This window comes from Burkholderia sp. IT-111MI5 (genome assembly GCF_949752865.1).
GTDB classification, from domain to species: domain Bacteria; phylum Pseudomonadota; class Gammaproteobacteria; order Burkholderiales; family Burkholderiaceae; genus Burkholderia; species Burkholderia pyrrocinia_C.
Genome location: NZ_CATKIF010000009.1, coordinates 1 through 56,306 on the forward strand (window position 1 = coordinate 1; position 56,306 = coordinate 56,306).

Genomic DNA, 56,306 nt, shown 5'->3' on the forward strand with positions numbered 1-56,306 from the left:
GGGCGGCGAGTTGGGCATGGCCGGAGAATCATTGGAACAGTCGGTATGCGCGCCGCCAGTACGCGTCGAGGTGGCAGCGCGATCGGGGGCAAATCTTTAGAAAACTTTAACAAAATGCATTGCCCGAGCTGTTGATCCGCCGAACGCTCAGTCGACGCAATGCGAAAAAACGACGCGTATTTGTCGCATCAAGATTCGGTCAAGTCCGAAAGTGCGGCGCAGTTCTATCTAATATGTACGAAATGGTTCATGCGACGAGGACGCCCGCGCGAGCCTTTGGCATGATCGGAAATCCCTTCATTTTCTAGGTGTTTTCCGAGACGGTCACGGGTGCCGGAACGACGTCGTTCCGGTCGCGTTCGCGATCGTCAACGCGCGCCATGTCGCAGAGCCCGCTTCAATCGATTCGTCGTTATCAGAGCATTTCGGTGTTCGGCGGCGGAATCGTCGTTACCATCCTTGTCCTGATCGCTTGCGGTCTCGGGATGGCATCGATCGTCTCGGGTTATGTCGAAGGGGCGCGGCGCAACTACCTGAACGGCCTGGAGCAGACGCTCAACGAAATCCAGGTAAGCGAAACCTCGTTCCGCAACGGCGTCGCGAACGCGCAGCTGATCTGGCAGGAGGCCAGCGACGTGCCGGCGCCGATCGTCGACGAGTTCCTCCTCAACGACCAGCGCGTCGCGACCCGTCCGTATCCTTCCCTCGTCGTCGGCGTGCCCGCGCGCACCGGCGATCGGGCCGAAGTCGCGCGCTATCTGTCGTTGTCGGTCCTGTTGGCACGTATCTGCGCGGCCAGCTCGATCAATCGCGGGCGCACGCTGGAGGGCTACCACTACAGCACGCGCACGGGTTTGTTCGCGCTGATCCCCCATCGGGACCGCGACGATCCCGCGCTGGTTTCGCCGGAAAGCCGCGCACGCATACTGGACGCGCTGCGCGTCGATTTCGAGCACTCGTATCAGGGCATCATCGATGCACGTCCGCACGTGCGATGGCTGCCGCCGTTCACCGATCCCGTGTCGGGGCAGTCGCGCATCCGGCTCGCGGCCGAGGCGCGCGACAACGGCAAGCCGTTCGCGGTGCTCGTCACCGAATATCCGCCCGATTACCTGCTGTCCTGGCTCGCCGACTATCGCCCCGAAGGCATGTTCTACATCACGACGGCCGATGGCCGGCTCGTCACGATGGATCCGTCGGCAAGCGATGCCGATCGCGTGGAAAGCCTGCTGAAGCTGAACCCGTCGCGGGGCGGTGCGTCGGCGTCGGGCGCACCCGTATTCCGGAACGGCTTCCTGCTGTTTCACGGCAAGCTCGAACCGACGGGCTGGACGCTTGCGTATGCGCTGTCGTGGGCCGACATCGCGGCCGGCGTCGCACGTTCGGCCGGTACGCTCGGCGCGGCGACGCTGCTCGCGCTCATCGTCATGTGGGTGCTGCTGCTGCGCTTTCATCGTCGGGAGTTCGTGCCGCTCTACGCGAGCTCGCAGCGCGTGTTCGACAGCGAAGCGCTGTGCCGCAGCGTGATCGAGATGGCGCCGATCGGGCTCGGGCTGATCGCGCGCGACGACGGGCGTTTCATGCTCGTGAGCCCCGCGTTGACGGACGTGGTCGAGCGGATCGGCGGCGACTATCACGCGCTGTCGAGCCAGGTGGCCGACGCATGGCAGGCGCGTGGCGACGCAGGCGGCGTGTTGTACGGCGACCTGCTGCTGGGCGACACGCAAGCCGCGCACCTGAACCTGGAGTTCATCGCGTGCGGCGCACGCTATCAGGGCACGGACGTGCTGATCGCCGCGGTCGCCGACATGACCGCGAAGCGGCAACTTGTGCAGCAGCTGGAAGAGGCCGTGCGCGCGGCCGATTCGGCCAACGCCGCGAAATCGTCGTTCCTCGCGGCGATGAGCCACGAGATCCGCACGCCGCTGAACGTGATTCTCGGCAACCTGGAACTGCTCGAGCGCTCGGCGCTCGACGCGGTCCAGCATGGCCGCGTGTACACGCTGCGCACGTCGGCGAAGAGCCTGCTCGCGCTCGTCAGCGACATTCTCGATTTTTCGAAGATCGAGGCCGGCGCGATGTCGGTCGAATCGATCGCGTTCGACGTGAGTGCGACGGTCGAGCGCGAGCTGAACGCGTTCGCGACGATCGCGAAGGCGAAGGGATTGCAGCTGTTCTGCGAGATCCATGCGAGCAGCACGCAACAGATGCGCGGCGATCCGACGCGGCTCGCACAGGTGCTCCGCAATCTGCTGAACAACGCACTCAAGTTTACGCATGCGGGCAGCGTGACCGTGCGCGTTGCCGTCGTCGCCGACGGGCACGACGCCCCGGAACTGTCGATCGAGGTCGAGGATACGGGCATCGGCATTGCCACCGAACATCGACACAAGTTGTTCAAGGCGTTTTCGCAGGTCGATACGTCGATCACGCGACGTTACGGTGGCACCGGTCTCGGGCTCGCGCTGTGCAGCCGGCTCGTCGCGGCGATGGGCGGCCGCATCGCGGTGGAGAGTGAGCCGGGCGCCGGCAGCCGTTTCACGGTGCTTCTGCCGCTCGGTATGGACGTCGTCACGCTCGACCGGCCGCGCGCGGCGCACGCACACGCGCTGACGCTGATCGCCGCGCATCCCGCGTGGCGCGATTTCGCGTTACCGCATCTGCAGGCATGGGGATTCGACGTCAGCGTGTACGACAGCCCGTCGAGTCTGCCGGGCGGCGTTGCGCGACGGGGCGTGGTCGTGCTGTTCGGCGATTCCGACACGTGGTCGCACGCGGATCTGGCCAGCCTGAGCGATTGCGAGCGGCTGATACTCGCGATACCCGACGGCCCGCTCGAACCGTATCGTGCCGGCGACACGGTACGCGTGTCGAGTTATTCGCTCGGCGGCTTGCGTGCCGCGTTGGCGCTCGGCGGCCCGCTGCTCGGTGGCCCGATGAGCGACGAAAGCCGGATCGATACCGTATCGGGCGACGATCCGCGGCGTGACGATTCGCACGCTCGCGATTCGGCGGCGGCTGAAATGTCGCGCGCGGCCGCCGAGCGCGGCAGTCGCGCATTGCGCGTGCTCGTCGCGGACGACGAAACCATCAACGGCTCGATTTTCAGCGAGCAACTGTACGCACTCGGTTGTACGGCAGCCGAGGTCGGATCGGGGTGTGCGGCGCTCGAATCGCTGGCCGGCGGTGAATGGGACGTGCTGCTGATCGGCGACGATCTGCCCGACATGCGCGCGCACCAACTGGCGGAAGCAGCGCGCGGCGTCGATCCCGCGTGCGACGTACTGGTCGTGACGTCGCATTTGACACCCGAAGGCATGCAGCGCTGCGCGGCAGCCGGTGTGCGGCGCGTATTGACAAAACCCGTGACGCTCGGTCACTTGCGCGGCGCGCTTGCGCATGCGTGGCAGCGGCGTGCCGCGGCTTCGGCGAAGGAGCCATGCGCGGCCGCTTGCCCATTGGGCTCAACCAATCATGAAACAGCTTTGTATGACAAGTAACCAACAGCAGCGTACGCGTCAGCGCGTATCCAAAACAACAAGGGCAGGGTGCCGGCGCATGTTCACGTCGCGCGGCAGAATTCAAATCAATACTGGAGGGGAACGTCGTGCGTCACGTAGGGAAGGTATTCGCACTGTTGCTCGATTTTGCCGCGCTCTCTGAGAAGTCCCGTCGGGAATTCCTGACGATGATGAACGAGTTTCTGCTCATGTCGCCGGTTCAGCGGCGCCGTACGCTGAACGAGTGGAAAAATCGGGTGGACGGCAACCCGCATGACCTGCCTGGCGATTCGAGCCACCGATAGCGCCGCGTCGCGGCCCGACCGCGCTGCGTGAGAGCGTAGCCGGTATCCCGTAACGGCGCCGAGCCGTCGTCAACTTCGGCAATCTGCGCGGCGCGTCCGTGCGGACAGGTCGTGCGTATCACGAGCGCCGGCACCTGTCGTCCGCCGCGTGGCCCACGCTAATTGCAGGGCGAACCGGGATTTATCTTAAAATTGAGTCATTATTTGTCCGGTGCGCCTAATATGGCCAGCCATCGACGCGATGGCGCGAGCATGCTCCCCGTCGCGGCGGGGACCGGAAGCGTGACTGAAAGCCTCGGGGAAACAGGAACATGGACGAATTTTTTGTGCGCGTGATGGTGGCCGACGATCATCCGGCGTCCGCGCTCGGCATGTCGCAGTCGCTGCAAGGCAACAGTACGATCAAGCTTGTGGGCACCGTTTCGAACTCGACGGACCTGGTCGCGGCGCTCGACGCGCAGCAGAGCGACGTGCTCGTGCTCGACTACGTGATGCCGGGCGGCAAGTACGGCGACGGGCTCGTGCTGCTGTCGTTCCTGCAGCGCCGCTATCCGGCGCTGCATATCGTGACGATCACGATGATCGACAACCCGAGCGTGCTGCGCGCGATCCACAAGCAGGGTGTGAGTTGCATCCTCAGCAAGTCGGACGCGATCTCGCACCTGATCGGCGCCGTGCATGCCGCGTACGTCGGTGCGAACTACATGTCGCCGTATATCAAGCAGCTCCTGCAGGACATCGAATCCGAGCCCGCTACCCGCGCACTGACGACACGCGAGATCGAGGTTGTCCGATTGTTCGGCGCGGGCTACACGGTGGGAGAGATCGCCGCGCAGCTCCATCGCAGCAAGCAAACCATCAGTTCGCAGAAGTCGAGCGCGATGAAGAAGCTCGGGATCGTTCGCGACGCGGATCTGATCCGTTACAACGACGAGCAAAATCTCGCCGGTGCGTCCGACGACGATGCCGCGTCGACGTGACGCACGAGGCCCGGCTGCCGCTCCGGCCAGCTTCCGGGCAAACTCCGCCGAAGTGACGCATCGCGTGTGAGCGCAGGCACGCCACGCGAACGACTACCCCGTTTTCCCGCGGGGCGATGCGCCGGCATCGGCGAATGATGCGGTATGCCCGGCCACGAGCAACGAGATCGATACGACATGCCCGCAAAGCTCAAAAGAATTGTTTCGTACGCCACCGGGGCCGTTCGCAAGCCATTCGAACCGGGGCGCGTCCGGCGGCAGCAGCAGTTTCAGCTGTATGCCAGCGGCGCGGCGATCTCTGGGTTCATTCTGGCGTGCGCAACGCTCGTTTTGCTGCTCGACGTGCAGGAGTCGCTCGAGCGCTTCCGCGTCGAGTTCACGGGGCGCAGGGCCGAACTCGTTGCCGAGGTGGAGATCATGCGTGCGCTGCGGAATCGCTATGTCGAGGACATGGAGCTGCAGTGGGCCGGCGTCGCTGAAAATTCGCCGGGCCTGCCCGGGTTGCTCGCCGGCAAGCACGGCAAGCAGACGTTCGTCGGGCGCAAAGGGCGAATTGCGATCGCCGCATTCGCCGACATCCCGCCGGCCGCATCGGCGAACAGTCACTTGCCTTACCTCGCCCGCTATCTCGAGGGGGTAGAGGTGACGGGCGTCCTGCCCCCGCCGCAACCGGCCGATCCGGGCGGTTCCGCTTATCTGATCGATCCGAACGGAGATTTCATCGTGGCGGCAGGGCATCCGCTCGTGAAGCGGGCGCTTGCACTGCCAGCCGGTTTCGATGTGAGGGCACTGGCCGAGCAACTGCTGCCGACGACAAACGATACGGCCGCATCGACAGCGGATGCGGCCGTATCGACCGCGCCCGCCGTTCGTCGAAACGCGATTGCGCTGGACCGGCGATTCGATCCGGTGCTCGGACGCTCCGTGCTGCGGATGGTGCAATGGGTGCGCGGCGCGAACGGCAAGCCGGTCGTCTGGTTCGTCATCAACAGCCTGCCGCTGATAGAGGGGATACTGCGCTCACCGGGCGCCGGCAGGGAATACGCGCTCATCGATTCCAGCGGAAATCTCCTGCTCGGCGGGCAACCCGACGGTGCGATGGTGGCCACCGCGCTCGAGCATGCGCGCCACGAGGCCGGCGAGCGAGCGGCCGCACATCGCGTCGGCATGAACTTCGTCGTCAGCGACCGGGTACCGAGATCGGACGAGGTGGTGATGGCGACCATCTCATGGCGTGCGGTTCTGAGCGACATAGCCTTGCGCGCGAGCTTGACGGTTGCGCCCGCGCTCTTCGCGATCGCATTGCTGTGGATCGCAATCGTGATGTTCGACAGGCGGGCGCTGCGTCCGGCGAATCGGCGTGCGATTCGCCTGATCGAAAGCGAGGCGCTCAACCGGGCGCTGATCCGCACGGCGCCGGCCGGGCTCGTGCTGCTGTCGTTCGTCGACGGCGAAGCGATCGTGCGCAACGACGCGATGATCGCGTACGAGCGGGGCGTGGCGGGCGAGCCGCTCGGCAAGCGGCTGTGGCGCGCGTACCGGGACGGCGCGCCCGCCGGCAACGCGCGTGCGCGCGTCACGCGGGAGCTGGCCGTCGAGCGCGCGGGAAGCGGCACCGTCTATCTCGACGCGCACATCGTGCGCACCAAGTACCGCGGGATCGACGTGCTGCTGTGCACGCTGCTCGACATCACGGCCCGCAAGCAGGCCGAGGAGAAGCTGCGCGAGGCGCGCGAAGCCGCCGAGCTCGCGAACAAGGCGAAGTCGACGTTCCTCGCGACGATGAGCCACGAGATCCGCACGCCGCTCAACGCGATCATCGGCAACCTGGAGCTGATGGAGCGCGCGCAGATGGCGGCGCCGCTGCGGCGCCGGCTGGGGACGATCATGTCGTCGTCCGATGCGCTGCTGCGCGTGATCAACGACGTGCTCGACCTGTCCAAGGCCGAGTCGAACCAGATGGCGCTCGAAAGCATCCCGTTCGACCTGCGCCGTGTCGTGAACGACGTGGCCGCAATCTTCCGCCCGCTCGCGGATGCGAAAAACCTCACGCTTGCCTGCAGGATTGCGCCGGATCTTGCCGATGGTTACGTGGGAGACCCGACGCGGCTGCGGCAACTGGTGTCGAACCTCGTCAGCAATGCGATCAAGTTTACGAAGCGCGGCGGCGTGACGATCGACGTGCGGCTTGCCCAGGCGGGCCCGGCAGGCCGCGGCGTCGAAATCGCCGTCCGCGATACGGGCATCGGCATTCCCGAGGACAGCATGTCGACGCTGTTCGACGTCTATATCCAGACCGATGCGTCGATCTACCGGCGTTTCGGCGGCACGGGGCTCGGGCTGCCGCTGTGCCGGCGCATCGTGACGCTGATGGGCGGCGAGCTGAGCGTCGACAGCCGTCTTGGCGACGGCACTGCTTTCGTGGCTGCGTTGCCGCTGCCCGAAGCGCCGGCTGGCTGGCGGGACGATACGCCGGAGCCCGGGACGTTCGCGGATACCGTGCGCGGGTACGAAGCGGAGGCGGATTCCGACGTGGGCACGGAGGCTGACGCGCGCGAGGAAGCTGCCGATGACGAACCGCTGCAAGTGCTCGTCGCCGAGGATCATCCGGCAAGCCGGGCGTTGCTGCGCGACCAGCTCGACGCGTTGGGCTACGACGCGACGATCGTTTCCAACGGCATCGAGGCGATGCGCGCGTTCTTCGAGCGGCCGTACGACGTCGTGCTGACCGATCTCGGCATGCCGGAACTCGACGGCTTCGCGCTCGCGAACTTCCTGCGCGAGCAGGGCGCGCGCGTGCCCGTGATCGCGATGACGGCACATGCGACCGACGAGGATCGCCGGCGCTGCGCGCAGGCCGGCGCGGTGGAGGTCGTGCTCAAGCCGCTGTCGATCGAGACGCTCGACGCGGCGTTGCGGCGGCATGCGGGGCGCGACGCGGCGTCGCCCGCACCGGCGCACGGGCAAGCGCAAGCGCCAGTGGCGCCCGCGATGACCGACGAGGTGCGGCGCACGCTGCACGACGCGACGCTGCATTCGCTCGCGGCGATCGGTGCTGCGCTCGCGAGCGGAGACGCCGATACGCTGCGCATCGAACTGCATTCGATGCGCGGCGGTTTCGCGCTGGCGGGCGACGCCGAAGCGCGCGACGCGTGCGCAAGCGCGGAGCACGCGATGCGGGACGGCGGCCCGGAAGCATTGAAACGCGTGTGGAGTTCGACCGAGGCAGCCGTCCGGCTGGCGCTCGGACGGCTGTCGGCAGGTGACGAGCCGGGTTCGGGCAGGCGTGGAAAATGAGCTTGGGCATTGGTCGTTGGTTCGTGACGGACGGAAATCGTGCCGCGCATCGCTGCTTGAACTTTCCGACACCCACTGCCCTAACAGAGAGGCGGACGCTCGACGGCGATCCGTTCACGCACCGCCGCTTCGCGGGTTCGGTGCCGGCGTGATTTGCATCGAGCGAGCGGTAGCGTCGATTACTGATACATGATCGAGCAGACCGCCGACGTATTGACAGAATCCGACGATGTCCGCCACCGACCGCTGCGTATTGTGCCTCGTAGGGAAGCGTGGCCGTACCGTCCGACAGTGAGATTGCCTTCGAGCTTTCATCGGCCTTGTTGCCAGGCCTCACTATCAGTGAGCTTGTCGACGACGGTTTGTCGTCCAATGGGCCCCCCCTTATCCCTGTCCCAACGTCCTAATTCCGCAAGGCATGCATGAGTTGGTTACCGTGTTTAAACGCTCGACGCTACTGATTCGAGTATCCATTGGCGTCGCTGACGACGATGCGTGGGAATTTCGGATGCCGATATAAGGCTGGAAGCAAGACCATCATCGCATGTTTGCACATGACTCGAGGGGCCTTCGCGCGCGTCGAAATTTGTTAAATCGACTTTGCAATCAATGGCCTGAGTTTGATAATGAAATGGAATCGTACGGGTACTAGGTGTTATGGTGAGGATCTGAGATTTGTCCTATTTGTTGGTCGCGATGGATGATTGAAAATGTTTCGTGTGGAATTGATGTCCACGCATCAGGTGGCGATTTATATAAGTCAGCTATTTGAGCATTGAAATATTTTATTATCCATATGGACCAAAATATGAAAAAGCAGATTCTTTCCGCACTTCTTGCTTCGGCTGGTTTGATGATGATTACGTCGGCTGCTCATGCCACCGACGGCACGATCACGATTAACGGCTCGATTCTTCAGTCCACCTGCAAGATCAATGGTGGCACCACCGGCGACGTGACTGTCAATCTGCCGAAGTTGCGCAGCACGGCGCTGCCGTCGGTCGGTTCGGTTGGTGGTCGCACGCCTTTTACGCTCGCTCTCAGCGATTGCGGCACGACGGGTGGCAAGGTCGGCGTGTATTTCGAGCCGGGTGCGAACGTTGATGCGTCGAGCGGCCGACTCACGCTGGACGCCGCGGCGGACACCGCGAAGGGCGTTCAGATCAACGTGCTGAACGACAAGCAGCAGCAAATCAAGGTCGGCTCGGCGGGCGACCAGAATTCGCAGTTGGTCGATATTGCTGCGGACGGTACTGCAACGCTGAACTACTTTGCGGAGTACTACGCCAGCGATGCCGTGACGGCAGGAACGGCAAATTCGAAGGTCCAATACTCGCTGGTGTATCAGTAATCGAAGCAGGGAGGGGAAACCCTCCCTGCAACTGAATATCAGTAATCAAGGCAACGGAGAGGCTTTCAGAAGACTCTCCGTTCAACTGAATCGACCTTGTCGCGATGCCACAATTGGCAAGGCTCGGTTGCAGGTCGGCTGACTTTCAGCGATGTAAGTTACGCGATCGGCATTGCGATGCAGCGGCCATGGAACAACGCGTGGCCATCGCGTCAGTGTGGCCCGCTTTCTTTGGCCGCGATACCTGGCATCACTATCCCTTGGCTTGCCAACGAAGGCTTGACACCCAACGGGAGTCCTCTCATCCCTGTCCTAACGTCCTAATTCCGCAAGGTATGCATGAGTCGGTCGCCGTGCTAAAGCGCTCGACACTACCGATTCGAGTATCCATTGGCGTCGCTGACGACGATGCGTGTGAATTTCGGATGCCGATATAAGGCTGGAAGCAAGACCATCATCACATATTTGCACATGATTCGAGGGGCCTTCGCACGCGTCGAATTTTGTTAAATCGACTTTGCAATCAATGACCTGGGTTTGAGGGCGAAGTAAATTCGTACGAGTACTAGTGTATCTGACCGCGATCTAGGAACTGTCCTATTTGCTGTTGGAAACGATTGATTGAAAATGTTTCCTGTGGAATTGATGTCCACGCATCAGGTGGCGATTTATATAAGTCAGCTATTTGAGTATTGAAATATTTTATTATCCATATGGACCAAAATATGAAAAAGCAGATTCTTTCCGCACTTCTTGCTTCGGCTGGTTTGATGATGATTACGTCGGCCGCTCATGCCACCGACGGCACGATCACGATTAACGGCTCGATTCTTCAGTCCACCTGCAAGATCAATGGTGGCACCACCGGCGACGTGACTGTCAATCTGCCGAAGTTGCGCAGCACGGCGCTGCCGTCGGTCGGTTCGGTTGGTGGTCGCACGCCTTTTACGCTCGCTCTCAGCGATTGTGGCACGACGGGCGGCAAGGTTGGCGTGTATTTCGAGCCGGGTGCGAACGTTGATGCGTCGAGCGGCCGACTCACGCTGGACGCCGCAGCGGACACCGCGAAGGGTGTTCAGATCAACGTGCTGAACGACAAGCAGCAGCAAATCAAGGTCGGCTCGGCGGGCGACCAGAATTCGCAGTTGGTCGACATTGCTGCGGACGGTACCGCAACGCTGAACTACTTTGCGGAGTACTACGCCAGCGATGCCGTGACGGCAGGTACGGCAAATTCGAAGGTCCAATACTCGCTGGTGTATCAGTAATCGAAGCAGGGAGGGGAAACCCTCCCTGAAACTGAATATCAGTAATCAAGGCACGGGGAGGCTTTCAGAAGACTCTCCGTTCAACGGAATCGACCTTGTCGTGATCGGTAGATTCTCCTGTGCTCGCTTCCCCGGAATTACCTGATACCGAATATATGAAAATCCGAAATGTCCTCCGCACGTTTGCGCTAGCTTCCACGATATTCGCAGCGAATGCCGATGCCGGCGTCGTGATTTCTGGAACCCGTGTGATTTTCCCCGCGGCAGAGCGCGAAGTGACGATCAAGCTTACGAACGATGGCAACACACCGGTGCTGGTTCAAACATGGTTGGACGATGGCAATGCAAACACGGCACCGGAAAAAGCAGATGTGCCGTTTACGTTGACGCCTTCGATGTTCCGGATGGAGCCCGGTAAAGGGCAGTCGCTTCGATTGATTTACACGAATGAGCCGTTGCCGACAGACAAGGAAAGTCTGTTCTGGCTGAACGTGCTCGAAGTTCCGCCCAAGGCCGCGAACGACGATCGCAACAAGATTCAAATTGCATTCCGAACGCGCATCAAGGTGATGTTCCGTCCCGATGGCCTGCCCGGAAAGGCGTCGGATGCACCGGCGCAGGTGAAGTGGGAAATGGTACGCGATAACGGGAAATATGCGTTGAAAGCAACGAATCCGACACCGTACGTCGTGAATATCGGAAGCGTCGCTATCAAGACTGACGGGAATAGCTTCGATGCAAAATCTGGAGCAGTGTTGCCTGGTGCGACTCAACTGTTTCCTGTCGACGGTATGCATACAGTCCCTGCCTCGAACATTACCGTCACATATTCCAGTCTGAATGATTGGGGCGCAGGCGATACCAACGAGAAGACAATCTCGTTCGGTAAATAGTACGGCGCGTACTGAAGATTATGTTAGTTAAAAATGATGTGTCGATTTATCGCCGCATTCGATTTGTCTCATCATCATTCACATTGAGTCGTTGATCTCGGTTTGGCATGTCGTGCCACTGTGGGTTTGTCAAGGTGATCAATAAATTCGGAATGCGAATTAAAGGGAGAGTTCTGTAATGGTTTCGGCTGGTCATCAAAGCCTGGGAGATTTCGTTGAGATGCCCTGCCTCAGGCCAATTAGCGCGCTGATTCTGTCGAGCCTCGCCGCTTGGCAGGGGACGGCGCGCGCAGAAATGACCGATACTATGCAGGTTGCGCAGGCGCAATTTGCCCAGGTCGAATTCGATAGCGGCTTTTTCGGCAAGAGCAACGATCATCGCGTCGATTTGTCCCGGTTCGAGCGAGGCAATCCGGTACCTCCGGGCACATACAACGTCGACCTGTATGTCGGGCCTAACTGGGTCGCGCGGACAGATATCTCCTTTCGTGCATCGCCCGGTACGATCGACGCGCAGCCATGTTTCGACGAAAACCTTCTGCGTCGCATCGAATTTAATCTTGGAAAGCTGTCGCCCGAGCTTGCCAAGCAGGTTGTGGTTGACAAAGCGTGTCTTCGAATCGGACAACTCGTGCCGGACGCCAGCGCGAGCTTCGACTTTTCCGAGCAACGCCTTACGCTGAGCATTCCTCAGGCTTTTCTGAAGCGCGCTGCGCGCGGTTACGTAAGTCCGGATCAATGGAGTTCGGGGGTAACTGCCGGGATGCTCGGCTATAACGCCAATCTTTACAGCTCGAAGATTCGCGATGGCGCGGTAAGCACGCACGGTTACCTGGGTTTGAATGCCGGCTTCAACGCGGGAAACTGGCATTTCCGTCACGACGGCGCATATACGTGGGATTCGCGAGGGGGGAGCCGTTATCAGAATATTTCGACTTATGTGCAGCGCGACCTTCCGTCGCTGTCGTCACAGTTGGTCATGGGTGAAACCTTTACATCCGGGGAATTGTTCGACTCGACGCAATTCAGAGGTGTGCGCCTTTCGACCGACGACCGGATGCTGCCTGAATCCTTGCGCGGCTATGCACCGACCGTCCGAGGTGTTGCGAACAGCAATGCGCGGGTGACGATCAAGCAGAATGGCGTCAAGCTCTATGAAACCACGGTGGCTCCAGGGGCGTTCGAGATTGACGATCTGTATCCCACGGGATATGGCGGCGACTTGATCGTGTCCGTGACGGAGGCCGACGGTTCGATCCATACCTTTTCGGTTCCGTACGCGGCCGTGCCGCTGTCGTTGAGACCCGGTGTCAGCCGCTACAACTTTGTTGCTGGCGTAGTCCATAACCAGCAAATTTCGGGCAACCCGCTTTTCACGCAGGCGACGTGGCAACGCGGCCTGTCGAACCTGATCACCGGGTACGGGGGCGTCACCGTCGCTGAAGGCTACGCGTCGGTGCTGATGGGGGCTGCGTTCAATACGTCGTTTGGTGCGGTTGGCGCCGATATCACCTATGCCAGCACATCGATCCCGGGCGCGAAGCGCTACAACGGTTCCAGTATGCGTGTCAGCTACTCGAAATCGTTGCAGTCTACCGGTACCGACATTGCCCTTGCAGCGTATCGATATTCGACAAGTGGCTATTTTGGCCTGAACGACGCGATGATCGCCCGGGAGAGCGTGCGCGAGCACGGATCGATCGACACGGTATGGCGACAGCGCAATCGCGCATCGTTGACTTTGAGCCAGAATCTGGGCGAACGTCGTGGGCGCTTGAATGTGACCGCATCGGCGTCCAATTACTGGAACCGGTCTGGATCGGACGTCAATTATTCGGTTGGCTATAACAATTCATTCCGGAGTATTTCCTATAACTTGTCCGCGACGAGGCAGCGAAGCATCGGCGGTCAAATGAGCACGCTTTATTACGCAAGCGTGGCGATCCCGCTCGGCACGACGAAACCGGTCATGGTGTCGGCCAATGTTTCCCATGACACGACTGGCAGCACGCAGGTTCAATCGACTCTGTCCGGGTCGCTTGGCGTGGACAACAACCTGTCGTACAACGTTGGCATGAACAATACGTCTGGCTCCGGCGCATCGAGCACGAACGGAAGTGGCAGCGTGGTATATCGCGGCGCACATGCGGAGCTGAGTGCAAGCGCGGGCGTGAGCCGCGACTACCAGCAGGGCTCGATTGGCGTGCGCGGCGCCATTGTGGCCCATCCGGGCGGTGTCACGCTTTCGCAGCCGCTGTCGGAGACATTCGGCATCGTCGAAGCGCCGGGGGCCGATGGTGCGCGAGTCACGACAGCGTCCGGCGTGCGCGTCGACAGCCGAGGGTATGCGGTTGTACCGTTCTTGACGCCGTACAGCCTTAATACGATCGGACTGGATCCGAAGGGGCTGTCGATGGACGTCGAATTGAAGGAAACCAGCCAGCAGGTCGCACCACGAGCGGGCGCTGTGCCGGTACTCAAATTCGGCACGATTACCGGGCGTTCGGCGATGGTTGTGGCGCGCTTCGCCGACGGCACGCCGCTGCCATTCGGTGCCACGGTGCTCGATGAAGGCGGAAACGAAGTGGGTGTCGTTGCGCAGGCGAGCAGGATTATCGCGAGACGACTGAACGACGACGGAAGTCTGACCGTCAAGTGGGGAGATGATCGAGCGTCGCAATGTAACCTCGCTTATTCACTTCCCGTGCGCGAAAAATCACGCACGAAGGTCGTTGGATATCAACAGGTCAAGAGTGTTTGCCGACTCGCCACGGACCGCATAAGCGCAAATTAAAGGATCGGGGGCGCGCAGACTAGAGTCACGTGGATCGAATATGAAATTTCCGTAATGTGGATTTCAGGTGCGCCATGCTTCCGATTTATGGAAGTTAATTTAAAATTGTCAAAAACTACCCGATATGGTTGAGGTTTTGAGGTGGGTGGTGTTTATGGAGGATGCGTTGAATGGACAAGTTTTTTAGATTCATATTATTGTTGACTTTTTTCGCTTCGTGCGGGGCAAATGCAGTTGTTTGCAAAGAGGCAGGCACCGGGGCGATGCAGGGTTCCTCGACGATTCCTTCATCTGTGGAAAATCCTTATATGCTTCCTTCCGGTGGTCCACAGGGGATGGTAGTATGGGAATCGGCGACTATTACTAAAACATTTACTTGTACAAATAATTCTCAGACGCCACTTAAACTGTGGTTAAATCCAGAGACAAACGGCGGTCCTCTGGATAGCTATATTTCGGGTGTTAGATATAAGGGTGTAGCTTATTCGCAGATGACTAACGGGAGTCCTGTTGATACCGGGTACACTGTTCAGGGTAGCTTCGTTCCGACAACAATTACGCTTACCTATTCGATGCTTTTAATGAAGGCGTTTAGCAGCGATGCGCCAATTGGTTTAGGACAATGGGGCATGTCGTCGCGTACTTTCATGAAGTTGGGGGGGATTACAGTGCCGGGTAAGTCTTACGCGGAAAACGTTAGTGGATCCATTGTGGTGGGAGCATTTACATGCATACCTGATATTAGTGGTTTGAACAACGTTGTGAACTTGCCGCCCGTTCAGTCGAATCAGCTGTCCACCGCCGGAAAAACTGCGGGGCGTACGCAGTTTTCGATAAGCCTGAAGCAATGTGACGCAAGCAAGTACGCGGTGATTTACACATTCAATGGAACGCCAAACAGTGTACTGCCAAGTGCTTTCTCCAATATGGGTTCGGCGCGCGGTGTCGCGGTCAATCTCGGGACTGTCGATGATGGAAGGCTAATCGCAGCGAATGGTGAAAATAATGGGAACATGCGAATTGCTGCAATGAAGGACAAAAATTCTGAACTAAGTATGTTTGCCGAGTATGTCGCAACTGGCGAGCAGGTGCGGGCCGGCACGGTAACAAGCCGGGCAACTGTAAGCGTCGAATATCTGTGAGTCGCGCTAGGCAGATTATTTGCTTTGCCCTGAATAATTCGTTTTGCTCTGCGGCGGTGTCATGCCGTCGCTAGCGCAACGGCCCGCGATTGAGCAGGGCGGCAAGAATCAGAGCGTAAAAAAGCCACAGTTTCCGCAGAATCATCCGCAGATTGTGGCCGGCGCCGCACCGCATGGATCGCGTTGCCCAACGTGCCATTTAGCCAATTGCGATCGAGCTTGCCGTCCGCCTTCATATGGCCGATGGCCGGCTCAATCGCACTGCGGCGGAGGATCATCGCGCGCAGGCATCGTGTGATGCCACGTCGCAAACCCGGGTGATAGACCTTCACCCCATCGATGGTGACGCCCCTGTAGCCGCGATCGACGACGGCGATCTGCGGTTGGACGTCGGACAGGTACCGTGCGCTACCCCGTAACGGGTGCCGAGACGGATGGCCATAAGCTCGACGATTTCAATGTCTACCCGGGGGGCGCTGCCCGTGCATGGGCGCGTCGTGAAGATTCCGGGGTATCCGGCGTGTGAAGGCCACGCGGGATAATTCGACGTTTCGATGCGAAATGGACAACCGCTCCATTCGCATATCGCCTGCATTCTCCGAATGACACGGCGCGTACCCTTGGACGCTGATGTGCGGGCCGACCGACAGGCTCGCAATCGTCCAACCTCGCCTGTCGAGCGCGACCAGCGCGACGATCAGCACGAACGCGTGACCACCCCACGGCACGACTCGCGCAAACCCTTCCGACGTGCCGTAGCGCATCTGCAGCAACGGGATCGCCGCGATGGCGGCAACGGCGACGGTGCCCCATATGGGTGACGGCCGAGGCCGTCATCGATCGCATCGAATACAGGCAAATGCGTCACGGCATGTGCGGGCAGGACGGCGATCCGGTATGCACCGGCGCTCATTGACGCGATGCACGAGCATGCCGCGCATCGACGCGCGGCATCATTGCCCGCCTGTTGCTCAGCCCTTTGCGACGACGTCGATGCGCAGCGCTTCGCCGCCGGCGATGATCGCGAGCAGGCGATCGACGTTCGGGTGCGCGCCGGGGCGGTTGCGTGCGTCGGCGGTGTGCTCCGCGAACACGGCGAGGCCATGTTCGGCAGCCTTCGCGTCGAGCGCGCCGAACGCCTGCTTCAGGTAGTGGTACACAGCGAGCGAACCCTGCTTGCCGGGCTGGTTCTCGATGCTGGCGACCACGTCGCCGTTCGCGCCGACGAGATCGATGCGCGCGATGCCGTCGATGGCCGGCAATTGCGCGAGGTTGTCCTTGAATACTGGGGTAGCTTGAATCACTGAAAACACTCCGTCGGTTCGGTCTTGGGCCAATGAGGATGGCCGGCCGTATCTTATCCGATCGGCTGCGGCGCACCGGCCGGCGCGGCCGGCGCGCCCGCGTCGCGCGAGCGCTCGATGTCGGGGCTGCGATATGCGCGCTCGGGAATCTCGGCGAGCCGCGACGCGTGCACTTGCTGCGGCGCGAGGCCGTAAAACTTCTGAAAACTCATTATCAGCGGCGACCATTTATCCGGATCGATGCGGTCTTGATGGCCGTCCATCAGCAGGTCGGGATGCACGTGCACGCGCTGGATGCGCAGCTCGAACAGCGTGATCTTGCCGCGCAGGTCGGGCGTTTCATCGGCGAGGCCGTGCGCGGCCGCAACGACCGCTTCCAGGTGAACCGGGCATTCGAGCGCGCGCGGCGGCGACACGGTTTGCGATGCCGCCTCGGTGAGCCCGGCCGTGCCGAACTTGTCGGGTTCGTATACATAACCCCTGGCCCGCTTGCCGTCGGGCACCGGATACGTACCCGTCGTGCGCGCGATCCGGTCGACCGCGTGCGCCTGTGCCGACGACGGCAGGTTCAGCACGCATTCGCCGGTGCGCAGCAGGTTGCGGGTGGTCTGCGAGCTGGCGGCGATGCCGATCACGCCGCGCCAGCCGAGCCAGAACGCAGACGAGATCGGCGCGAGATTTGCTGTGCCGTCCGGGTTCAGCGTGCTGACCAGCACGACGGGCGTGCCGAAATAGAGGATGTTCGGTTCGGTGACGCGATGCGGAGCGTTCATGGTCGGGGCCTTCGTTTCGTTGACGGATCAGTCCGCATGCTGATCCCGTCGCGGCCGCGCGGCGCTCCGATTCTTGTCGTGTCATCCGGAGGGCGGCGGCGCGATGGCGGAACGGAAATTGCGCGTGATGCACAGGCGGCGCGCGGAAGGCGTCGGGCCATTGCGACGGCCGGCTTCCGTGCCCGCGCGCGCCGGCATCGCGCCGGCTTTTCCGCTACAGTAGGAGATCGCCGATCGCACCCGCCGACCCGGTGCGGTCACGTTCCAGAGTTACACATGAGGGCCCCGATGCACACCCCGCAACGCTATTCCGAAGAGGCGCCCACGCGCGCGGAAGTCGACGCACTCGCCGGTGCGACCGTCATCGAATTCGGCGCGAACTGGTGCGGCATCTGCGCGGGCGCGCAACCTGCGATCGTGGCGTCGTTCGCCGCACACCCCACCGTGCGCCATCTGAAGATCGAGGACGGCCCGGGCCGCGCGCTCGGCCGTTCGTTCCGCGTGAAGCTGTGGCCGACGCTGGTGTTCCTGCGCGACGGCGTCGAAGTCGCGCGCGTCGTGCGCCCCGCCGATGCGAAGCAGATCGAAGCCGACGGCTTCGCTGCGCTGGCCTGAAGGCATCGCCATGCAACAGGCCATCACGCACGTCGCCGTCGACACACGCGGCAGCGGCCTCGTCGAATTCACGTCGCAGGTGCGCGCGTTCGTCGACCAGCAGTCGATCCGCACGGGCCTGCTCACCGTGTTCTGCCGGCATACGTCGGCATCGCTGCTGATCCAGGAGAACGCGGATCCGTCGGTGCAGCGCGATCTCGAACGCTACTTCGCGACGCTCGCGCCCGAGGACGACACGCGCTACGAACACGACACCGAAGGCGCCGACGACATGCCGGCCCATTTGCGCACGGCGCTTACGCAGGTGCAGCTGTCGATTCCGGTCGAGCACGGGCGCATGGTGCTCGGCACCTGGCAGGGGATCTACCTGTTCGAGCATCGCCGCGCGGCGCACCGGCGCGACATCGTGCTGCATCTGATCGGCGAATAATCGGGGACGTGAGCGGAAGCGCGCGACGCAGTGCCGGCGCGACGCCGTGCGCGTTTGCACGCGGCATACCGATTCAGCCGAGCAGCTTCTCGATGAGGGCACCGAGTTCGCGCAGGTGCACGGGCTTCGGCAGGAATTCGTCGAACACCTGTTCGTTCTCGCGCAGCGCTGCCGATTCATAGGCGCTGACGCCGATGATTGCCGGATGTCGGCCGTCGTCGCCCGGTTGAGCGACCGCGCGAATGCGCCGCGCGACCTCGAAGCCGCTCAGGTCCGGCAGTTCGAGATCCAGCACCACGATGTCGTAGCGGCCCGTGCCGAAGCGCGCGACGCCTTCCTGGCCGGTGCCGCACAGATCGGCTTCGATGCCGAGCGCCGACAGCATCGCACCAAGCGTTTCGCGCGCGTTGTCGTTGTCGTCGACGACCAGCGCGCGCAGGTCGCGATGCGCGGCGGCGGCCGACCACGCGGGTGCTTCGCCGGCGGCCTCGACGAAGTCGGGCACTTCGACGGGCAGCGTCACGACGAATTCGCTGCCTTCGCCGACCACGCTGCGCACGTCCACATGCCCGCGCAGCGTCGTGACGATTTCACGCACGACGGCGAGCCCCATGCCGATCCCGTCCACGTGCAGCCCGACCGCGTCGTTCGCGCGGTAGAACGGCTCGAAGATCTTCGACAGGTGCGGCTTCGCGATGCCGGTGCCCGTGTCGCGCACGGCAAGCTTCAATTGCCGGCCGGCCGGCGCGTCGGCGAGCGTGATCGATACCTTGATCGACCCGCCGAGCGTGTACTTGACGGAATTCTCGATCAGGTTCGACAGCACTTGCCGCAACAGCTTGCGGTCCGAGCGGATCGCGAGATCGTGCGGCTCGACCTGCTGCGTGACGGCGATCCGCTTGGCCGCGATCTTGTCGCGCAGCGGCTCGATCACTTCGGCGAGCAGCGGCGCCATGCCGACCGTTTCCAGTTCGGCGAGGCGCTTCGTCGAGCGCAGCTTGATGTAGTCGGTCAGGTCCTTGACGAGCGCTTCGAGCGATAGCGCGGAATTCTGCAGCCGCCGGATCGTCTTCAGGTTCGCGTCGGACTGCGGGCGTGCGAGCAGGATCTCGATCGACCCGCAGATCGCCTGCAGCGGCGTGCGCAGCTCGTGGCTGACCATCCCGAGGAACGCGTTCTTTGCCTCGATCATCTCGAACGCGCGATCGGATGCCTTGCGTTCCGCGTCGAGCGCCGCGTCCTGCCGTTCGAGCAGATCGTCGCGCGTGCGCATCGTATAGAACAGCAGCAGGAACAGCGCGCACAGGATCACACCGAGCACGATGCCGAGGGTCAGGATCGCGCGCTGCTTTTCCTTCAGCTGATGGAACGTGAAATCGCGCTGCGCCATCTCGATCGCGCGGAAGTAGTTCGCGAGGCCGTTGACCTTCGGCCAGTATGCATTGACGTCGTCGATCACCTGCCGCGCATGCTTCGGCGCACCGCGCAGCAACGGCACGTCGCGCTTCAGGCGCGCCATGAATTCACCGAGCGCGGCGATCTCGTTGCGCGCGCGCGGGATGCGCAGCCAGTATTCGGATACCTCGGACGGCCGCTGCAGGAACCCGAACGACACCGACAGGCTGTCGAGCTGCATCTGCACGCGATCGAAATCGTCGTCCTCGTGCGTCGCGTAGAGGATCAGCTGCCGGTCGAACCGCGTATAGACGTTCCGGTATTGCGCGGCCGTCCAGAACACGCCTTCGCGCGGCCCTTCGAGCACGCCCTCGTTGACCGATGTCGCCAGCAGATCCCACAGCAGGAACGCCCACGCGGCGAATCCCGTGATCCACAGCGACCCGAGGACCAGGATGATCTTTCTGTTTTTCCGCCGCGGCCGCGTCATTTCACTTCACGGTCAGGCCGATGATCTGCCACGCGAACTTGGCTTCGCCGAGCGGCGTCTTCAGCTCGTCGGGATACTGGTCGCGCGGATACATGATCCACAGCGGGCCGTAGTTGTCGTTGCCGAGCACCTTGCCGTTCATCGTTCGCGCGAGGATCACGCCGTACCGGTCGGCGTCGGACACGGGAATCGTGAACGTGTATTCGTCGATGCAGTGGAATTCGATCTGCGTGCCGTGCGCGCCGACGGCCTTCAGCACGTCGGACAGGCGCGGGCCGGTGAAGGTCGCCTTCGGCGTCCAGCTCGTCGACGTGACGATCGTATGCTGCGGCAGCGCCATCAGCGCCTGCTCGGAAAACACGTACGCCGTCTTGCCTTGCTGGTTGCTCTTGTCGATGTTGCCGTCGACGGTGAACGTAAACGACGAAGCGGCCCATGCCGCGGCGGCCATGCCGAGCAGGCAGGCCGTCAGCAGGCTCTTGGTCCAGATGGTTGAAATTCGCATGTCTTTCCCTCGGTCGTGCGGTGGTGGGGTGTCGTTCCGGTCTCAGCTCGCGGCAGCCACGGCCGGCAGCGCGATCTTCAGTTCGCGCGCCACTTCGGCGAACAGGATCGGCAGACGCACCGGCTTTTCCTCGCAGCGCGCGTTGTAGTGGGACACGATGTGCGCGATTTCGTCCTCGCTCGCTTCCCCGGTCGAGATCTTGCCGGTCAGCAGGAAGATCGGCGCGCCGCTGTTCTCGCTCGAACGGATGCCGCGCACGAGATCGGCGGCGGTCTGGTCGCCGAGCATCCAGTCGAGGATGTAGCCGTCGAAATCCTCGACTTCCAGCGCCTTGCGGAACGTGGCGCCGTCGAAGTACGGGATCGCGTTCACGCCTTTTTCGATGAAATATTCACATACCGTCTCGGCGACGTCCCGCGAATCGTCGACCACGGCGATCCGCGCCGCGTACACGTTCGGCTGGCTCGAGCGCAGCTCGACGACGTCGACCGCATACGTGCGCCCTTCGCGTGCGTGCTGACGCTCGGTGACGATCCATTCGCCTTGCCACTGCAGCGCGACGAAATCCGTTTCGATCTGGCTGCTGGCCTTCGTCGAGATCGCGGCGCGGCAGCGAAAGCGCCGCGACTCGATCACGAGCGTCGCGTCGACCATCTCGGCCGCGGGCGGCTGCGCGCCCTTGTCGTCGAGCAGGATCGCGGGCGGCACGCCGAAGTGCGTCGCGATGTCCTGCAACTGCGACAGGTTCCACGGGATCAGGCCTTTCATCTTGCGCGTGACGACCGAGAAACTGAGACCGAGCACGTTCGCGATCGTCGTGTTGTGACTGCGCGGCGGAATGCCGTTCCGGTTCAGGAGGTCGCGCACCTTGTTGGCGGTGATCAGATCGACGTTGGCCTGCTCGCTGTTGGGCATCTCGATGGGGTCTCCAGGGGTTTTGGGCGAGGAAGAGGATATCAAAAGTGACGCGTCACGCAAGCTTTGAAAAAGCGAAGGACCTTGACATGCCATTTTTCTCCATTATTATTGCTCACCACGTCACTATTGTTTGCTGCGTCATGTTTGGGATCGATGCCGGCGACAGCCGATACAGCGAAGAGCGGCGGCAATGAAGTAGTGACGGAACGATTCAAAGAGAGAACCTGAGAGAGCCTTGGGCAGCGTGTCGGCGTTGGCGGATTGTATCCGCTGCGCCGCGCGCGACCAGGTTGCGAGCCAAGCTCGCGGAGGTGAAAAGCTCGAAGAATTGCTGCGCGCGTCGTCGCGCTGAAGCAGGCCGCGAAGGCCCGGCCGAAGGCGGCATACGATCCCGGCCTGCGTTATTTCCGCGGCGACAAGGAATCGAAGAAGCTGCTCGAGTTCGCGCGCAAGGCGAAGAAAGAAGACGAAGAAGACTGGAAATGGCGCACGCAATGGCGTGACGTCTATTGCGGCTACTGGTACTCGGGCTAGGCGTACTGCGGCGTCTGAAATCGGACGTACTGGTACGACTGACCGGGCCGGAAGCAACGGGGGCGGCAGCGGGGAGACCACCATCGCGCCACGCCGGGGGTTTATCGAAGTTCGTATGGACGCATAAGCCGAACAACGACTCTATCGAACGATAACGACATGAAGACCAACCTTTCCCGTCGTCTCACTCAAGGTGCGCTGGTCGCGATGTTTTACGCGTCCGTCGCGGCAGCGTCGCACGGGTCATTCACAGCTCAATGACCCGCGCTCGCTGAATCGAGTGCCTCAGGTGCGCCACGTCATCCGTGGCGCATCTTTTGCCGCCGGCTTGCCGGCGGTATTTCGTTTACGTCCGGGCCGTGCCCCTCAAGCGATCTCGCTGAAAAATTTCAATCACGTCCCAAGCGGACTTTCCTGCTCTCGTACGCGAAGCGAACGCTGACGCTGCCGTGACGGCTGCGCACGAGCGGCAGCGTGACGAGCGCACGGCACACGCTCGCCTTTTTGCTGCAGTCGAAATCCTCGAATTCGCCGCCGAGCCGGCACGTCATGTCGGAACAGGCGACGCCGATGCGCGTCGATACCGAGCCGGCTGTCACCTGAAACAACACGCGTAAGTAGCGCTGGCGGGCGTTGCTCGGGACGCGCGGCGAAACCTGCCGCCCATGCGTAGCGGCGCATTGACGCCGCCTCTTGTCGCAACACCGACACGCGTCGCAGTCGTCGGCCATCGCGTTCGCGGGATGGCAGTGTTTTCACACCGGCTCGCGAAATGATCCGGCACACATCACGAGGCTTGCTCGGTCACTTGACATCAATAGACACGCCTTGTAGGCAGGGGCCTCATTGTCAAATGGGACAAGTAATGGCTCTATGCCAATTAGTTTAGGACATGAACGATTTAAAACACCAGATCGTAGTGGCAGTATCAAGTCTTACATCGTTTCGATAAGCGATGGGCTTGCGGTAAGCAGAGGGCGTCGGTCTCGTTGAAGTTGTTGGGCCACGTCAGCCAGGTGCGAAATTTAACGATCCGTGACGTTTGATTGAAGGTCCATGTCAATCGATTCAGATTCGCATTACTAAACAACACATGAAATCGATCATCGGTCCGGGATTCGATTCGTGCCGGCGTGGCGTGCATTGCGTGTAGATGCACCGCCGTTCCGTCGCCAATCGATCGCGACGGATGATCGCCCAGGGTTATGCCTTCGTTCAACCAAACTAGATATACCCCCGCCGTTCGCGGAACGGCTTCACGGTTCAGGTTGCTGGACGCCGTATTGCTTGTCGTCACCGCATGGGCAGCGAGAAGCTGGCTGGGCGGCTCGCCGTCTGCCGGATCGGATGCCGTGCTGATCGCCGTTTCGATCGCGTGCGCGCTGGTCCTGTTTCCGCTGGTCGGTGTGTACGGCGATCCCGAGCGCCGCCTGTCGTGGCGTCGCGTGTGGCTTGCGCCGGCCTGCCTGGCCGTCGCGTTGTGCGTCGGCGCGATTTCCGTCATGGCGCACGACCGGCAATTTCCGGTCGCGCTCGGCTGGCTAGCCGGCTGGTTCGCGCTGTCGGCGGTCGCGCTCGTCGTGTCGCAGGCCGCGCGGTGGTGTCTCGGTGTTTTCGCGGCGGCGCGGCATGCCCGGCGCAAACCGGTTGCGCTCGTCGGGCATCGCGAACGTTGCCGGACGCTCGTCGGGCGCGATGCGCGGCAAACGGGGCGGTCGTTCCAGATCGCCGCGATCTTCGACATGTCCGGTTCGTCGCCGATCGGGCCGGAAGAACCGGCCGTGCATCGTGACCTGGCCGAATTCGTCGAGTACGTGCGTCGCGCCCACGTCGGGGAGATCTGGATCGTGCTGCCGCTGTCGGAGGCCGATCGCGTCGGCGAGATCGTCCACGCGTTCGCCGAGGATCTGGTCGACATCCGCTTCATGCCCGACCTCACCGGCATGACGCCGCTTCATCCGAACGGGGCGCTTCGTGGTCACGCGCTCGATCTCGTCTCGTCGCCGCTGTCCGCGCGGGCGCTGGTGGGCAAGGCGGTGTTCGATCGCGTGTTCGCGGGCCTGGCATTGATCGGAATCGCACCGCTGATGACCGTCGTTGCGCTGGCGGTGAAGTTGTCGTCGCCGGGGCCGGTGCTGTTCCGGCAGCAACGCAGGGGCGCTTACGGGCGCATCTTCACGATCTACAAGTTCCGGACGATGCGCGTGCCGGACACGCGCGAGCCGGGCGAAGTCCGGCAGGCGACGCAAGGCGACCCGCGCGTCACGCGTGTCGGCGCGCTGCTGCGACGCACGAGCCTCGACGAACTGCCGCAGTTCTTCAACGTGCTGAAGGGCGACATGTCGGTGGTCGGGCCGCGCCCGCATGCGGTGGAGCACGACCGCTTCTACCAGCCCCTTGTCGACGGCTATATCCAGCGCTACCGGATCAAGCCGGGCATCACCGGCTGGGCCCAGGTCAACGGGCATCGCGGCGAGACGGATCGCGTCGAGAAGATGCAGAAGCGGGTCGAGCACGATCTTTATTACCTGAACAACTGGTCGTTTGCGATGGACGTAAGGATCGTGGCGGCGACCGCCCTGTATGGATTCACGCATCGCAATGCCTATTGAATGACGCGTCGATGCACACGCTCTGGACAATGGAAATGGAAACTGGAAAACGGCCCGGGTCACGGGCGCAACGCTTGCGATCGGCAATGACGGTCTTGCCTGTCGTGCTGCTGTCCGCTTGCACGATCGAACCGGGCATGCATATGAACCTCGCGCACGATGCGGCGCGGGATGGCGGGATCGCGACGCAGGCATACGAAGGCGGCCTGGCGGTGTCGATGCATCGCATCGTCGCGGCACCGTCCGGCCAGCCGCGAAACGCACCCGCTTCGGGTGAAGCGGCGGCATCGGTACCGATCGGGCCGATCGACGGCGAGCTGATCGCGGCCCAGCGGCGCGAGGCGAGCGCACAGGAGGAACGCACGCGCGCGGCGCTCTTTGCGGTGCCGGCGCCGTACGCGATCGATGCGGGCGACGTGCTGCAGATCACCGTGTGGGATCACCCCGAACTGGCCGCGGCGCAGGGCAATCCGGGCACGCAGCAGGTGCGCGCTGCCGATCCGCCGGCGGGCTTCGTCGTCGATCAGGCCGGCAACCTGGCTTTTCCGTACGTGGGCGAACTGCATGTCGCCGGCATGAGCACGAGCGAGATTCAGTCCGCGCTGCGCGCGCGGCTGTCGAAGTGGTTCGTCGCGCCGCAGTTGACGGTGCGCGTCGCGTCGTATCGCGCGAATCGCGTCTACATCGACGGCGAAGTTCGTGCGCCGGGCGCGCACCCGCTCAACGACACGCCGATGACGCTGCTCGAAGCCGTCACGCGCGCGGGCGGCTTCACGGCCGACGCCGATCAGAGCCGCATGACGCTCGTGCGCGACGGTGCCGCCTATCCGGTCGACCTGCCGGGCCTGATTCGCGAGCGCGTCGATCCGTCGCGCATCGTGCTGCGCAACGGCGACCTGCTGCAGGTCGGCGCGCGCGACCAGTTCGGCGTGTACGTGATGGGCGAAGTCAACAAGCCGACGACGGCGCTGCCGCTGCGCAACGGCCGGCTCACGCTGGCCGACGCGCTGTCGCAGGCCGGCAGCGTGAACCAGGGTACGGCCGATCCCAGGCAGACCTACGTGATTCGCGCCGGCGCGGACCGGCAGGCGCAGGTGTTTCATCTGGACGGCAGCTCGCCGGTGTCGATGGTGCTCGCCAATGAGTTCGAGCTGCAGCCGCGCGACGTCGTGTACGTCGACAGCACGAAGCTCGCGCGCTTCGGCCGCGTGCTCGCGCAACTGCTGCCGGCCATCAACGCGGGCCTGACGGCCGCGATCGTCACGAAATGATGAAACGGATCCTGGTGGTGTGTACCGGCAACGTATGCCGCAGCCCGGCCGCGCAGGCGCTGTTGTCGCGCGCGCTGCCCGGTCGCACGGTGGAGTCGGCCGGCGTCGCGGCGATCGGCGGGACGGCGGTCGACCCGGTGATGAATGCGCTGTTGATCGAGCGCGGCTTCGACCTGTCCGCGCATCGGGCCCGACGCGTCGATGAACGAACCTGCCGGTGGGCCGACCTGATTCTGGTGATGGAGGTCGCACATCGCCATCTGATCGAGCGGATTTGCCCGATGACGCGCGGCCGTGTGTATTGCCTGACCGAGCGCTACCAGACCGACGTTCCCGATCCGTACCGCCGAAGCCGCTACGTCTACGACTACGCGATGAGGCTGATCGAGCACGGCGTGGCCGATTGGGCCGCGCGGATCGCCACCTTCGAACCGAACCCGCAGCCGCATCCGGATACCGGCGCGGATGCGCCGGAACACTTGCAGTGAGCCTCAAATGAACGCATCGAACCCACGCCAACCTCATTTACACGACGCCGACGAACTCGACGTGCGCGGCATCCTCGACGTGCTGATCCGGCACGCAGGCCGCATCGTCGCGGTCACGGCGGCGTGTGCCGCGCTTGGAGCCGGCTATGCCTTCGTCGTGAAGCCGGTCTACAAGGCAGACATTGCCGTGCAGGTGGAAAGCGGCGGCTCGGACCTGCGCAGCATGGCGGACGGCGGGCTCGTCGGCGGCCTCGGCGCGCTGTTCGACGTGAAGTCGACCGACGACGGCGAGATGGAAATCCTGCGCTCGCGGCTCGTGACCGAACCGGTCGTCGACGGTCAGCGCCTGCACATCGAAGCGCATCCGCGCCGCGTGCCCGTGATCGGCTCCGCCGTCGCGCGCTTCAATCGCAGGCTGTCGACGCCCGGCTTGTTCGGGATCGGCGGGTTCGTCTGGGGCAACGAGCGCATCGACGTTCCGGCATTCGACGTGCCGCGCGACTTCCAGAAACATACGTTCATCGTCACGTCGCTGGGCGACGGGCGCTATCGCCTGTCCGGCAGCGATCTCGATCGCGATGCGGAAGGCGCGATCGGCGAGCCGCTGCGCGTGAAGACGGCCGCCGGCGACGTGACGCTGCAGGTGGCCGGCATCGAAGCCGAAGCGGGCGCGCAGTTCGTCGTGAAGGCGGATTCGAGGCAGGTCGTGCTCGCCGAACTGCAGAAGAAACTGACGATAGCGAACCGCGGCAAGGATCAGTCCGGCGTGATCGGCGTGTCGTACGAAAGCCATGATCCGGTGCGCGCGGCTGCCGTGCTGAACGCGATCGCCGACAACTACGTGCAGCAGAACGCGAGCCGCAAGGCGGCCACCGCCGAGAAGTCGCTGGCGTTCCTGAGCGACCAGGTCCCGGCCGTGGAGCGTCAGTTGCGTGCGGCCGAAGATCGCCTCAATGAATACCAGGCCCGCCATGAAATCGTGGACCTGACCGAGCAGGCGAAGGCGATGCTGACGCAATCGACCGCCGCGCAGATGTCGCTGTTCGAGCTCGAACAGAAGCGGCGGGCGTTGGCGTCGACGCTGACGCCGGCTCACCCGGAGCTCGCGGCGGTCGACCGGCAGATCACCGCCGCCAACGCGCAGATCGGGACCATCAACGACACGATCCGGCGCTTGCCCGATGCGCAGCAGAACGTCGTACGCCTGCGCCGCGACGTGACCGTGCAAACGGAGATCTACGTCGGCTTGCTGAACAGCGTCCAGCAGCTTCGCCTGGCGACCGCGAGCAAGATCGGCAACGTGCGTGTGATCGATCGCGCGATCGTGCCGGACAAGCCCGTGCGGCCAAGGCCGGCGCTGGTCACGGTGATGGCCGCGCTGATGGGGCTCGTGCTCGGCACGTGCGCCGTGATCGGCCGCGCGGTGCTGTTCGGCGGCGTGACCGATCCCGCGGAGATCGAGCGAGATACGAACCTGAACGTGATGGCGACGATTCCGCACAGCGTTGCGCAACACCGGCTCGCGCAGCGTGACGCCGCGGCAGGCGGGGCGGCGGTCCTGGCGCTGGCGCGACCGAACGAACCCGCGGTCGAGGCGCTGCGAAGCCTGTGCACGGCACTGCGGTTCCAGTTGATGGACCAGCCCGACGGCAACCGTGTGCTGATCACGGGGCCGTCCGCGGGTGTCGGGAAATCGTTCGTGTCGGCCAACGTGGCCGCGCTGCTCGGACAGTCGAACAAGCGGGTGCTGCTGATCGACGGCGACCTGCGTCGCGGCAAGCTGGCCAAGCGCTTCGGCCTGCGGCCGGAGATCGGCCTGTCGACCGTCCTTCGCGGCGGCGCGACGGCCGCCGACGCCATCGTGCGCGACGTCGCGCCGAACGTCGACCTGCTGCCGGCCGGCCCGTATGCCGATCGGCCCGTCGAACTGCTGTCGTCCGATCGTCTGTCGGCGTTGCTGATGCACGTTGCACGCGATTACGACGTGGTGCTGCTCGACGCGCCGCCGCTGTTGCCGGTGACGGACGCCGTCGTCCTGGCTGCGCAGGCGGACACGATCCTGCTTGCGGCACGTGCCGGCGTGACGACCTCGGGCGAACTGCTCGAAGCGTCGAAGCGGATCGAACGCGTCGGCGCGCGCGCGACCGCGGTCGTGTTCAACGGCTTCTGGCCGGGGCTGCGTTCCGCCCGGTATGGCAACTACGGCGCGTACGGGTATGACAACGCCGATTCGCAAACCGCTGCGGATCGCACGTGATCCGCCGACGGAGATTCCAATGACCCATCACCACGAAAACATCCTCGTCACGTTCGGCACCCGCCCGGAAGCCATCAAGATGGCGCCGCTCGTTCATGCGCTGCGGGCCCGCGAAGGCGTGCGCTGCGGCGTCTGCGTGACGGCCCAGCATCGCCAGATGCTCGACCAGGTGCTCGACCTGTTCGGCATCGTGCCGGATTTCGATCTCGACCTGATGCGCGCCGGGCAGACGCTCGGCAGCCTGACCGGGCACATCCTCAATGCGCTCGACCCGGTGCTGGAATCGTTCCGGCCCGATCTCGTGCTCGTGCACGGCGATACGACCACGACGCTCGGCGCGACGCTCGCGGCGTACTACCGACGCATTCCGGTCGGTCACGTGGAAGCCGGGTTGCGCACCGGCAACCTGTATTCGCCGTGGCCGGAAGAGGCGAACCGGAAGGTGACGGGCGCGCTCGCGCTGCATCACTTCGCGCCCACCGAAACCTCACGGGCGAACCTGCTGGCCGAAGGCGTCGACGCCGCTCGCGTGCACGTGACCGGCAACACCGTGATCGATGCCTTGCTGACGATCACCGGGCGCCTCAAGCACGACCGGGCGCTGGTGCGGCAGATGCGCGAGCGGTTTCCGTTCGTCGACGACGAGCGGCGCATGATCCTCGTGACCGGCCACCGCCGCGAGAACTTCGGCCGCGGTTTCGAGCAGATCTGCGAAGCGATCGCGACCATCGCGAAGCGCTATCCGGAGTGCCGCATCGTCTACCCGATGCACTTGAATCCGAACGTGCGCGAGCCCGTCACGCGGCTGCTCGGCGACATCGGCAACGTCGTGCTGATCGAACCGCAGGAGTACTTGCCGTTCGTGTACCTGATGAGCCGCGCATGGCTGATCCTGACCGATTCCGGCGGGATCCAGGAAGAAGCGCCGTCGCTCGGCAAGCCGGTGCTCGTGATGCGCGACACCACTGAACGGCCGGAAGCCGTCGCGGCCGGCACGGTGAGGCTCGTCGGCACTGAAGTCGAGCGGCTGGTCGGCGCGGTGGTCGAGCTGTGGGACGACGGCGCTGCCTATCGCGCGATGAGCCGCGCACACAACCCGTACGGCGACGGCCGTGCAAGCGAGCGGATTGCGGATCTGCTGGTCTCGCCGCCGATCCTGACGCAGGGGCCGGCATACCTGGCCGGCTCGCCCTGCTGAATCCCCCGACGTCTGGAGAACCTCATTCATGTCATTCGAAACCATTTCCGTCATCGGGCTGGGCTATATCGGCCTGCCCACCGCGGCGGCCTTTGCCGCGCGCCGTAAAAGCGTCGTCGGCGTCGACGTGTCGCAGCATGCGGTCGACACGATCAATCGCGGCGAGATCCATATCGTCGAACCCGAACTGGACATGCTCGTGCATGCCGCCGTGACGCAAGGCTACCTGCGCGCGACGGCGACGCCCGAGCCGGCCGATGCGTTCCTGATCGCGGTGCCGACACCGTTTGCCGATGGCAACAAGCCTGACCTGACCTATATCGAGGCCGCATGCCGGTCGATCGCGCCGGTGCTGAAGAAGGGCGACCTGGTGGTGCTGGAGTCGACTTCGCCGGTCGGCGCGACCGAAAAAATTGCCGCGTGGCTCGCGGCGCACCGCCCGGACCTGAGCTTTCCGCAACAGGCCGGCGAGCGCTCGGACATCCGTATCGCGCATTGCCCCGAGCGCGTGCTGCCGGGCCATGTCGTGCGCGAACTCGTGGAGAACGACCGCGTGATCGGCGGCATGACGCGCAAATGCGGCACGCGTGCGCAGGAGCTGTACGAGGTGTTCGTGCGCGGCGAGTGCATCCTGACCGATGTACGCACCGCCGAAATGTGCAAGCTGACCGAGAACGCGTTTCGCGACGTGAACATCGCGTTCGCGAACGAGCTGTCGGTGATTTGCGACCAGCTGGACATCAACGTATGGGAGCTGATCCGGCTGGCGAATCGCCATCCGCGCGTCAGCGTGCTGCAGCCGGGGCCGGGCGTGGGCGGTCATTGCATCGCGGTCGATCCGTGGTTCATCGTCGATTCCGCGCCGGAGCACGCGCGTTTGATCCGCACCGCGCGCAACGTGAACGACGACAAGCCGCATTTCGTCTACGAGCGCGTGCGGCAGGCGGCGAGCCGGTTCCGCGAGCCGGTGATCGCGTGTCTCGGGCTTGCGTTCAAGGCGGATATCGACGATCTGCGCGAGAGCCCCGCGATGGAGATCGTCGAAGCGTTGGCGAAGAACGCCGGCGCGACGCTGCTGGTCGTCGAGCCCAACATCGCCGCGTTGCCGGCAGCGCTGGAAGCAACGACCCGGCTGTGCGAGCTGAACACCGCGCTGGCCGAAGCCGACGTGATCGTGATCCTCGTCGATCACGCGCCGTTCCGGCGCATGGACCCGGTGCGGCTGCAGACCAAGGTCGTGATCGACACGCGCGGCGTGCTGGCGCGCGGGTAACGGACGGGCGCACAAAATCATGCTGCGGAATGCCGACGCCAAAAAGCTGCTGGGCCGTGTCGAGGCGCTTGTCTGTACCGGCGCGCCCGGCCTCTATCGCGTGCTGACGTTCTGGGTCGTCCAGCGGATCTATTCGCTGGACGAGCTTGGGGCTGCGGCATCCAACCTGTCGATCGCACAGATGATCGGTTTCTTCACGGCCATCGGCTGGGCGACGCTGATTCTGGTCCGCGTACCGGCGAGCGACGGGAAGCAGGCGGCGCGCGGCGCGTTCTACTCGCTGGTGTCGATGGCGGGATGGACCGCCGTGGCCGCCACGATCGCATGCGTGCTGGTGTTCGCGACCGGCCTCGTCGCGTTCGATCTCGGCGGCGTGGTCGCGCTGATGTGGGGCTGGACCGTGTATCAGCTCGCGCGGCATTTCTTCGTGTCGTACCGCCGCTACCGGATCACGATCGCGTTCGACTGCCTGCTGATCGCGGGATCGTGCGCGATGCTGTGGATCGGCACGCGCCACGGCTATTCCGCGTCGCTGTGCCTGGCCGTTGCGCTGGTCGTGGTGGCCGTCGCGATGTTCGCCGCGATCGGCATGCCCGATCGTCGCGCGTTTTCGATGCGCATCGACGTGAAGGGGCTGCAGTTCGGGCTGACCAATTTCCTGTCCGGCGGCATCGCGCTGGTGACCGTGCCGGCGGCGAACGCGATGTGCGGTGCGTCGTTCGCGGGGATGCTGTCGTTGTTTTCCTCGGTGACCGCGATCGGCAACCTGCTGCCGCGCGCCATTTCGATCGCGCAATTGCCGGACCTCGTGAAGCGGAAGAAGGACAAGGCGCCGCTCGACGCGACGCTGGGCGCGATGCGGCGCAATATCGACCTGTCGAACCTGGTCGTGCTGGTCGCGAACCTGGTAATGGTGGCGGGACTGACCTACCGCTACGGGCTCGACGGCAACGGCGCGTACGTGGCGCTCGCGGGCGGCGTGCTGCTGGCGATCCAGTGCGCGGCCGGCGTGCTTGGCGTCGTCGGCAGCAACGTGATGATGGCGTTCGAGCAGAGCGCGGCCACCGCGCGGATCAACATCGGTACCTCGGCACTGTTCGTCGTTTTGCTCGGCGGCTGCGTCGCCATCGGCGGTGAAATCGGGTTCTTCTGCATGCTGGCGTCCGCGGTGATCGTGACGCTGATCCGGAACGCGATCGTCGTGATGCATGCACGGCGGGTATGCGCGGCCTATGTGGAATCGATCAGCGCGTTGGGCGTCGCCGATATGAAAGCGATGCCGGCGGCGTCGGGAGCGCGGCCATGAATGCGACCGCCCGATTCCCGGCGATCGTGCCGCATCGTCGATCGCGCGTGGCCGACCTGGGTGCAGGCCTGCTGGCGCTCGCTTACTTCGTCTTCTGCGTCAGCGACACGCTGCTCACGTTCGACGACGATCGTTCGCAGGCCGTAAAGATGGGCGCGTTCGGCCTCGTGTTCGCGGCGATCCTGCTGCGTCCGCGCTTTCACCGGCTGGCCGTTCTCGCGCTGCCCATCGCCGTGTCGCTCTGCATCGGGATGCTGCTGTCGTTCAACGTCCATGCCGGGATCGAGGAATTCGTCCGCTTCCTCTTTCCGGTCGCGATCACGGTGGCGATCTACCCGTATCGCGACCGGCTCGACGTGCTGGTCAAGACGTTCATCGGCGTGGTCGTGAGCAACGACCTGTTCCAGCTGTATTTCTATGTGTCGTATGCGATCGGGCTGCCGCTGTTCATGCCGGTGCGGATCGACTCGGGATTGTTCCTGCGTGCGCAGGGATGGATGGGGTTCTTTTCGGAGTTCAGCTTCATCAATCTCTGCGCGTTTCTGCTGTGCCGCTGGTACTGGTCCGGCCGTCGCGCGGCGATCGCGTCGTGGGGGTTCCTGTTGTTCGCGTTGCTCGGCTTCTCGTTCAAGCTGTTCGCGGTGCTGGCGCTCTATCCGTTCGTGAGGAACGTCAGGGATGTGCGCGCGTGGCTGGCTGCCGCCGGCATCGCGGGCACGATGCTCGTGCTGATGGCGATGGGCGTGCTCGATTCGCTGTTGAAGGTCGGCATGGCGAAGATCCTGTTCTACGTCGTCGCAGGCAATTCGGCGCGCGCCGAATCCTATCGCGTGATGTTCGAGTCGATCGGCAACGGCAATCTGCTCGGCGAAGGGTTGGGCAGCTTCGGCGGCCCGGCGTCGGTGAAGTTCTCGTCGCCGCTTTACCAGCTCTATCACTTCGACTGGTACGGGCTCGGCGGGCTGTTGAAGACCACCGACACGTTCTACCCGCACCTGTTCGTCGAGATGGGCGTGTTCGGCGCGCTCGCGTGGCTGGTGTTCGTGCTGGGGTACGGGCAAGGGCGGCGCAAGCCGGCCGTCTGGTTCTACATCGTCGGTGCGTTCTGCTTCGACAACATCTTTTCGATGGCGTTTGTTTCGCCGTCTTACGTATTTTCCGCGCTGCTGGCGATGTATGCGTTCTCGTGGGGGCGGCCGTGCGTCGCCCCGGCGCATCGCGGCGGGGTGGTGGGAGTTCGCTCATGAAAATTCTGGTCGTTACGAACATGTATCTCGGCAGCAACCGCACGAGCCCCTGGCAAGGCGTGTTCGTGACCGAGCAGGTCGACGCGCTGCGGCGTTCCGGCGGCTGCACGGTCGACGTGCTCGTCATCGAAGGGTATCGCGGCAAGCGCGAATACCTGCGCTCGATCTTGCAGGTCTGGAAGGCCGCTCGTGCGGGCCGGTACGACGTCGTGCATTACCACTTCGGCCTGAGCGCGTGTTCCGCACCGCTGGTCCGGCTGTTTACGAAAGCGCGGGTTGTCATCACGTTCCACGGCACGGACATCCTGGGGCCGCTCTGGATGCGCGCGGTGTCGAAATCGATGGCCTGCTTCGCGCATGCGTGCATCGGCGTGAGTGCGGAAATTTCATCGCGCCTGATCCGGCTGCGCCGCCGCTGCGTGACGATTCCGTGTGCGGTCAACGAGACGGTCTTCGCCGGGGATCGCGACGATGCGCTGATGAAAGCCGCCGTGCCGATCGTTGTCTTCCCGTCGTCACCGAAGCGTCCGGAGAAGAACTATCCGCTGTTTTCACTGGTGCTGCGGCAGCTTGAGGAACAGCACGGCATCCAGGTGCAGGAGCGGCATATCGACGGTCTCGATCGCGGCGAGGTGCGCGACCTGCTGGCGCATGCCGCGTGCCTGCTGATGACGTCGACCCGGGAAGGGTCGCCACAATCGGTCAAGGAAGCGATGGCGCTCGATCTGCCGGTCGTATCGGTCGATGTCGGCAACGTGCGGCAACTGCTCGACGGCGTGTCGCCGGGCATGGTGGTGTTCGACCACGACGCGGGCCGTCTCACGAACGAGCTTGCCGATGTGTTGAAGGCCGACGCGCGATCCAACGGGCGCGAGAAGCTTGCGGCGCTCGGTTACTTCTCCGCCGATGTGTCGGCGAAGCTGAAGGCGTTGTACGCGTCGCTGTGCCGATCGTCGCGATTTGCCGACGATATTCCGGAAGTCAAAAAAAATGATGGCGAGGCCTTGTTATGAACCGAGCTGAAATCTTTTCATGCCCGATCCATCTGATGTCGATGAACGATACGGTGGACTGGATCGGCGCGAGAGTCGAGAAACGGCAATTCACGCAGCACGTCGTCGTCAACGTCGCGAAGCTCGTCAACCTGCAGCGCGATGCGGAACTCGCCGCGTCGGTTCGCGAATGCGACATCGTCAACGTCGACGGCATGGGCGTCGTCTGGGGCGCGCGGCTGCTCGGCATCCCGGTGCCGGAGCGCGTCGCGGGCGTGGATCTGTTCGAGCGGCTGCTGGCGCTGGCCGAAGCGAAAGGGCTGCCGGTCTATCTGCTCGGCGCGACGCCGGAGGTCGTCGAGCGGGTCGTCGCGGTGACGGCGGCACGCTATCCGCGGCTGCCGGTCGCCGGATATCACCACGGCTATTTCTGGGACGACGAACAGGCGGTCGTGGACGATATCCGCCGCTCGGGTGCGCGGCTGCTGTTCGTCGCGATCACGTCGCCGCGCAAGGAGAACTTCATCAATCGCTGGAAATCGCAGTTGGGCGTCGATTTCGTGATGGGCGTGGGCGGGACGTTCGACGTGGTGGCGGGGAAGGTCAAGCGGGCGCCGCCGTGGATGCAGCGCAGCGGGCTGGAGTGGGCGTTTCGCGTGATCCAGGAGCCGGGGCGGATGTGGAAACGCTATCTGTCGACCAACAGCCGCTTCCTGGCGATGCTGGCGCGCGCGTATGTGTCGCGGTTGTTTCGGCGAAAAGGCGAGCGGGATGCGCGGTAGCTTCGTCGTTGCCGCATGCGTGCTCGTCGCGTCGGTTTGCCACGCGGGCCCGGAAGGTGGCAAGCATGACGATGCGCATTTTTACCGGTCGGACTGGGCGAGCGGCATCGATGCGCGGCTTCGTCTGCAGGAGCCGGTGATGCAGAACATCACCACCGCCGAGATTTCCGGTATTCGCGGCACGCTGTTGAGGGTGACGATGAACCGATCGCAGGACTTCAGCAGCGTGGCGAGCGGCACGCCGCGTTCCGAGGTCAGCTTCTCGCCGGTGTTTCGCTTCGTCAACGGTCGCGACTACGAGGTGCGCTGGTCGACGGTCATTCCCGCCGACTACCGGTTCGATTCCAGACAGCCGGAACTGATCGCACAGTTGCATCAGGGCGGCAGCGACGGATCGCCGCCGTTTGCGTTGCTGCTGAATGCCGGGAAGTACGAAGTCGATGTGCGCGGCGCGCCGGGCATGCAGAGCCGATCCATTGCGTTCGGCGACCCGTCGGCGGATCGCGGGAAACGGGTCTGGTGGGTGCTGCGGTATCGACCGGACGATTCAGGCGTCGACGCGCTGACCGAGGTGTTCCGGAACGGCGAACGCGTCGTGCATGTTACGGGCGTACCGAACGCGTTTCCGAACGATCGCGACGCCTACTTCAAGCTCGGCCTCTACAAATGGTGGTGGAAGACCCGCCCGTCCGATGTGACCGAGCGAACGATTTATTACGGCGACATCGAGATGAAGGCACTGCGTGACACGGCCCGATGAGCGGAGCTGAACCGGGCGGATGCCGTGCCGGTTCGACGGAGGCGTGACGCCGGTGCGCGCCGCGCCTCCGCCCGGCCCCGTCACCCGTTGCGGAAAATCTCCGCATACGCGCTCAACGCCGGCACGCCGCCCAGGTGCGCATATAGCACCTTCGAGCCCGGCTCGAATTCGCCGAGCCGCACCTTGTCGATCATCCCGTGCATCGACTTGCCTTCATAGACGGGATCGGTCAGCACGCCTTCGAGCCGCGCGCACAGCCGGATCGCCTCGAGCGTGCCGTCGTTCGGCAGCCCGTATTCGGGGCCTGCGTAGCGCGTGTCGAGCACGACGTCCTGCTCGTCGATGCGACGCCCGAGCTCGACGATTTCAGCCGTATGGCGCGCGATGCGTGTGATCTGCGCATGCGTTTTCTCCGGCGTCGCCGACGCGTCGATGCCGATCACGCGATCCGCGCGGCCGTCGGCCGCGAAGCCGACGACCATCCCGGCCTGCGTGCTGCCCGTCACCGAGCACACGACGATGTAGTCGAACTTGAAACCGAGCTCGGCCTCCTGCTGGCGCACCTCCTCGGCGAAGCCGACGAAGCCGAGCCCGCCGAGCGGATGCTCGGAACAGCCGGCCGGAATCGGATACGGCTTGCCGCCCGCCTGCCGCACGCTCTCCATCGCTTCTTCCCAGCTACGGCGGATGCCGATGTCGAAGCCGTCGGCAACGAGCCGCACGTCGGCGCCCATCATGCGCGACAGCTGGATGTTGCCGACCCGGTCGTACACGGGGTCTTCATAGTTGACCCAGTGCTCCTGCACGAGCACGCATTTCATGCCGAGATGCGCGGCAACGGCCGCGACCTGGCGCGTCTGGTTCGACTGGACGCCGCCGATCGATACGAGCGTGTCCGCGCCCTGCGCGAGCGCGTCGGGGATCAGGTATTCGAGCTTGCGCGTCTTGTTGCCGCCGAACGCGAGGCCGCTGTTGCAGTCCTCGCGCTTCGCATACAGCTCGACCTTGCCGCCGAGGTGCGCGCTCAGGCGCTTGAGAGGCTGGATGGGCGTGGGGCCGAACGTCAGCGGATAACGGGGGAAGCGTTGCAGGTTCATCGATTTTTGTCTCCGGAAAGGCGGGGTTGGCGCGGGCATCGGTGCGTTCGGGAGGGGCCGGCACGCCGTGTCCCGATGGAAAAATGATAGGCAAGCGCGCGCGAAATGAGCTTGCGAAATAAATATCGTCGGCCTACGTTGATAACGAATCGAGTGCTGATCAAGCAATTCGAGTTCGAAAAAATCGAGGAAGACGCAATGAAATTAACTGGAAGACCGGCGGTGCCGGGCGATGCCGCGCCCGCGCTCGATCGCATCGATCGCGCGATCCTCAGGCAGCTTCAGCAGGACGCGTCGATCTCGAACGTGAGCCTCGCCGCGAAGGTGAAGCTGAGCGCGCCGGCGTGCCTGCGGCGCGTCGAGCGGCTCAAGGAAATGGGGATGATTCGCGGGATCGTCGCGCTGCTCGACCCGAAGCCGCTCGGGGCCGGCATGCTGGTCGTGATCGGCTTCGTGCTCGACCGCTCGACGCCGGAAGCGTTCGCCGCGTTCGAGAAGGCCGCGCAGAAGGTGTCGGGGTGTGTCGAATGTCACGTCGTGACGGGCGAGTTCGACTACTTCATGCTGGTGCGCACACGCGACAACGAGAGCTTCAACCGGCTGCATGCGGAGCAATTGCTCTATCTGCCGGGCGTGCGGCAGGTGCGCTCGTTCATGGTGTTGAAGGAGATTCTGTCGACGCACGCGCTGCCGGTGTAGCGCAGCCTGCATGACGAGTGGTTGGCCGGGCACGCTGCGTCAGCGGCGCGCCGGCGGAAACGGTGTGTGTCGGTGGCACTGCCTGTCAGGGCAGTGCATCGTGGCGGAAATGACTTGCGTGCCTAGCGCTGCCAAGGCGCCGTGCCGGGCTGCTGCACAGTCTTGCCGAGACGCTCTCGCGCGTCGCGCACGATAGTCGCATCGAGTTCTCCATCATCCGCCAGCGCCTTCAGCGCGGCGAGCACGATGCTCGCGCGATCGACCTCGAAGAACGCGCGCAGCGCGTCGCGCGTGTCGCTGCGGCCGAACCCGTCGGTGCCGAGCGTCACGTAGCGGCGCGGCACGTATGCGCGGATCAACTCGGGCACCGCGCGCACGTAGTCGGTCGCGGCGATCACGGGGCCCTGCGTCGCCGCAAGCATTCGTGTGACGTACGCATCGGCTGCAGGTGAACCGAGCCGCGACAGCCGCTCGGCTTCCATCCCGTCACGCTGCAGCTCACTGAAACTCGTGACGCTCCATACGGCCGCGTCGATACCCCAGTCGTCCTTCAGCATCCGCTGCGCGGCGAGTACTTCGCCGAGGATCGCGCCCGCGCCGAGCAATTGCACGCGTGCCGTTGCGTTCGAACCGGACGGCAGCCGGTGCATGCCCTTCAGGATGCCCTCGCGCTGCACGGCCGGATCGTCGTCGGGCATCGACGGCTGCGCGTAGTTCTCGTTCATCACGGTCACGTAATAGAACACGTCGCGCTGCTGCTCGACCATCTCGCGCATGCCCGCATCGACGATCGTCGCGACTTCGTACGCGAACGCCGGATCGTACGCGCGGCAGTTCGGGATCGTCGACGCGGCGAGGTGGCTGCTGCCGTCCTGGTGTTGCAACCCCTCGCCGCCGAGCGTCGTGCGCCCGGACGTCGCGCCGACGAGGAAGCCGCGCGAGCGCTGGTCGGCGGCGGCCCAGATCAGGTCGCCGATGCGCTGGAAGCCGAACATCGAGTAGTAGATGTAGAACGGCAGCATCGGCAGGTCGTGCACGCTGTACGACGTCGCGGCGGCGATCCACGACGAGATCGCGCCCGCTTCCGAAATGCCTTCCTCGAGAATCTGCCCGCGCGTGTCCTCGCGGTAGTAGAGCATCGAGCCGAGGTCTTCCGGCTCGTAGCGCTGGCCGAGCGGCGAGTAGATGCCGACCTGCCGGAACAGGCTGGCCATGCCGAACGTGCGCGCTTCGTCGGCCACGATCGGCACGACGCGCGAACCGATGTCGCGATCCTTGATCAACGCGGCGAGCATGCGCACGAGCGCCATCGTCGTCGACATCTCGCGGCCCGCCGCATCCAGCGCGAACGCTCCCCAGGCCGGCATCGAAGGGACGGTCAGCCCCTTCGATGCCGCCATCCGCCTTCTGGGCAGATAGCCTCCCAGGGCAGCCCGGCGGGCATGCAGGTAACGCATTTCCGGGCTGTCTTCCGCTGGCTTGTAAAACTTCAACTGCTCGACGTCGCTGTCCGACAGCGGCAACCGGAAGCGGTCGCGGAACGCCTTCAGATCGTCGACGTCGAGCTTCTTCTGCTGATGGGTCGTCATCCGGCCCTGGCCGGCCGCGCCCATCCCGTAACCCTTCATCGTCTTCGCGAGGATCACGGTCGGCTGGCCGCGGTGCGCGAGCGCGCGTGCATATGCGGCGTGCAGCTTGCGCGCGTCGTGGCCGCCGCGGCGCAGGCGGTCGATCTCCGCATCGGTGAGCTGTGCGGCGAGCGCTTCGAGCGCGGGGTCCTGGCTGAAGAAGCGCGCGCGGTTGTAGGCGCCGTCGTTCGCGGAGAAGGTCTGGAACTGCCCGTCGACGGTATTGGCGAACGCACGCGCGAGCGCGCCCGCGTGATCGCGTGCGAACAGCGGATCCCAGTCGGAGCCCCACAGCACCTTGATCGTGTTCCAGCCGGCGCCCGCGAACTGCGCTTCGAGTTCGTCGATCACGCGCCCGTTGCCGCGCACCGGGCCGTCGAGTCGCTGCAGGTTGCAGTTGATCACGAACACGAGATTGTCGAGCCCCTCGCGTGCGGCGAGCGACAGCGCGCCGAGCGATTCGGGTTCGTCCATCTCGCCGTCGCCGAAGAAGCCCCACACGGTGCGGCCCGCGGTGTTCGCGAGGCCGCGATGCTGCAGGTAGCGCATGAAGCGCGCCTGGTAGATCGCGTTGATCGGGCCGATGCCCATCGAGCCGGTCGGGAACTGCCAGAAATCGGGCATCAGCCACGGGTGCGGATACGAGCACAGGCCCGGGCCGGCGATTTCGCGGCGGTAATGCTTCAGGTGATCCTCGGTGAGGAAGCCTTCGAGATACGCGCGCGCATAGACGCCCGGCGACGAATGCGGCTGGAAGTACACGAGATCGCCGCCGGCCGTGCCGAATGCGTCGCCGGTCGCGGGCGACGCCGCGCGGAAGAAATGGTTGAAGCCGGTCTCGAACAGGTCGGACGCCGATGCATAGCTCGCGATGTGGCCGCCGAGTTCGCCGTACGCGCGGTTCGCCCGCACGACCATCGCGAGCGCGTTCCAGCGCAGCGCGGCCGACAGCCGTTCCTCCAGGTCGAGGTCGCCCGGATACGGCGGCTGCTCGGCGAGCTCAATCGTGTTCAGGTAGCGCGTGACGGGCGTGCGCGGCGACGCGAGGCCGGTTGCGCGCGCATGCTCGGCGAGCCGGTCGAACAGGTATTGCGCGCGGTCGCGGCCGACGTGCGCGACCACCGCGTCGAGCGCGTCGAGCCATTCGGCGGTTTCTTGCGGGTCCTCATCGGCGCGCGCGAGGGCCGCGCGCTGCGCGTGTTCGATACCGTTCGACAGATCCGTCATATGAGTCTCCCGCGCGCCGGCTGCGGCACGCATCAATGGGACTCATGCTACGCGTCGATCCGCAAAATATGCGTCTGAATTCATTGGGAATTTGCCGCCAGATAGTGTAAATATTCCGGAATCGTCGTGATAGAAGGAATATTCAGACCATGAGCGCGTCCCCCAAGCGGCTCGACCGCATCGACATCGGCATCCTGAACCAGCTTCAGCAGAACGCGCGGATCACGAACGCGGAACTGGCGCGCGCGGTGAACCTGTCGACCACGCCGTGCTTCAACCGCGTGCGCGCGCTGGAGAAGCTCGGGCTGTTCCGGCAGCAGGTCACGCTGCTCGATCCCGAGCCGCTCGGGCTGCGGATCAACGTGTTCATCCAGGTCAGCCTCGAGAAGCAGGTCGAGGACGCGCTGCAGCGTTTCGAGGAGGCGATCTCGCAGCGGCCCGAGGTGATGGAGTGCTATTTGATGTCGGGCGACGCCGATTATCTGCTGCGCGTCGTGATGCCCGACATGCGCACGCTCGAGCGTTTCATCATCGAGCGGCTGACGACGATTCCGGGCGTGTCGAACATCCGGTCGAGCTTCGCGCTGAAGCAGGTGCGCTACAAGACCGCGCTGCCGCTGCCGCCGGCAGGGCTCACGCTCGTCGATCCGGACGAGTCGGCATCCGACTGGGATTGAGCGCGGCGGCTGCCAGCCGGTCCGTTCACCTGCGCGACGCTGACGAAACGATGACACCGGCCGCGCGGCGCTGCGCCGGATCGAACCAATCGTGTGCGTGCGCCTCATACGGCAGTCGGCCCGGTTGCACCGTCGCGACGCGGCGCGGGCCAGTCGCGTATGCTCGTCCGGTCGGCGATGCGTGCGAGCGCACGGCCGGTTCGTGCATGTCTCGATCAACCAACGAGTGAGGGCGTGATGGCAAGACAGACGATGGCGGAATACCTGGCGAAGACGCTGGCGGCGGCGGGCGTCGAGCGCATCTGGGGCGTGACGGGCGACAGCCTGAACGGCCTGTCGTTCAGCCTCGCCCAGATCGGGGCGATCCGCTGGATGCACACGCGGCACGAGGAAAGCGCCGCGTTCGCGGCCGGCGCGGATGCCGCGTCGACCGGGCGGCTCGCGGTGTGCGCGGGCAGCTGCGGCCCCGGCAACCTGCACCTGATCAACGGGCTGTACGACTGCCACCGCAATCACCAGCCGGTGCTCGCGATCGCCGCGCACATCCCGTCGACCGAAATCGGGCTCGGCTACTTCCAGGAAACCCATCCGCAGGAACTGTTCCGCGAGTGCAGCCACTTCGCGGAGCTCGTGACCAACGCGTCGCAGTTCCCGCGCGTGCTCGCGCGCGCGATGCGCACCGCGATCGAGGAGCGCGGCGTCGCGGTGATCGTGCTGCCGGGCGACATCGCGCTCGGCGACGGCCCGGAAGAAGCGCCGGCGTGGAGCGCATCGGCGCCGCCGTCGATCCTGCCGGCCGAGGCCGATCTCGACCGGCTCGCGGCCTTGCTGAACGGCTCCGACGCGGTCACGCTGCTGTGCGGCAGCGGCACGCAGGGCGCGCACGACGAAGTGGTCGCGCTGGCCGACACGCTCGGCGCGCCGGTCGTGCATGCGCTGCGCGGCAAGCAGTTCGTCGAATGGGACAACCCGTTCGACGTCGGGATGACCGGGCTGATCGGCTTCAGCTCCGGTTATCACGCGATGGAATCGTGCGACACGCTGCTGATGCTCGGCACGGATTTCCCGTACCGGCCGTTCTATCCGTCGAACGCGAAGATCGCGCAGATCGACTGGAAGGGCTCGCAGCTCGGCCATCGCGCGCCGCTCGCGCTCGGCCTCGTCGGCACCGTGAAGGAAACCATCGCCGCGCTGCTGCCGCGGCTGACGCGCAAGACCCAGCGGCGCTTCCTCGAGAATGCGCTGAAGCATTACGCGGCCGCGCGCAAGGGGCTCGACGATCTCGCGGTGGCCGAGCCGCCGGGCCGCGCGATCCATCCACAATACCTGACGAAGCTCGTCGACGAAGTCGCGGCCGACGACGCGATCTTCACGGCCGACGTCGGCACGCCGACGCTGTGGGCCGCGCGCTACCTGACGATGAACGGCAAGCGGCAACTGCACGGCTCGTTCAACCACGGGTCGATGGCGAACGCGATGCCGCAGGCGCTCGGCGCGCAGGGTGCGCATCCGGGGCGGCAGGTGGTGTCGCTGTCCGGCGACGGCGGGCTGTCGATGCTGCTCGGCGATCTGCTGAGCGCGCGCCAGCTCAACCTGCCGATCAAGATCGTCGTGTACAACAACAGCCTGCTCGGCTTCGTGTCGATGGAGCTGAAGGCGGCCGGCTATCTCGATACCAACGTCGACCTGAGCCCGACCGATTTCGCGGCGATCGCGAAGGGCGCGGGTATCTTCAGCGTACGCGTCGAGCATTCGGAGAACGTCGAGCAGGCATTGCGCACGGCGTTCGCGCACGACGGGCCGGCGGTGGTCGACGTCGTCACGTCGAAATACGAGCTCGCGATGCCGCCGAAGATCGAGATCGCGCATGCGAAGGGCTTCAGCCTGTTCATGCTGCGCGCGATCCTGAGCGGGCGCGGCGACGAGATCGTCGAGCTGGCGAGAACCAACCTGCGGTGAGGCGGTGCCGCGCGCGATGCGGCGTGTCGTTCGTTCCCGATCGGTCACGCTGCTTCGCTTCCGTCGGCGGCCCACTCACGGATGCGGCGGCGCGGGCAATTAGGGACAATCTTCACGTCGCCTTAAGTTTGCGTTTCCTAGAATCGATTGGATCGTCGCTCTTCCTGCGGCGGACCGCTTCGTCCAGGAGGATGCCAGTGAACAAGCCCCGTGACGCCGTAGCCCCGTTCCACGCAGTCGTCGGCACGTCGAAGCCGAAGGCGCAACCGCTCAAGGCCGGCCAATGATCTGGCCGAACGCGTGGCGTGTCTCCGCACTGTTCGTGCGCGAGTGGGTCGGCCGCCCGGCCGCGGTGGGCGCGTTGTGCCCGAGTTCGCGGCATCTGGCGCGCGGGATGGCCGACGCGGTGCCGGACGGCGACGGGCTGGTCGTCGAACTCGGCGGCGGCACCGGCGCGATCACCGCGGCGTTGCTCGAACGCGGCGTCGCGCCACGGCGCCTCGTCGTGGTCGAGCGTTCGCCGGCGTTCGTGCAGCACCTGCGGCGACGCTTTCCGGACGTGTCGATCGTGTGGGGCGATGCGCGGCAGCTCGAACGGCTGCTGCCGCCCGCCGCGCGGGTCGATGCGATCGTGTCGTGCCTGCCGTTGCGCACGCTGCCGCGCGAGGACGTGACGGCCATCGTCGAGCAATGCCATCACGTGCTGTCGGCCGACGGCGTGATGATTCAATTTACATACGACTTGCGCTCGCCCGGCCGTCATCCGCTGGGCGATTCGGCATTCGTTGCCTGCGGCAGTCGTATCGTCTGGGCAAATATTCCGCCTGCGCGCATCGTGACCGTGCGCGGCGTTGCCGCCGAACACGCCGGTTGACGCGGCCGCGCCGGTTTCTTTCATAAGTCATACCGATCCTTCCAATTTCCATTCTTCGCAAGTGGGGCTTGCGGTCAGGCCGGCTGGTTTTTTCCTTTTCCAGCCGTGTCCGACAGGGATCGCCGACGAAGCGCTAGAAGCGCACGCCGTCCGGCACGCGCGCCGCGGGCCGCGACGCGACCCGTTTGATGAAGCGGTCGAGTGGTGTCGCATAGCCGCGCGCGATGACCCAGCTCAAGCCGGCCGACAGCACCAGATACGCGACGAGCAACGCCAGCTTGCCGTCGCCATGCGTGGCAGACGGCGGCCAGAACGTGCGCAGCGCGCCGAGCACGATCAGGTGGAACAGATACAGCTCGTAGCTGAGCCGGCCGCTCCAGCGCAGCGGCGCGAGCGCGCGGCCATGCGCGCGTTCGCGTTCCGCCTGCGCGCCGATCAGCAGCACGGCCGTGCCGAGCGCCATCGCGGATACCCCGATCACATGGCTTTGCGCGATCGGCCACGCGAGATAGAGCGCCGTCATCGCCGCTGCCGCGAGCCATTGCACGGGCGCTGCCGCGAGCGCCTGCCAGCGCGCGCGTTCGGCGAGCAATGCAGTGCAGCAGCCGATCGCGATGCCGTCGAAACACGCGAAGTACGCATAGAGGAAGCCGCCTTCGTCGCCCGGATGCGTGAAGCGGTACACGGGGCCGATCGCGGCAATCAGCAGCCAGAACGCGAACAGCCGCGCGTCGCGGCGCAGCGCGATGCACAGCAGCGGAAACGACAGGTAGAACACCTCTTCGACCGACAGCGACCACAGCACGCCGAGCGCGTAGTTGACCCATCCGTATGCGCCGATCAGCACGTTCATCCAGAACGTGAGCGACGCGAGATTCACGAGCCAGAACGACACGGCGCCGCCCTGCGGCGCATGGTTCGTGAAGATCGGCACGCCGGCCGCCGCGAGGCCGTTGACGAGCGCGAGCAGCAGGAGCAGGCACGGGACGATGCGCGCGATGCGCGACACGTAGAACGCGCGCACGTCGAGCGCGCCGAGGCTGCCCCAGCGGCGGCGCGCATTCGACGTGATCAGGTAGCCCGAGATCGCGAAGAACATCGTCACGCCGTAGTTGCCGTTGCGCACGATCGCATGGACCGTGTCCCAGCCGAGCACGCGCGCGAGCGCCGTGTCGCGCAGCGGATACGCGATGTTGAAGTGATGCAGCAGGACGAGCACGATCGACACGCCGCGCAGCAGGTCGATCCGCGCGTTGCGCGGGCCGGCGCTCATTGCGGCCGGGCCGGTTCGGCGAGCGCCGGCAGCGCGGCCAGGAACGTATCGCGCGAGCGCAAGCCCGCATTCGGCGTCTGCCGCTTGTCGTCTTGGATCAGGTTCGCGAACACGAGCGTGCGCGGCCCCTTCGTCGCCCAGCCGACGAACCAGCCGTACGCGTGCGCGGCGTCGTACTTGAGGCCCGGCGAGCCCGTGCCCGTCTTGCCGTGCACGGTCCAGCCGTCCGGCTGCGCGTCGATCAGCGTGATGCGCTCGGTCATGTCGTACGCGTGCGTGCTGACGGGCAGCGTCCGGTGCACGATCTTGCGCATGAACGCGACCTGTTCGAGCGGCGAAATCTGCAGCGATGAATTGACCCATGCGCCCATCGCGCCGCTGAGTTCGCCCTGCTTGCCGGTCACGTCCGTATTGCCGTAACCGAATGCGTTCGTGTACTGCTGGAAGCGTGCCGGCCCGAGCGCTTGCGCGACTTGTTCCGAGTACCAGAAGATCGACAGCTTGATCCAGCGTGCCGGGTCGGTCGGCTCGCGCCACGGGGCGCCGCCCCAATCGGGATAGCCTGCGTGGAAGGCGAGTGTCGGCGTGTGTTCGTCCTTCAGGAAGCCGGCGTCGAAGCCCATCAGGCTGATCGCCACCTTGAAGGTCGACGCCGGTGTGACGCGGGTCGCGCAATCGCCTTGCTGGACGAGCATCCGGCCGGTGGCGGCATCGGCGACGACGGTGCAGACAGGACGGGCGGATGTGGAGGCGGCGGCGAGGAGGCCGGCGGCAAGGACAAGCAGCGTGCGGCGCCAGGTTTTCAAGCGAGACTCCATCGGATCGTGATCGGGAGGTGCGCCGTGCGGGCCGGCCGGCGGATCGTGTCGCCGGGGGCGCGTTCAATGGGGCAGGTGCCGAGGCGGCGGCGATTGCCGGAGCCGACTGTCTAGGCCGCGCACAGTGTATCGGAGGCGGGGCGGTTGTGACGGGACGTGGTCGTCGGCGGTAGCGGTGAGGATGGGCAGAGCGAAGGTGACGATGACGCGGCCTGCACCCCGCATGCCGTTTTTTGCACCGCCGCGCCGTTTTTTTGCACGGCGTTTATGCGCGGTCTTCTAAGCTGGGCATGTGTCGAACAGCCGAGACGGCTTCCGTCCGCTCCATGACCTTCATCCATCCCGTTCCCGCCTTCGATGTCGCCGGCCGCCAGGTGCGCGCCGGCGCACGCAACACCGTCCTTCCGTTCCCGCCGCCGCGCCCGCGCCTGCAGTTGCCCGTCACGCTGACGGCCGACTCCGGCGAACTCGCGCGCGCCCGCCTCGCGGCGCTGCTGCATTCGCCGCTCGGCGTGTATGTCGTCAGCGCGCGCACCGTGCGCGACGTGATCCATGTGCACTTCGAGATCGCGCCGGAGGATCTGGATTTCACGCTGCACATGCTGATCGCGCAGCAGGCCGATGCGGTGATCGGGCCCGTCGCGCGCCGGCTGCGCGTCGGGCCGCAGCCCCGGTGAATCGGGGAACGATTATTGCGCGTCGGTTGCTTGTTGATCGTTTGATTCGCCGCCGGATCGTCGGTCGCGGTGCTGTTCGCCCGCCGGGCGGCGGATGTTCGTGCGCCGCGTCGCGTGCGGCGCCGATCCTGAATATGGAGTGTCCATGTACCTCACGGAAGAAGTGCATAGCGCGCGGCCGGCAAGCCGCCGCGCGCGGACGGCGTCGCTGCCGTCGGGCCGGCAGCTCGCGCGGCAGCTCGTGACGACGGTGCGCGTGGCCGAAATGTTGCTGCATCAGGCGATCGTCGTGCCCGACGGGCATCAGTGGTCGGTCGACACCGAGCGCGTCGACGCGGCCGGCGGGCCGCTCGCGGCGTGGGAAACCTGCGTGACGTTGCGGATCGGCAAGGTGTTCGCGCCGGCGGTCAACCCGGCCGCACGGGTCAACGACTCCGATCAGGTCGCAGTCGAGATCGGCCTTTGTCTGCCCGAGCAGGCGTATCTGGACGAGCGGCGCGTGAGCATCTTCGGCCGCCGTCACGGCAACCGGTTCGGCGCGACGCTGTCGGTCGCGTCGGGCGCGCAGTGGGGCTGGCGACGCGCCGAGCATGTCGCGCCGGAACACGCGCAGGTGCGCGGCGATACGCTCGAGGCACTCGTCGATGCGGTCGCGGCGAACGTCAACGCGGCGCTGGCCGCGGCCGGGTTTCGCGCGACGCGCTGATCACGCGTCGCCGGTTTGCCCGGTCTGCCGCTGAAGGTCTTCCATCAACTGTTCCGCGAGAAAGTCGCACGGCGGCCGCTTCGATTTCGTGCTGCGCGCGAGAATCAGTTCGAGCGGCGGCAGGTCGGGCAGCCCGTGCGAGCGGCCGAGCATCGACAGTTGCGCGGGAATCGCGCAGCGCGCGAGCGGCGCGACCGCGAGGCCGGCCTCGACCATGCTGAGCAGCCCGAGCAGGCTCGGGCTTTCATACGAGGTGCGATACGGCACCTTCGCGCGTTCGAGGCTGCGGATCGCGTTCTCGCGCGCGACGCTGCCCGGCATGAACACCGCGATCGGCAGCGGCCGCTCTTCCCACACGCGCGGCCCGTTCGTCATCGCGGCCCACGCCATCGGCTCGTGGCGGATGAAGTCGCCGGTCAGCCCCTTGATGCGTGTGCCGCACACGAGATCGACGGTGCCGTCCTTGATCAGCGGCGCGAGCGCGCTGCTCGGCAGCCCCATCACCTGGATCTCGACCTTCGGGTAGGTCGCCGAGAATTTCTTCAGGACCGACGGCAGCAGCGACGACGCATAGTCGTCCGGCACGCCGATCACCACTTTACCGGTCACTTCCGGCCGCACCACGGCCGCCCACGCCTCGTCGCGCAGCGCCAGCATTCGTCTGGCGAATCCCAGCAGCACCTCGCCCTCGCGCGTCAGCACGATGCTGCGCGGCTTGCGCACGAACAGCGGCCGGCCGATCGCGTCTTCCAGGCTCTTGATCTGCATGCTCACGGCCGACTGCGAGCGGTTCACGGCTTCGGCGGCGCGAGTCATGTTGCCGGTTTCCGCGACGGCGACGACGGTGGCCAGCACGTCGTGATCGAGCATCTTCATGGGTATCAGGAAAACTGAACGTAACGATCAGCATTATGCGTTTTTATTGTTGCTGTGTGTCTGCCATAGTGCAATCACGCTGGCGTTTTGCCCGGCACGCAGGCTTGAACAGGAAGAGTGGTGTATCGATGATGGACCATCCGTTGCGCGCCGCACTGGCCGCGGAATTGCATGCGCGGCCGTTCCTGCGGCTTGCCGAAGCCGTGTCGCTCACGCATTACGCGATCTATGCGGACGGCGAGCCCGACATCCACGAAACGCTGCTGCACGCACTGTGCCGCGACACCGGCACTGCCGCGCCGCACGAAGGCGCGACGCACTACGCGGTGCAGTCGCCGTGCGGCTGGCACCTGAAGTGGGAACGTCACACCGAATTCTCGACCTTTACGTTCGTCGCGCCGCGTCGCGACACCGGCTATTTCGACGATCTCGCGATCGAAGGCATTCCGGCCGCATGGTTCGCGCGGCTGGCCGGCATCCGCTTCGTCGCGGTGCGGATGGAACTGCTGTCGGGCGATGCCGCGCGGCTCGTCTGCGGCGACCTGCGCCGCTGGATCGACGGGCCCGCGCTCGTCGGCAGCAACGTGCTCGGCGGCGGCAAGGTGTTCTGCGACTGGCATGTGCGCGACGACGGCTTCATGCGCTTTCTCGTCGTCGACGAGGATTTCCGCGAGGAGCAGGGCGGCCGCCTGCTGCAGCGTCTGTACGAAATCGAAACGTACCGGATGATGGCGCTGCTCGCGCTGCCGGTCGCGCGCCGGATGAGCCGCGAACTCGACGAGATCCACGCGGCACTGCATGCGCTGATGCAGCGGATGGACGCGAGCGGCGCCGACGGCGACGACGCGGCGCTGCTCGTCAAGCTCACGCATCTCGCGGTGCGGGTCGAATCGCTGTCGGGATCGGGCGCGCGTTTCAGTGCGTCGCGAGCGTACGAGAAGCTCGTGCTGGCGCGCATCCAGGAATTGCGCGAGGAGCGTATCGAAGGAATGCCGACGATCGCCGAATTCATGGAGCGGCGTTTTGCGCCGGCGATGGAGACGTGCCGCAGCGTGTGGGCGCGCCACGAGCAGATCGCCGCGCGGATCGCGCGTGCGGTCGACCTGTTGCGCACGCGCGTGAACCTCGCGCAGGAAAAGGACGTGACGCGCCTGCTGGCGGGCATGGAGCGCACCGCGCGCAATCAGCTTCATCTGCAGCACGCGGTCGAAGGGCTGTCGGTGGCAGCCATTTCGTACTACGTGCTGTCGCTCGCGACGGCGGCGTTCAAGGCGTTGCACGTGATGAACCTGCCGGTCGATCCGGAGCTGGCGGAAGGCCTGCTGATCGCGCCGGTGGTATTCGCGGTGATTCACATCACGCGGCGCACGCGCGCGCAGCTTGCGCGATCGGAGGCCGTGCATGACGGCGCGCCCGTGCGGGCGGCGGCGTTGAAGCAGGTCGGCTAGAACATCAACGACATATCAAAGGAGTGGAGATGACTTTTTCGCAGAAGCAATCGGGGTTCTTCAGCGGTTTCGACGCGTTCGACGAACCGGCACCGGACGAAGCGGGCGTAGCGGAAGAGGCGCGCATGACGTCGTATCAGGCCGTGTTGCAGGAGCCGATGACGTCGCTCGTCGGGAATACGCTCGATCGGCCGGACGTCGCGGCGGTGGCGATTCTCGGCTACAACTGACGCGTTTCCTCGCGTCGATTCGATTCGACGCAGGCGTTCATTTGCCGGCCGCCTTTTGGCGCGCCGGGCGTGAATTGCCTTTTCCCTTCGCTTTCCCCGCCCCTAGCGCGAGCGCCAGCTCGACGAACGCGCGCGCGGCCGCGCTCCGGTATGCTCCCTTGCGCTGTAGCAGCACCGCCGTGCGCCGCAGCACGGCCGGATCGAGCGCGACGGAAACGAGATCGTCGTGCCCGGCCGCGATCGTCGCGGGCAGCAGCGTCGCGAGATTCGTGCGGCGCACGATCTCGATCACCGCACCAAGCGAATTCGCTTCCATCAGCACACGCGGCCGCACGTCGTGCTCGCGGAAATAACGGTCGATCTGCACGCGCGTCGCGAACTCGGCCGTGAGCAGCACCAGCGGCGCGTCGTGCAGCGCGCGCAGGCCAGCCTTGCGTTTCCCGGTGAGCGCGTGCCGACGGTTCACGACGAGCGCGAGCGTCTCGACCAGCAGCGTTTCCGCTTCGATATCCGCCGTCTGCACCTCCTCGAACGCGATGCCGACATCGAGCTCGTCGTCGACGAGCAGCGCCTCGATGCGTTCCTGCGACATCTCGCGTACCGACAGCGACACATCCGGATAGCGGCCATGAAACGCCTCGACGAGCGGCCCGACGAGATAGCTCGTGAAGGTCGGCGTGACCGCGATCCGCAGCGAGCCGCGGCTGAGATCCTGCACGTCGTGAATGGCGCGCCGGCCTTCCGCGAGATCGTGCAACGCCTGCCGCGCATAGCGGAAATACACGTCGCCGGCGTCAGTCAATCGCGTGACACGCCCGGTGCGGTCGAACAGCTGCGCGCCGAGCATCTCCTTGAGCTGGCGGATCTGCTGCGACAGCGCGGGCTGCGACACGTGCAGCGCGACGGCCGCGCGCGTGAAGCTGCAGTGTTCGGCGACGGCCAGGAAGTAGTTGATATGGCGCAGCAGCATCGCGATTCCTATAAGTTTTGCTTATCCGATGGATCATAAATCAGTCTTTTACGTTATTGGAAGTCCGGCGTAACCTGCCCTTCATCGATTTCACCTACACCGGAGGACACGCGATGAAGGACATCATTGAAGGCTTTCTGAAGTTCCAGCGCGACGCCTATCCGGAGCGTGCCGCGCTGTTCCGCGATCTCGCGCGCAGCCAGAACCCGCGTGCGCTGTTCATCTCGTGCTCGGACAGCCGGCTCGTGCCCGAGCTCGTCACGCAGCGCGAGCCGGGCGATCTGTTCGTGATCCGAAACGCCGGCAACATCGTGCCGTCGTACGGCCCCGAGCCGGGCGGCGTGTCGGCCTCGGTCGAATACGCGGTGGCCGCGCTGCGCGTGACCGACGTCGTGATCTGCGGGCATTCCGATTGCGGCGCGATGACCGCGATCGCGACCTGCCAGTGCATGGACCACATGCCTGCCGTCGGCCACTGGCTGCGCTACGCCGATTCGGCGCGCGTCGTGAACGAGGCGCGCGCGCATCTCAGCGAACGCGATCGGATCGACTCGATGGTGCGCGAGAACGTCGTCGCGCAACTCGCGAACCTGAAGACGCACCCTGCCGTGCGGCTCGCGCTCGAAGAAGGGCGTCTCGCGCTGCACGGCTGGGTCTACGACATCGAATCCGGCTGCATCGACGCCCATGACGGCGCGACCGGCCGGTTCGTCTCCCTGGCGGACCATCCCGACGTCCGCGCCACGCCTGCGACGCTTCCCGTCGCGGCCTGAATCGCTCCCACCCAACCACGAGGTATTGCCATGATCCAGTCCCAGCACAGCCAGACCGCCCGCCACGCGCTTGCGGAGACCGTCGTCCTCGCGAAGGCGCGCAAGAACCTGTCGTTCGCGCAACTCACCGAAGGCACGGGCCTGAGCGAAGCGTTCGTCACGGCCGCGCTGCTCGGCCAGCACGCGCTGCCGGCCGGCGCCGCGCGCGTCGTTGCCGACAAGCTTGGCCTCGACGACGACGCGGTGCTGCTTCTGCAGACGATCCCGCTGCGCGGCAGCATCGACGATCGCGTGCCGACCGATCCGACCATTTACCGCTTCTACGAAATGCTGCAGGTGTACGGCACGACGCTGAAGGCGCTGGTTCACGAGAAGTTCGGTGACGGCATCATCAGCGCGATCAATTTCCGGCTCGACGTGAAGAAGGTCGACGATCCCGAAGGCGGTTCGCGCGCGGTGATCACGCTCGACGGCAAGTACCTGCCGACCAAGCCGTTCTGACCGAACCGACGCAGGCGCGGCGCCGCAACGGCGCCGCCGCACAGGTTCGCCCGACGTGCGTCGGCCGCCGGCCGGTGCACGTTCCGGCCATTCCGTTTCTACGAGGACACAGCCATGGATTTTGTGAAACGCACGATCGATCTCGCGATGAAGAACGTGGAAGAGGGCGGACGCCCGTTCGCGACGGTGATCGTCCGCGACGGCGAGATCGTTGCGGAGAGCCCGAACCTCGTCGCGCAGACCAGCGACCCGACCGCGCATGCGGAGATCCTCGCGGTGCGCGATGCATGCCGCAAGCTCGGCACCGAACACCTGACCGATTGCGAGATCTACATCCTCGCGAGCCCGTGCCCGATGTGCCTCGGATCGCTGTACTACTGCAGCCCGAAGCGCGTGATCTACATCACGACGCGCGAGGACTACGCGCCGTTCTACCGCGACGACCGCAAGTACTTCGAGCTCGACACGTTTTATGCAGAATATGCGAAGCCGATCGGCGAGCGGCGGCTGCCGATGGTGCAGCAGAAGCACGGCGACGCGATCGGTGTCTACCGGCGCTGGCAGGAACTGAACGCGAAGTGACGTGATCCGCGCGGCGCGCAGGTTGCGCGATGCAGCGGCCCCGGCTGCTCGTTTTCTCCATTCTTTGCTCCGCCCGGCGGCTTTCGTGCAGCCGGATAGATCGTGCGCGAGCGGCGCAGCGTGACCGACATGAAGGCGGCGTTCGCGGTGGCGTGAGCCGACGCAACGCGACAACGTGCAACGAAGCGTCGGCCGCGCGATGCGCTCGCCGTTCGTGCTTTTGCAGCGGCAGCGCCGGTCGGACTCGATTCGACCGCATGCCGGCGCGCAGGCGACGCGCTATAGTCGTGCGACGCCCGCAGGGTGCTGCACGCCCGGCGGTCTTTTCACGCACGCATTCGCCCGATGACAGCCCTTCCCGACGTTACCCTTCGACTGACCGACACCGAGCAGCCGGCCGCACGAGACTTCATCAGCCGCAAGCTCGGCGAATTCAACCACGCGATGACGGGGCGCGCCGATGCGGCCGCGCTCGACGTCTACGTGACCGACCCCGCGACCGGCGAGGTATTGGGCGGCCTCACCGGCCGGACTTCGCTCGGCCTTTTCTTCATCGATCTGTTCTACCTGCCCGAATCGCTGCGCGGCGGCGGATTCGGCAGCCGGTTGCTGCGCGAAGCCGAAGCGGAAGCGAAACGGCGCGGGTGTGCACGCGCGGTGCTGTACACGATCTCGTTCCAGGCGCCTGACTTCTACCGGAAGCAGGGTTACGAGACCTTCGGCGAAGTGCCGTGCGAGCCGGAAGGGACCGCGCGTGTGTTCATGGTCAAGACGCTTTGAGAGCCTGTTCCTGACATCCGCCGACATCGCAAGCGGTGGCGGCAAGCGCAATGCCCATCGCGCTCGCGAATCACCGCCCCGGCGTCGCGCGCTCGACGATCATGTCGTAGAGCGCCCGCGCCGCGGGCGACAGTTGCGCGCTCTTGCGCGTGACGAGCACGAGCGTGCGCGACACCGACGGCTCGACGAGCTCGATCGTGCGGATCATCGGATACGCGTTCTTCTGGATCGCGAGCTTTGGCACCACGGCCGCACCGAGCCCTTCGGCGACGAGCCCGAGCGCGGTCGAGCTGCGCTGCACTTCGTAGAACGAGTGCAGCGACACGCCGCTGGTTTTCAGCGCGCCTTCGAGCAGCCCGCGATTGCCGCTCACTTCGCCGGCGAAGATCAGCGGGTGTGGCTGCAGTGCCGCCCAGCGGATGCGCCGCCGCTTCGCGAGCGGATGATCGTCGCGGCAGACAAGCACATACGGGTCGTGCGTGAGCGGCACGCTGACAAGTTCGGGGTGCTGGTCGCCGGCGATGCTGATGCCGAATTCGGCTTCGCGGCGCAGCACGGCCTGCAGTACCGATGCCGATGCGTGATCGAGGATCTTCACGCGATCGTGCGGCCGGTGCCCGGAGAACGCGCGCAGGATGCGCGGCAGGTATTGCACGCCGACCGTCGGCACGCACGCGATCGTGACGTCGCCGCGCTGGCTCAGGCCCGTCTCGCGGATTTCGGTCAGCGCATCGGATAGTTCGTTCAGCAGCCGCCGCGCTTGCGGCAGGAAACGCCGGCCGATCTCGGTCAGCGTGGTGCGGCGCGTCGTGCGCTCGACCAGCGCGACGCCGAGAAACGACTCGAGCTTGCGCAGCCGCTGCGTGATCGCCGTTTGCGTCACGTGCAGCGTGTCGGCCGCCTGCCTGAAGCTGCCGCCGTCGGCGATCGCGACGAAAGCCTGTACACCGAGCGTATCGATTTTCATCAGAAATTTGAATCAATAACGATATTAAATTCATTTTACTGAAGTGCCGCGCCGGTCGCAGAATGCGCTGCATCGGCGGCCGCATGCATTCCGCGCCCGGATGCGGCGGCGCCGCCCATGCCGACAAGGAGAACCATCGTGACGACCCCACTCGATCAATACGCGAGCCAGTACGTGCAATTCGAGGACGAGCGCACGCGGCCGGTGCGCGACCTGCTGGCCGCCGTGCCGCGCACGCCGATCCGCACCGCGATCGACATCGGCTGCGGGCCCGGCAATTCGACGGAAGCGCTGATCGCACGCGCACCCGACGCGACGATCCACGGAATCGACGCATCGGCGGACATGATCGCGGCCGCGCGCAAGCGCCTGCCGGCACTGCGCTTCGATATCGCCGATGTGGCCGCGTGGGACGATCCGGGCGGCTACGACCTGATCCTGTCGAACGCGGTGCTGCAATGGGTGCCCGCGCACGACACGCTGTTTCCGATGCTCGTCGGCCGGCTTGCGCCGGGCGGCCATCTCGCGGTGCAGATGCCCGACAACCTCGACGAACCCGCGCACCGGCTGATGCGCGAAGTCGCCGCGGCCGGGCCGTGGGCGGACAAGCTGAAAGGCGCGGCGCGCACCGAACGGTTCGACGCGCGCTACTACTACGCATTGCTGTCGCCGCTGTGTTCGCGCGTGGACGTGTGGCGCACGGCCTACTACCACCCGCTGCGCGGCGGCGCGGACGCGGTCGTCGAATGGTTCAAGGGCAGTGCGCTGCGGCCGTTCCTCGCGGCGCTCGACGACGGCGAACAGCGTGCGTTCCTCGCGCGTTATCGCGAGGCGATCGCCGGGCCGAACGGTTATCCGGCACTC

General features: G+C 64.8%; 48 protein-coding genes and 2 pseudogenes (1 of these 50 running past the window's edge). 36 read left to right on the plus strand and 14 right to left on the minus strand.

Translation table 11 applies throughout. The features are described 5' to 3' along the window. Positions 1–380: 380 nt before the first annotated feature. From ACM6JT_RS07105 to ACM6JT_RS07140, 8 genes are all read left to right on the plus strand, one after another. On the plus strand, positions 381–3,500 hold the full coding sequence (locus tag ACM6JT_RS07105; RefSeq protein WP_414856162.1) for an ATP-binding protein: 3,120 nt from the start codon (positions 381–383) through the stop codon (positions 3,498–3,500). Between the two features lie 616 nt (positions 3,501–4,116). Further along, positions 4,117–4,785 (plus strand): response regulator, encoded by a 669-nt coding sequence (locus ACM6JT_RS07110; protein WP_034181875.1) that lies wholly within the window; start codon positions 4,117–4,119, stop codon positions 4,783–4,785. 177 nt (positions 4,786–4,962) lie between these two features. Then, complete coding sequence (locus tag ACM6JT_RS07115; protein WP_414856163.1) at positions 4,963–8,082, plus strand: ATP-binding protein; 3,120 nt, start codon at positions 4,963–4,965, stop codon at positions 8,080–8,082. Between the two features lie 808 nt (positions 8,083–8,890). Then, complete coding sequence (locus ACM6JT_RS07120; protein ID WP_414856164.1) at positions 8,891–9,433, plus strand: fimbrial protein; 543 nt, start codon at positions 8,891–8,893, stop codon at positions 9,431–9,433. Positions 9,434–10,158: 725 nt separating this feature from the next. Continuing rightward, positions 10,159–10,701 (plus strand): fimbrial protein, encoded by a 543-nt coding sequence (locus ACM6JT_RS07125; protein WP_414856164.1) that lies wholly within the window; start codon positions 10,159–10,161, stop codon positions 10,699–10,701. A gap of 119 nt (positions 10,702–10,820) precedes the next feature. Next, the gene (locus ACM6JT_RS07130; protein WP_414856165.1) at positions 10,821–11,594 is read left to right on the plus strand and encodes a molecular chaperone; all 774 of its coding nucleotides are present in this window, start codon (positions 10,821–10,823) and stop codon (positions 11,592–11,594) included. A gap of 178 nt (positions 11,595–11,772) precedes the next feature. Continuing rightward, complete coding sequence (locus ACM6JT_RS07135; RefSeq protein ID WP_414856166.1) at positions 11,773–14,388, plus strand: fimbria/pilus outer membrane usher protein; 2,616 nt, start codon at positions 11,773–11,775, stop codon at positions 14,386–14,388. Between the two features lie 170 nt (positions 14,389–14,558). After that, complete coding sequence (locus ACM6JT_RS07140; RefSeq protein ID WP_414856167.1) at positions 14,559–15,530, plus strand: fimbrial protein; 972 nt, start codon at positions 14,559–14,561, stop codon at positions 15,528–15,530. A gap of 70 nt (positions 15,531–15,600) precedes the next feature. Here the strand turns inward: ACM6JT_RS07140 and ACM6JT_RS07145 are convergent. The 3 genes and pseudogenes from ACM6JT_RS07145 to ACM6JT_RS07155 form a co-directional block, all read right to left on the minus strand. Further along, positions 15,601–15,937: pseudogene (locus tag ACM6JT_RS07145) on the minus strand (IS5/IS1182 family transposase); the annotation flags it as partial. Positions 15,938–16,501: 564 nt separating this feature from the next. Next, a complete protein-coding gene (locus tag ACM6JT_RS07150; protein ID WP_414856168.1) occupies positions 16,502–16,834 on the minus strand; it encodes a DUF2322 family protein in 333 nt (110 codons plus the stop codon). A 53-nt stretch (positions 16,835–16,887) separates the two neighbouring features. After that, entirely contained in the window at positions 16,888–17,607 is a 720-nt protein-coding gene (locus tag ACM6JT_RS07155) for a flavin reductase family protein (RefSeq protein ID WP_414856169.1), read from the minus strand. A 288-nt stretch (positions 17,608–17,895) separates the two neighbouring features. On the opposite strand from ACM6JT_RS07155, the gene ACM6JT_RS07160 reads away from it, so the two are divergent. Together ACM6JT_RS07160 and ACM6JT_RS07165 are read left to right on the plus strand one after the other, a co-directional pair. After that, positions 17,896–18,222, plus strand: a complete 327-nt coding sequence (locus ACM6JT_RS07160; protein WP_414856170.1) for a thioredoxin family protein — start codon at positions 17,896–17,898, stop codon at positions 18,220–18,222. 10 nt (positions 18,223–18,232) lie between these two features. After that, complete coding sequence (locus tag ACM6JT_RS07165; protein WP_217588612.1) at positions 18,233–18,652, plus strand: secondary thiamine-phosphate synthase enzyme YjbQ; 420 nt, start codon at positions 18,233–18,235, stop codon at positions 18,650–18,652. A gap of 73 nt (positions 18,653–18,725) precedes the next feature. Here the strand turns inward: ACM6JT_RS07165 and atsR are convergent, their stop codons facing one another. The 3 genes from atsR to ACM6JT_RS07180 are packed head-to-tail and all read right to left on the minus strand — an operon-like array spanning position 18,726 to position 21,957. Next, positions 18,726–20,537 (minus strand): hybrid sensor histidine kinase/response regulator AtsR, encoded by a 1,812-nt coding sequence (gene atsR / locus ACM6JT_RS07170; RefSeq protein ID WP_217588613.1) that lies wholly within the window; start codon positions 20,535–20,537, stop codon positions 18,726–18,728. Position 20,538: 1 nt separating this feature from the next. Next, a complete protein-coding gene (locus ACM6JT_RS07175) occupies positions 20,539–21,042 on the minus strand; it encodes a molybdopterin-dependent oxidoreductase (RefSeq protein WP_034181887.1) in 504 nt (167 codons plus the stop codon). Positions 21,043–21,084: 42 nt separating this feature from the next. Further along, on the minus strand, positions 21,085–21,957 hold the full coding sequence (locus tag ACM6JT_RS07180; RefSeq protein ID WP_414856171.1) for a helix-turn-helix domain-containing protein: 873 nt from the start codon (positions 21,955–21,957) through the stop codon (positions 21,085–21,087). Positions 21,958–22,004: 47 nt separating this feature from the next. Here ACM6JT_RS07180 and ACM6JT_RS07185 point away from each other — a divergent pair, with 47 nt between their 5' ends. Both ACM6JT_RS07185 and ACM6JT_RS07190 read left to right on the plus strand, forming a co-directional pair. After that, the gene (locus ACM6JT_RS07185) at positions 22,005–22,154 is read left to right on the plus strand and encodes a hypothetical protein (protein ID WP_414856172.1); all 150 of its coding nucleotides are present in this window, start codon (positions 22,005–22,007) and stop codon (positions 22,152–22,154) included. A 142-nt stretch (positions 22,155–22,296) separates the two neighbouring features. Further along, positions 22,297–22,494 (plus strand): annotated as a pseudogene (locus ACM6JT_RS07190) (hypothetical protein); the annotation flags it as partial. Between the two features lie 389 nt (positions 22,495–22,883). Here the strand turns inward: ACM6JT_RS07190 and ACM6JT_RS07195 are convergent. Next, entirely contained in the window at positions 22,884–23,225 is a 342-nt protein-coding gene (locus ACM6JT_RS07195; protein ID WP_414856173.1) for a hypothetical protein, read from the minus strand. Between the two features lie 474 nt (positions 23,226–23,699). On the opposite strand from ACM6JT_RS07195, the gene ACM6JT_RS07200 reads away from it, so the two are divergent. From ACM6JT_RS07200 to ACM6JT_RS07250, 11 genes are all read left to right on the plus strand, one after another. Further along, positions 23,700–25,106, plus strand: coding sequence for an undecaprenyl-phosphate glucose phosphotransferase (locus ACM6JT_RS07200; RefSeq protein ID WP_414856174.1), 1,407 nt, complete (start codon positions 23,700–23,702; stop codon positions 25,104–25,106). Positions 25,107–25,192: 86 nt separating this feature from the next. Beyond that, the gene (locus ACM6JT_RS07205) at positions 25,193–26,377 is read left to right on the plus strand and encodes a polysaccharide biosynthesis/export family protein (RefSeq protein WP_279512540.1); all 1,185 of its coding nucleotides are present in this window, start codon (positions 25,193–25,195) and stop codon (positions 26,375–26,377) included. Next, positions 26,377–26,865 (plus strand): low molecular weight protein-tyrosine-phosphatase, encoded by a 489-nt coding sequence (locus ACM6JT_RS07210; protein WP_414856216.1) that lies wholly within the window; start codon positions 26,377–26,379, stop codon positions 26,863–26,865. Before ACM6JT_RS07205 ends, ACM6JT_RS07210 begins: the two co-directional genes overlap by 1 nt. A gap of 7 nt (positions 26,866–26,872) precedes the next feature. Beyond that, positions 26,873–29,122 carry a polysaccharide biosynthesis tyrosine autokinase gene (locus tag ACM6JT_RS07215; RefSeq protein WP_414856175.1) on the plus strand — a complete coding sequence of 750 codons (2,250 nt, stop codon included), beginning with the start codon at positions 26,873–26,875 and terminating at the stop codon, positions 29,120–29,122. Between the two features lie 19 nt (positions 29,123–29,141). Beyond that, on the plus strand, positions 29,142–30,320 hold the full coding sequence (gene wecB / locus ACM6JT_RS07220) for a non-hydrolyzing UDP-N-acetylglucosamine 2-epimerase (protein WP_034181890.1): 1,179 nt from the start codon (positions 29,142–29,144) through the stop codon (positions 30,318–30,320). 28 nt (positions 30,321–30,348) lie between these two features. Then, positions 30,349–31,593 carry a UDP-N-acetyl-D-mannosamine dehydrogenase gene (gene wecC / locus ACM6JT_RS07225; RefSeq protein ID WP_034181891.1) on the plus strand — a complete coding sequence of 415 codons (1,245 nt, stop codon included), beginning with the start codon at positions 30,349–30,351 and terminating at the stop codon, positions 31,591–31,593. Between the two features lie 19 nt (positions 31,594–31,612). After that, positions 31,613–32,899: a hypothetical protein gene (locus ACM6JT_RS07230; protein ID WP_414856176.1), complete on the plus strand. Its 1,287-nt coding sequence runs from the start codon at positions 31,613–31,615 to the stop codon at positions 32,897–32,899. Next, complete coding sequence (locus tag ACM6JT_RS07235; protein WP_414856177.1) at positions 32,896–34,146, plus strand: hypothetical protein; 1,251 nt, start codon at positions 32,896–32,898, stop codon at positions 34,144–34,146. The genes ACM6JT_RS07230 and ACM6JT_RS07235 overlap by 4 nt, the downstream gene beginning before the upstream one ends. Beyond that, the gene (locus tag ACM6JT_RS07240) at positions 34,143–35,159 is read left to right on the plus strand and encodes a glycosyltransferase (RefSeq protein WP_414856178.1); all 1,017 of its coding nucleotides are present in this window, start codon (positions 34,143–34,145) and stop codon (positions 35,157–35,159) included. Before ACM6JT_RS07235 ends, ACM6JT_RS07240 begins: the two co-directional genes overlap by 4 nt. A 35-nt stretch (positions 35,160–35,194) precedes the next feature. Further along, positions 35,195–35,920 (plus strand): WecB/TagA/CpsF family glycosyltransferase, encoded by a 726-nt coding sequence (locus ACM6JT_RS07245; protein WP_279388968.1) that lies wholly within the window; start codon positions 35,195–35,197, stop codon positions 35,918–35,920. Continuing rightward, positions 35,910–36,680 carry a heparin lyase I family protein gene (locus ACM6JT_RS07250; protein WP_414856179.1) on the plus strand — a complete coding sequence of 257 codons (771 nt, stop codon included), beginning with the start codon at positions 35,910–35,912 and terminating at the stop codon, positions 36,678–36,680. The genes ACM6JT_RS07245 and ACM6JT_RS07250 overlap by 11 nt, the downstream gene beginning before the upstream one ends. An 80-nt stretch (positions 36,681–36,760) precedes the next feature. Here the strand turns inward: ACM6JT_RS07250 and ACM6JT_RS07255 are convergent, their stop codons facing one another. Further along, positions 36,761–37,777, minus strand: coding sequence for a 1-aminocyclopropane-1-carboxylate deaminase (locus ACM6JT_RS07255; RefSeq protein WP_034181893.1), 1,017 nt, complete (start codon positions 37,775–37,777; stop codon positions 36,761–36,763). Between the two features lie 198 nt (positions 37,778–37,975). Between ACM6JT_RS07255 and ACM6JT_RS07260 the strand changes: the two genes are divergently transcribed. Further along, on the plus strand, positions 37,976–38,476 hold the full coding sequence (locus ACM6JT_RS07260) for an Lrp/AsnC family transcriptional regulator (protein WP_243566834.1): 501 nt from the start codon (positions 37,976–37,978) through the stop codon (positions 38,474–38,476). A gap of 122 nt (positions 38,477–38,598) precedes the next feature. On the opposite strand, the gene mdeB is transcribed toward ACM6JT_RS07260, so the two are convergent. After that, entirely contained in the window at positions 38,599–41,331 is a 2,733-nt protein-coding gene (gene mdeB / locus ACM6JT_RS07265) for an alpha-ketoglutarate dehydrogenase (protein ID WP_414856180.1), read from the minus strand. A gap of 149 nt (positions 41,332–41,480) precedes the next feature. Here mdeB and ACM6JT_RS07270 point away from each other — a divergent pair, with 149 nt between their 5' ends. The 3 genes from ACM6JT_RS07270 (at position 41,481) to ACM6JT_RS07280 (ending at position 44,841) form a co-directional block, all read left to right on the plus strand. After that, entirely contained in the window at positions 41,481–42,008 is a 528-nt protein-coding gene (locus ACM6JT_RS07270) for an Lrp/AsnC family transcriptional regulator (protein ID WP_034181895.1), read from the plus strand. Between the two features lie 237 nt (positions 42,009–42,245). Then, complete coding sequence (gene poxB, locus ACM6JT_RS07275) at positions 42,246–43,967, plus strand: ubiquinone-dependent pyruvate dehydrogenase (protein ID WP_414856217.1); 1,722 nt, start codon at positions 42,246–42,248, stop codon at positions 43,965–43,967. A 283-nt stretch (positions 43,968–44,250) separates the two neighbouring features. Beyond that, positions 44,251–44,841 carry a class I SAM-dependent methyltransferase gene (locus ACM6JT_RS07280; RefSeq protein ID WP_034181898.1) on the plus strand — a complete coding sequence of 197 codons (591 nt, stop codon included), beginning with the start codon at positions 44,251–44,253 and terminating at the stop codon, positions 44,839–44,841. A 133-nt stretch (positions 44,842–44,974) separates the two neighbouring features. On the opposite strand, the gene ACM6JT_RS07285 is transcribed toward ACM6JT_RS07280, so the two are convergent. Beyond that, positions 44,975–46,114: an acyltransferase family protein gene (locus tag ACM6JT_RS07285; protein WP_414856181.1), complete on the minus strand. Its 1,140-nt coding sequence runs from the start codon at positions 46,112–46,114 to the stop codon at positions 44,975–44,977. Continuing rightward, on the minus strand, positions 46,111–46,932 hold the full coding sequence (blaOXA, locus tag ACM6JT_RS07290; RefSeq protein ID WP_217588666.1) for an OXA-1043 family class D beta-lactamase: 822 nt from the start codon (positions 46,930–46,932) through the stop codon (positions 46,111–46,113). Before blaOXA ends, ACM6JT_RS07285 begins: the two co-directional genes overlap by 4 nt. A 326-nt stretch (positions 46,933–47,258) precedes the next feature. On the opposite strand from blaOXA, the gene ACM6JT_RS07295 reads away from it, so the two are divergent. Both ACM6JT_RS07295 and ACM6JT_RS07300 read left to right on the plus strand, forming a co-directional pair. Further along, positions 47,259–47,609, plus strand: coding sequence for a hypothetical protein (locus ACM6JT_RS07295; RefSeq protein ID WP_034181901.1), 351 nt, complete (start codon positions 47,259–47,261; stop codon positions 47,607–47,609). A gap of 145 nt (positions 47,610–47,754) precedes the next feature. Next, on the plus strand, positions 47,755–48,315 hold the full coding sequence (locus ACM6JT_RS07300; protein WP_414856182.1) for a hypothetical protein: 561 nt from the start codon (positions 47,755–47,757) through the stop codon (positions 48,313–48,315). On the opposite strand, the gene ACM6JT_RS07305 is transcribed toward ACM6JT_RS07300, so the two are convergent. Beyond that, the gene (locus tag ACM6JT_RS07305) at positions 48,316–49,191 is read right to left on the minus strand and encodes a LysR family transcriptional regulator (protein WP_034181902.1); all 876 of its coding nucleotides are present in this window, start codon (positions 49,189–49,191) and stop codon (positions 48,316–48,318) included. It abuts the gene before it with no gap. A 128-nt stretch (positions 49,192–49,319) separates the two neighbouring features. On the opposite strand from ACM6JT_RS07305, the gene ACM6JT_RS07310 reads away from it, so the two are divergent. Then, positions 49,320–50,639 carry a DUF3422 family protein gene (locus ACM6JT_RS07310; RefSeq protein WP_414856183.1) on the plus strand — a complete coding sequence of 440 codons (1,320 nt, stop codon included), beginning with the start codon at positions 49,320–49,322 and terminating at the stop codon, positions 50,637–50,639. Between the two features lie 29 nt (positions 50,640–50,668). Further along, a complete protein-coding gene (locus tag ACM6JT_RS07315) occupies positions 50,669–50,869 on the plus strand; it encodes a hypothetical protein (protein WP_217588677.1) in 201 nt (66 codons plus the stop codon). A 37-nt stretch (positions 50,870–50,906) separates the two neighbouring features. Here the strand turns inward: ACM6JT_RS07315 and cynR are convergent, their stop codons facing one another. Next, the gene (gene cynR / locus ACM6JT_RS07320; RefSeq protein WP_414856184.1) at positions 50,907–51,839 is read right to left on the minus strand and encodes a transcriptional regulator CynR; all 933 of its coding nucleotides are present in this window, start codon (positions 51,837–51,839) and stop codon (positions 50,907–50,909) included. 113 nt (positions 51,840–51,952) lie between these two features. Between cynR and ACM6JT_RS07325 the strand changes: the two genes are divergently transcribed. The 4 genes from ACM6JT_RS07325 (at position 51,953) to ACM6JT_RS07340 (ending at position 54,475) form a co-directional block, all read left to right on the plus strand. Next, complete coding sequence (locus ACM6JT_RS07325; protein WP_217588691.1) at positions 51,953–52,612, plus strand: carbonic anhydrase; 660 nt, start codon at positions 51,953–51,955, stop codon at positions 52,610–52,612. A gap of 30 nt (positions 52,613–52,642) precedes the next feature. Further along, on the plus strand, positions 52,643–53,113 hold the full coding sequence (gene cynS, locus ACM6JT_RS07330) for a cyanase (protein WP_072438272.1): 471 nt from the start codon (positions 52,643–52,645) through the stop codon (positions 53,111–53,113). 114 nt (positions 53,114–53,227) lie between these two features. Next, the gene (locus ACM6JT_RS07335; protein ID WP_034181908.1) at positions 53,228–53,695 is read left to right on the plus strand and encodes a nucleoside deaminase; all 468 of its coding nucleotides are present in this window, start codon (positions 53,228–53,230) and stop codon (positions 53,693–53,695) included. A 345-nt stretch (positions 53,696–54,040) separates the two neighbouring features. Then, positions 54,041–54,475, plus strand: coding sequence for a GNAT family N-acetyltransferase (locus ACM6JT_RS07340; protein ID WP_105392726.1), 435 nt, complete (start codon positions 54,041–54,043; stop codon positions 54,473–54,475). Between the two features lie 70 nt (positions 54,476–54,545). Here the strand turns inward: ACM6JT_RS07340 and ACM6JT_RS07345 are convergent, their stop codons facing one another. Next, positions 54,546–55,442, minus strand: coding sequence for a LysR family transcriptional regulator (locus ACM6JT_RS07345; protein WP_034181910.1), 897 nt, complete (start codon positions 55,440–55,442; stop codon positions 54,546–54,548). A 138-nt stretch (positions 55,443–55,580) separates the two neighbouring features. On the opposite strand from ACM6JT_RS07345, the gene tam reads away from it, so the two are divergent. Next, positions 55,581–56,306, plus strand: partial view of a trans-aconitate 2-methyltransferase gene (gene tam, locus ACM6JT_RS07350; RefSeq protein WP_414856185.1) — the 5' portion only. 60 nt of this gene lie beyond the right edge of the window; only the first 726 of its 786 coding nucleotides appear in the window; its start codon is at positions 55,581–55,583; the stop codon falls past the right edge of the window.

What these genes read in the sequence shown, in the direction of transcription:
- ACM6JT_RS07105 (WP_414856162.1), top strand. Translation starts at nt 381, where the DNA reads ATGTCGCAGAGCCCGCTTCAATCGATTCGTCGTTATCAGAGCATTTCG.
- ACM6JT_RS07110 (WP_034181875.1), top strand. Translation starts at nt 4,117, where the DNA reads ATGGACGAATTTTTTGTGCGCGTGATGGTGGCCGACGATCATCCGGCG.
- ACM6JT_RS07115 (WP_414856163.1), top strand. Translation starts at nt 4,963, where the DNA reads ATGCCCGCAAAGCTCAAAAGAATTGTTTCGTACGCCACCGGGGCCGTT.
- ACM6JT_RS07120 (WP_414856164.1), top strand. Translation starts at nt 8,891, where the DNA reads ATGAAAAAGCAGATTCTTTCCGCACTTCTTGCTTCGGCTGGTTTGATG.
- ACM6JT_RS07125 (WP_414856164.1), top strand. Translation starts at nt 10,159, where the DNA reads ATGAAAAAGCAGATTCTTTCCGCACTTCTTGCTTCGGCTGGTTTGATG.
- ACM6JT_RS07135 (WP_414856166.1), top strand. Translation starts at nt 11,773, where the DNA reads ATGGTTTCGGCTGGTCATCAAAGCCTGGGAGATTTCGTTGAGATGCCC.
- ACM6JT_RS07140 (WP_414856167.1), top strand. Translation starts at nt 14,559, where the DNA reads ATGGACAAGTTTTTTAGATTCATATTATTGTTGACTTTTTTCGCTTCG.
- ACM6JT_RS07155 (WP_414856169.1), bottom strand. Translation starts at nt 17,607, where the DNA reads ATGAACGCTCCGCATCGCGTCACCGAACCGAACATCCTCTATTTCGGC.
- ACM6JT_RS07160 (WP_414856170.1), top strand. Translation starts at nt 17,896, where the DNA reads ATGCACACCCCGCAACGCTATTCCGAAGAGGCGCCCACGCGCGCGGAA.
- ACM6JT_RS07165 (WP_217588612.1), top strand. Translation starts at nt 18,233, where the DNA reads ATGCAACAGGCCATCACGCACGTCGCCGTCGACACACGCGGCAGCGGC.
- atsR (WP_217588613.1), bottom strand. Translation starts at nt 20,537, where the DNA reads ATGACGCGGCCGCGGCGGAAAAACAGAAAGATCATCCTGGTCCTCGGG.
- ACM6JT_RS07175 (WP_034181887.1), bottom strand. Translation starts at nt 21,042, where the DNA reads ATGCGAATTTCAACCATCTGGACCAAGAGCCTGCTGACGGCCTGCCTG.
- ACM6JT_RS07180 (WP_414856171.1), bottom strand. Translation starts at nt 21,957, where the DNA reads ATGCCCAACAGCGAGCAGGCCAACGTCGATCTGATCACCGCCAACAAG.
- ACM6JT_RS07195 (WP_414856173.1), bottom strand. Translation starts at nt 23,225, where the DNA reads ATGGCCGACGACTGCGACGCGTGTCGGTGTTGCGACAAGAGGCGGCGT.
- ACM6JT_RS07200 (WP_414856174.1), top strand. Translation starts at nt 23,700, where the DNA reads ATGCCTTCGTTCAACCAAACTAGATATACCCCCGCCGTTCGCGGAACG.
- ACM6JT_RS07205 (WP_279512540.1), top strand. Translation starts at nt 25,193, where the DNA reads ATGACGGTCTTGCCTGTCGTGCTGCTGTCCGCTTGCACGATCGAACCG.
- ACM6JT_RS07210 (WP_414856216.1), top strand. Translation starts at nt 26,377, where the DNA reads ATGAAACGGATCCTGGTGGTGTGTACCGGCAACGTATGCCGCAGCCCG.
- ACM6JT_RS07215 (WP_414856175.1), top strand. Translation starts at nt 26,873, where the DNA reads ATGAACGCATCGAACCCACGCCAACCTCATTTACACGACGCCGACGAA.
- wecB (WP_034181890.1), top strand. Translation starts at nt 29,142, where the DNA reads ATGACCCATCACCACGAAAACATCCTCGTCACGTTCGGCACCCGCCCG.
- wecC (WP_034181891.1), top strand. Translation starts at nt 30,349, where the DNA reads ATGTCATTCGAAACCATTTCCGTCATCGGGCTGGGCTATATCGGCCTG.
- ACM6JT_RS07230 (WP_414856176.1), top strand. Translation starts at nt 31,613, where the DNA reads ATGCTGCGGAATGCCGACGCCAAAAAGCTGCTGGGCCGTGTCGAGGCG.
- ACM6JT_RS07235 (WP_414856177.1), top strand. Translation starts at nt 32,896, where the DNA reads ATGAATGCGACCGCCCGATTCCCGGCGATCGTGCCGCATCGTCGATCG.
- ACM6JT_RS07240 (WP_414856178.1), top strand. Translation starts at nt 34,143, where the DNA reads ATGAAAATTCTGGTCGTTACGAACATGTATCTCGGCAGCAACCGCACG.
- ACM6JT_RS07245 (WP_279388968.1), top strand. Translation starts at nt 35,195, where the DNA reads ATGTCGATGAACGATACGGTGGACTGGATCGGCGCGAGAGTCGAGAAA.
- ACM6JT_RS07250 (WP_414856179.1), top strand. Translation starts at nt 35,910, where the DNA reads ATGCGCGGTAGCTTCGTCGTTGCCGCATGCGTGCTCGTCGCGTCGGTT.
- ACM6JT_RS07255 (WP_034181893.1), bottom strand. Translation starts at nt 37,777, where the DNA reads ATGAACCTGCAACGCTTCCCCCGTTATCCGCTGACGTTCGGCCCCACG.
- ACM6JT_RS07260 (WP_243566834.1), top strand. Translation starts at nt 37,976, where the DNA reads ATGAAATTAACTGGAAGACCGGCGGTGCCGGGCGATGCCGCGCCCGCG.
- mdeB (WP_414856180.1), bottom strand. Translation starts at nt 41,331, where the DNA reads ATGACGGATCTGTCGAACGGTATCGAACACGCGCAGCGCGCGGCCCTC.
- ACM6JT_RS07270 (WP_034181895.1), top strand. Translation starts at nt 41,481, where the DNA reads ATGAGCGCGTCCCCCAAGCGGCTCGACCGCATCGACATCGGCATCCTG.
- poxB (WP_414856217.1), top strand. Translation starts at nt 42,246, where the DNA reads ATGGCAAGACAGACGATGGCGGAATACCTGGCGAAGACGCTGGCGGCG.
- ACM6JT_RS07280 (WP_034181898.1), top strand. Translation starts at nt 44,251, where the DNA reads ATGATCTGGCCGAACGCGTGGCGTGTCTCCGCACTGTTCGTGCGCGAG.
- ACM6JT_RS07285 (WP_414856181.1), bottom strand. Translation starts at nt 46,114, where the DNA reads ATGAGCGCCGGCCCGCGCAACGCGCGGATCGACCTGCTGCGCGGCGTG.
- blaOXA (WP_217588666.1), bottom strand. Translation starts at nt 46,932, where the DNA reads ATGGAGTCTCGCTTGAAAACCTGGCGCCGCACGCTGCTTGTCCTTGCC.
- ACM6JT_RS07295 (WP_034181901.1), top strand. Translation starts at nt 47,259, where the DNA reads ATGACCTTCATCCATCCCGTTCCCGCCTTCGATGTCGCCGGCCGCCAG.
- ACM6JT_RS07300 (WP_414856182.1), top strand. Translation starts at nt 47,755, where the DNA reads ATGTACCTCACGGAAGAAGTGCATAGCGCGCGGCCGGCAAGCCGCCGC.
- ACM6JT_RS07305 (WP_034181902.1), bottom strand. Translation starts at nt 49,191, where the DNA reads ATGAAGATGCTCGATCACGACGTGCTGGCCACCGTCGTCGCCGTCGCG.
- ACM6JT_RS07310 (WP_414856183.1), top strand. Translation starts at nt 49,320, where the DNA reads ATGATGGACCATCCGTTGCGCGCCGCACTGGCCGCGGAATTGCATGCG.
- ACM6JT_RS07315 (WP_217588677.1), top strand. Translation starts at nt 50,669, where the DNA reads ATGACTTTTTCGCAGAAGCAATCGGGGTTCTTCAGCGGTTTCGACGCG.
- cynR (WP_414856184.1), bottom strand. Translation starts at nt 51,839, where the DNA reads ATGCTGCTGCGCCATATCAACTACTTCCTGGCCGTCGCCGAACACTGC.
- ACM6JT_RS07325 (WP_217588691.1), top strand. Translation starts at nt 51,953, where the DNA reads ATGAAGGACATCATTGAAGGCTTTCTGAAGTTCCAGCGCGACGCCTAT.
- cynS (WP_072438272.1), top strand. Translation starts at nt 52,643, where the DNA reads ATGATCCAGTCCCAGCACAGCCAGACCGCCCGCCACGCGCTTGCGGAG.
- ACM6JT_RS07335 (WP_034181908.1), top strand. Translation starts at nt 53,228, where the DNA reads ATGGATTTTGTGAAACGCACGATCGATCTCGCGATGAAGAACGTGGAA.
- ACM6JT_RS07340 (WP_105392726.1), top strand. Translation starts at nt 54,041, where the DNA reads ATGACAGCCCTTCCCGACGTTACCCTTCGACTGACCGACACCGAGCAG.
- ACM6JT_RS07345 (WP_034181910.1), bottom strand. Translation starts at nt 55,442, where the DNA reads ATGAAAATCGATACGCTCGGTGTACAGGCTTTCGTCGCGATCGCCGAC.